Here is a 55,609-nt window from a genome sequence, read left to right as displayed (position 1 = left end):
TCCCATCATTCGGGGCAGGCTGCGGCTCCGGCCGGCCTGCTGATATTCCTGAAAACCCATCCAATAGGCGGTGATGTTCCCGGCGTTGCCCATGGGTATGCACAGCCAGTCGGGTGCATCACCGAGGGCATCCACGATTTCAAAGGCCGCGGTTTTCTGGCCCTGCAGCCGGTAGGGATTCACCGAGTTCACGAGGGTGACGGGATACTTATCTGCCGCTTCCCGAACGATGTCGAGGGCGCGATCGAAGTTGCCGCGGATCGCCAAGACCTCAGCCCCGTAGACCAGCGCCTGAGCCAGTTTCCCCTGGGCGACATAGCCATCCGGGATCAACACGAACGCACGCATCCCACCCCGCCTGGCATAGGCCGCAGCCGCAGCACTGGTGTTGCCCGTGCTGGCACAAATCACCGCTTCACAACCGGCTTCCTTGGCTTTGCTGATAGCCATGGTCATGCCCCGGTCCTTGAAGGACCCTGTGGGGTTCAGGCCGTCGTACTTCACAAACACCTTCACGCCCTTGCCGATCTGTTCCGCTACCGATGGAACGGGGATCAAAGGGGTGGCGCCTTCACGAAGGCTGATCACCGGGGTCGCATCGCTTACGGGAAGCCAGCTGCGATAGGCCTCGATCAGTCCAGGCCAGTCCTGCATCACAGGAGTGGCAGTGAAACGCCGACGGAGGTTCTGAAACAGGGACACCGGCTGGGATGGGGGGTTTGCCGGAATCTAGGCGGCGTCCGATCAGGGCTTGGTCAGGGTTGCGCTTCCTTCAATCCGTCCAAGGGGGAGTCGGAGAAAAACTGCACCAGGCCGGCGATGGATTCCGCTTTTTCGATCACCCCGAACAGAGCGGGAAGATTCACCGCCATAACGGCATTGGGGTAGCCCTTCAAAAAGCTCACTGCCGTGAGGCCATCTTCGCTCTGCAATCCACTGATCACTCCGGCGCGGATCGCCGGAACACTCACCTCAGGTTCAGGTGTGTAGATCGGATGAATGATGCGTGCGACACGACGCAGGATGGCTTCCCCGATCCGTGTGTTGATAAGACGGCTTGTGAGCACCAGGGGAAGCTCGAGGCTCTGGTTGAGCATCTGCGACACCTCGTTGGGGTCTTGTCCGGAGAGATCAAGCAGATCCTCCAGAAGCCCATTGGCTTCACCGGTTTCGGCCAGGTGTTCAATTTCCTTGACGGGAATGGAGCGGCGGAAGGCACCACTCACCAGGGCGATCTCCGTGGCGGCATGCAGGGGTTGCATGACGCTGCTCCAAGTCAGCCCAAGCCCTGCCGCTATCGCCAGCAGAGAGGAACGGGTGAAGGGCTTGGGGAGCATCACGCTGATGGTGTTGGCCGGAAGTTAGGCCGGAACTCCAGCGGCGACCCGCACCAGGCGGACAACTCCCCGTTCGGCCAGCCCCTGAGCCACTTTGAAGCCCATGCGCCGGGTGTTTGGTTCATTGAGCACCCTTGGCATTCGACGCAGGAGAAGGTCGGGTGTGAATCCCGGCAACGATTGCAACACCTGAATCAACTCCCGCACCGGCTCCAGTTGCATCAGTGGATCGGAGAGTCCGGGCGGTGTCTGGCCAAGGGCGGAGGGTTGCAATCGTTTGGGCAGGCGTTGACCCAGGCGTTGCATCGTTGACCAACCCAGGGCATCCAGCCGATCAACCGTGGCGGTCACCAGTTGATCCCGGAGCAGCCCTGCCTTGGGAGAGAACAGGAAGTCGAGCAGTTGATCGAGCAAGGCCTCCAGATCCAGTTGGGCCTGACTTGCGGCGCTGGAGACCAGATTTTCCAGACGGGTCCAACGGAAGGCGTCCCCGTCGAACAGCATCTCCTTGAGGCTTTGACGCAACTGGGGATCGGGATCTTCCATCAGCCGCCTGGCGAAGTAGGGGTAGGCAGCACCGAGGATCTTGAAGTTCGGATCCACACTCAGGGCGATGCCCTCCAGGGTGACCAGCGACCGAATGATCAGGGCGTAGTAAGGCGGCACCCGGAAGGGGAATTTGTACATCACACCGGACATGTCGTCGGTCACCGCCTTGAAATCCATGCGGTTGACGCCGGCCTCCAGGGCCTGGCTGAAGACCTTCTCAAAGGCGGGAACAATCGGTTCCAGGTTTACGTCTTCCGCCAGGAATCCCAGGGTGACGAAATCTTTGGAGAGCTTCCCGAAGTTCCGGTTCACCAGATGAACCACGGCCTGAATCAAGCCGGTGCGTGACTCGCGGCTCACCTCGCTCATCATCCCGAAGTCGAGATAACAAAGGCGACCGTCCTCCAAAGCCAGGAGATTGCCGGGGTGGGGATCCGCATGGAAGAAGCCATGCTCCAGCAACTGTTGAAGGCTGCAGTTCACGCCCACCTCCACCATGTCGTCCGGGTCCACACCGAGCTCGCGAACCGCATCGAGGTTGGTGAGCTTGACGCCATCGATCCACTCCATCGTCAGCACCCGGCGGCTGGTGGCGTTGCGATAGATCGTTGGAACAGCGATGCGAGGGTTGTGTTGGTGCAGCTCAGCGAAGGTCTCAGCGTTCGAGGCCTCGTTGAGGTAGTCCATCTCTTCGAACACCCGTCGCCCCAGTTCGTCGATCAGAGCGACGAGGTCGCTGCGGATCAATCCGATGTTGCTGTTCAACCAGGCGGCGATGTTGCGCACGATGTAGAGATCCAGGGTGATCTGTTCACGCAGCCCCGGGCGCTGCACCTTCACAGCGACTTTGGCGCCACCTTTGAGGGTTCCTTTGTGCACCTGTCCCAGGGAGGCGGCTGAAATCGGGTCCCGGTCCAGCTGCTCGAAGACCTTATCCACCGGTGCCCCCAGGTCCTCCTCGATGCAGGCCATGGCGAGGCCGCTGTCGAAGCCGGGCAGTTGGTCCTGCAGCTGCGCCAGTTCCTCCAGCAGCAACGGGGGGACGATGTCCGGTCGGGTGGAGAGCGCCTGGCCGGCTTTGATGAAGGCGGGGCCGAGATCCACCAGGAGCTCAGCGCATTCGCGGGCGCGGCCGCGAGCCCGTTCCTCATCCTTCAGCAACTGGAAGATCCAGTCGAAGGCGACGCCCAGCAGCAACAGGCCGATGGGTACAAGGGTTTGCCAGAGCCGACGGATCAACCGCTGGGGATGGCCTGCATAGATACGTGTGATGGCGGCGGGGTCGTACTCGAGCAACCCCGCGGCTTCGATGAAATCCCCGAGCTCCTGCGCCATCAATTAATCGGGATGTTCGACACCCCTTCTAAACGAACCGAGCTGCCGCTACGGTCGGCATTATCACAGGGCTGGACGTGCTCACCGGTCTGCAGCTGCAGAACATCGCTCTGATTGAGAGTCTTGAACTGGATTTCAGCTCCGGTTTCACGGTGCTCACCGGTGAGACCGGAGCTGGCAAGTCGATCCTTCTCGATGCCCTCGATGCGGTGCTTGGTGGAGCGCAGGGTTCCAGCGGCATTCGTCTGCTGCGGGCTGGTTCGGATCGCGCCAGGATCGAGGCTGCGTTTCAACTCAACCCAGCCCTCGAGCAGTGGTTGATCGCGGCGGAGTTTGACCCCGAAGAGGAGCTCCTGATCAGTCGCGCATGGAAACGGCAGGAGGGTGATCGTTATTCCAGTCGCTGCCGGCTGAACGGCAGCACGGTGAACCGTCAGCAGTTGCTTGAGCTCAGGCCGCTGTTGATTGATCTCACGGTTCAGGGACAGACCCAGTTGTTGTCGCGGGCGGGGCAGCAACGGCTCTGGCTTGATCGTCTCGGTGGATCTGCATTGGCCGAGGTCAAAGCACGGGTGGCTGATGCCTGGACCGAATGGCGCCAGGCATCAGATGCCCTGATGGCCCTTGAGCAGGAGCAGCAGCGCTCCGAACAGGAGCGGGCTGAACAGGAAGAGCAGTTGGAGCAGCTGCAAGCTGCCGATCTCGACGATCCAGAAGAGCAGCAGCGGCTGGAACAAGATCAAGACCGCCTCGTCCATGGCGTGAGGCTGCTGGAAAGTCTGGCCTTGCTGTTTGGCCGAATCCGCGATGGTGTCGATCAGGCGCCTTCGCTGCAGGATCACTTCGCGGCGTGCATCCAGGAGCTGCAGGCCATGGCGCAGCTGGATGGTTCGCTTGAGCCCCTGCTTGATCAGGCCCTGGATCTCGAGGCTGGTGTCGACGCTTTGTTGCGCTCCCTCGATCAATACGGTTTGGCGCTCGAGAGTGATCCAGACCACCTTGAGCGGATTCAGGACCGTTTGTCGGTCTTAAAACGCCTGCAGCGTCGCTACGGCCTTGATCTGGCTGGTTTGATTCAGCGGCGCGATGAGCTGCTTCAACGTTTGGGATCGGAAGGCTTCGCGGCTGATCTCACCCGCCTGCACCAGGTGGAAAACGACCGTCGCCAGACGCGAGACCAAGCTAATGCGGCCTTGCGTCGCGAGCGGTCCAAGGCGACGGAGGCTTTAGAGGCCTCGTTGCTGAAACTGTTGCCGCCCATGGGCCTGGCCAATGTGCGTTTCAAGGTGGATCTCACCCCCTGTGACCCGGCTGAGCATGGTGCGGACGCGGTTCAATTCCTGTTTTCCGCCAATCCCGGCCAACCGATGGCGCCGCTGACGGAGGTGGCGTCCGGCGGTGAGATGTCTCGTTTTCTGCTCGCGCTCAAGACCACCCTTGCCGCGGTGGATGGATCCAGCACGCTGCTGTTCGATGAGATTGATGCCGGCGTCAGTGGACGCGTTAGTGGAGCCATGGCGGATCTTCTTCAGACCCTGGCCCGTCAGCGTCAGGTGTTCTGCGTCACCCACCAACCGCTTGTGGCAGCGGTTGCGGATCACCATTTCCGGGTGAGCAAGCATGTGGAAGACGGTGTCACCCACTCGCGAGTGTCCCGACTGCGGGACACTCAGGAACGCCGCCAAGAGCTGGCAGACCTCGCTGGTGGTGATCAGGCTGATGCCTATGCAGCAAGCCTGCTGGACCAGCGAACAGCTTGAAGGCTTCGGTTCTTCCTAAGGTATTGAGCTTTCCAACGGGTCCTGATGGCGCGAGCTGCTGCCAAGATCGCTGACTCAGCTGGCCCGCTGGCGACTCAGGACGATGTGATTCGAGTGAGGGGTGCCCGGCAGCACAACCTCAAGAACGTCGACGTCACCATTCCCCGCAACAAGCTGGTGGTATTCACCGGGGTGAGTGGCAGCGGCAAGAGTTCACTCGCCTTCGACACGATTTTTGCAGAGGGACAGCGCCGCTACGTCGAAAGTTTGTCGGCCTATGCCCGCCAGTTTCTGGGGCAGGTGGACAAGCCCGATGTCGATGCCATCGAGGGCCTGTCTCCGGCGATTTCGATTGATCAGAAATCCACCAGTCACAACCCCCGTTCCACGGTCGGCACCGTCACGGAGATTCAGGACTATCTCCGTCTGCTGTTCGGCCGTGCCGGCGAGCCCCACTGCCCCAAGTGTGGCCGTTCGATCAAGCCGCAGAGCATCGACGAAATGGTCGATCAGATCCTGCTGTTGCCGGAGGGAACCCGCTATCAGTTGTTGTCGCCGGTGGTGCGCGGCAAGAAGGGCACCCACACCAAGTTGATCAGTGGTTTGGCGGCGGAAGGTTTCGCTCGGGTGCGCATCAACGGTGAGGTGCGCGAGCTGGCCGACAACATCGAGCTCGACAAGAACCACAGCCACAACATTGAGGTGGTGGTCGATCGTCTTGTGGCCCGTGAGGGGATCCAGGAACGGCTGACCGATTCGTTGCGAACGGCCCTCAAACGCGGCGATGGTCTGGCATTGGTGGAGGTGGTGCCCAAGAAGGGGGAGGAGCTTCCCGAGGGCGTTGAGCGGGAGCGTCTCTACTCCGAGAACTTCGCCTGCCCCGTGCACGGCGCTGTGATGGAGGAGCTGTCACCGCGGCTGTTTTCGTTCAACAGCCCTTACGGCGCCTGTGAGGCATGCCATGGCATCGGCCATCTGCGCAAATTCACCGTGGACCGTGTGATTCCGGATCCAACGCAGCCGGTGTATTCCGCGGTCGCTCCCTGGGCCGAGAAAGACAACAGCTACTACTTCTCTCTGCTGTATTCAGTGGGTGAGGCCTTCGGCTTTGAGATCAAGACCCCATGGAATGAACTCACGGATGAACAGCGGGATGTGCTGCTCAACGGAAGCCGCGAACCGATTCTGATCCAGGCCGACAGCCGTTATCGCAAGGGGCAAGGGGGATATACCCGGCCCTTCGAAGGCATTCTTCCGATCCTTGAGCGGCAGCTCCGCGATGCCAGTGGTGAAGCCCAGCGCCAGAAGTTGGAGAAGTATCTCGAGCTGGTTCCCTGTGAAGCCTGTGGCGGACAACGGCTCCGCCCTGAAGCCCTGGCGGTGAAAGTGGGGCCGTACCGGATTCCAGAACTTACGGCCGTCAGCGTCAGTCAGACCCTGGAACGGATCGAAAAACTGATGGGTGTGGGCGCCTACGAGGGTTCAGAGCCCTTGCTGAATGCCCGTCAGATCCAGATCGGTGATCTGGTGCTCAGGGAAATCCGCCTTCGTTTGAAATTCCTGATTGATGTTGGTCTCGATTACCTGAGCCTTGATCGACCGGCGATGACGCTCTCCGGCGGTGAAGCCCAGCGCATCCGTCTGGCAACTCAGATCGGTGCTGGTCTCACTGGAGTGCTGTATGTGCTCGATGAGCCAAGCATCGGCCTGCATCAGCGGGATAACGACCGTCTCCTAAACACCCTGGTTCGGCTCAGGGATCTTGGAAACACCTTGGTGGTGGTGGAACACGATGAAGACACCATTCGTGCTGCCGATCACGTGGTGGACATCGGCCCTGGTGCTGGTGTCCACGGGGGCCACATCGTGGCGGAGGGAAGTTTCGATGATCTGGTGGCAAGCAGTGAATCGCTCACCGGCGCTTACCTGAGTGGCCGTCGCTCGATTCCAACGCCAGCTGAACGTCGCCAGAGCGGTTCGCGCTCGCTCAAGTTGATCGATTGCAACCGCAACAATCTCAAGAACGTTTCGGTTGAGTTTCCCTTGGGTCGGTTGGTGTCCGTCACCGGGGTGAGTGGCAGCGGCAAGAGCACCCTGGTGAATGAGCTCCTGCACCCGGCTCTTGAGAACGGACTGGGTCTCAAAGTGCCCTTTCCCCAGGGTCTGGGTGAACTGCGGGGGTTGAAGTCGATCGACAAGGTGATCGTGATCGACCAGAGCCCGATTGGACGCACGCCCCGCTCCAATCCAGCCACCTACACCGGTGCTTTTGATCCGATCCGTCAGGTGTTCGCCGCCACGGTGGAGGCCAAGGCCCGCGGTTACCAGGTGGGTCAGTTCAGTTTCAACGTGAAGGGTGGCCGCTGTGAGGCCTGCCGTGGTCAGGGCGTGAACGTGATTGAGATGAACTTCCTGCCGGATGTGTACGTCCAGTGCGATGTCTGCAAGGGCGCCCGCTTCAACCGCGAAACCCTGCAGGTGAAATACAAGGGCTACACCATCGCGGATGTGCTGCAAATGACGGTGGAGCAGGCCGCTGAGGTGTTTGATGCGATTCCTCAGGCGGCAGATCGCTTGCGCACCTTGGTGGATGTGGGCCTGGGCTACGTAAAGCTCGGCCAGCCGGCGCCAACCCTCTCGGGGGGTGAGGCCCAGCGGGTGAAGCTTGCAACGGAGCTGTCACGGCGGGCCACTGGCAAGACCCTTTATCTGATTGATGAGCCCACCACTGGCCTCAGCTTCTACGACGTGCACAAGCTGATGGATGTGATGCAGCGTCTTGTGGACAAGGGCAATTCGATCATCTGCATCGAGCACAACCTTGACGTGATCCGTTGCAGCGACTGGATCATCGATCTCGGCCCCGAAGGCGGTGACAAGGGTGGCGAGATCCTGGTCACTGGCACTCCCGAGGAAGTCGCCCAGCACCCCACCAGTCATACCGGCCGCTATCTGGCTCGAGTTTTGGAGCAGCATCCCCCAGAAGTGCCCGTTCCATTGGCGGCTTGATGACCCGACTTCGCACCCACCTGGCGGCCCTGACTTTTGGCATGTCACTGGCCCTGAGTGGGGTTTCTGCTTCAGCCTTGGAGCGGTTCGTCTTGCGTCTCCCGTTTCTGGAGACGGAGATCACGATCAATTTCGATGACAGTAAGTCCGCTGAACAATTGATCCAGGCCAGTCCGGATCTGCAGGATCTGGAATTGGTCAGTGGTGGCAAGTTGTTGCCGCTGTTGCGCCAGGTGTTCCTTACGCCGCTGCCCCTGGAGACCAAGGCCCTGCTGGCGGGATCGACCGGTCAGCCGCTGCTGGAGCAGGCCCTCCATGCGGCGACGCAGGTGGTGGATCTTGAGGGGGTGGAGCTCGACGAAAGCGGACGGATGCTGACCGAGGCCCTGCTTCGCGCTGAACGCCGGGGGCAACCCAATATTCTCGGCTTTTTGAGGGAGTTGCCGGGAGAGCAGGCGTCGATCGACCTGTCGCGCCTCGCTGAGGTGGCTAACCGGCTTAAAACCAACCTTGAGGTGGGGGTTGCCCTGGCCCGTTCCGTTGAGGCTGCATCTGTGACAACCGCTCTGCGGGAGCCTCTGCGGCCCAGCTGGTCCCGTGAGGTTGTTCAGGTGTCCGTGCCCCATCGGCCGAAACCCATGCGGGTTCTCATGCTTCAGCCTGCAGCCCCTGGGAATGGTCGTTTGGTGGTGATCTCCCATGGGCTCTGGGACGATCCGGAGTCGTTTGAAGGGTGGGGTGAGGTGCTGGCTGCCCACGGCTACACCGTGCTCTTTCCCGATCACCCCGGCAGTGACCTCAATCAGCAGAAAGCGATGCTAGCTGGTGACGCGCCGCCGCCGGGGCCTGAAGAATTGAGGCTTCGGCCCCTTGATGTGTCCGCTTTGTTGGATGCGGTCAGTTCAGGTCGTCTTCTGCCGGGTGCCATGTTGAACATCGACGCCGTTGCAGTGGTGGGTCACTCCTGGGGAGCCACCACCACGCTTCAGCTGGCCGGTGGGGTTCCTATTGATTCCAGACTCAAAGCCCGTTGCAACGACCTTAAGGATTCGGAGCGAAACATCAGTTGGGTGCTCCAGTGCAGTTGGCTGTCGGGGGTGAACCAAGCCGCTGTTGCTGATCCAAGGGTCAAGGCTGTTGTGGCCGTCAGTCCGCCCTTGCGTCTGTTGTTCGACGGCAGTCGCCTTGAGAGCCGTCCGGCCAAGATGCTGCTGATCAGCGGTACCCGCGATTGGGTGGTGCCTTCGGGTCCGGAAGCGATCGCTCCGATGCGTCAGACCAAGGCCGTGCGGTTGGGTCACCGCTTGGTGTTGGTGCAGGGTGCGGACCACTTCAGCCTTCGTAGTTTTCGGGGCGAGCCGACCCCGGCACAGGTTGGACCAGTGATCCTTGGCTGGATCAACGAGAAGCTTGAGCTGGAAGGCGCCCTCACCTTCTCTGCGGGTGGTTGGGGTGATGAGCAAGGCAGCCTTGTCGATGTCAGCGACCGCCTCTGACGTTGCTGGCTTGTTACATCAAGCCGAGGGCATGCGTGTTGTCCCTTGGGTCCAGATCCATTGCACGACAACACGACTCCGCTTTTTGATTCGGTTTGATTGGTTGGTCTTCTAAGGATTTTTTTAGTTTTTGCTCCTTCTTCCGCCTCTAAAGAAAAAACAACGGCACGAATCTGCGTCCCGTTGTTGTTTGTGAGGGGAGCGAATGGGGATCCGGTTGTTGCATCTGCACCTTCACGGTCTGTTTCGTTCCCATGAACTCGAATTGGGCCGGGATGCTGATACCGGTGGTCAGACGTTGTATGTGCTGGAGCTCGTGCGCAGCCTGGCTCAGCGGGCTGAGGTGGAGCAGGTGGATGTGGTCACCCGGCTGATTCAGGACCGACGGGTTGATCTCGATTACAGCCAACGGATTGAAGACATTGCTCCAGGAGCCCGCATCCTGCGCTTTCCCTTTGGTCCGAAGCGTTATCTGCGCAAGGAGCTGTTTTGGCCCCATCTCGAGGAGTTGGCTGATCAGCTGGTGGAACATCTGAGCCAGCCCGGTCAGAGGGTGGATTGGATTCACGCGCATTACGCCGATGCCGGTCTGGTGGGTGCTTTGGTCAGTCAGCGGCTGGGGATTCCGCTTGTCTTCACCGGCCATTCCCTCGGTCGGGAGAAACAGCGACGGCTCCTGGCGGGTGGCCTGGATCGATCTCAACTTGAGCAGACCTATGCCATCAGCCGTCGCATTGACGCCGAAGAGCGTGCCCTGGCCCAGGCGGATCTGGTGATCACCAGCACCCGTCAGGAGGCCGATCAGCAGTACTCCCGCTACGGTCACTTTGAGGCGGATCAGGCGGAGGTGGTGCCCCCAGGTGTCGATGCTTCCCGCTTCCATCCCCACGGTTCATCGCAGGAAGGCTCCGCGCTGCAAAGCCTGTTGCAGCCTTTCCTCAGGGAGCCCGGGCGTCCGCCTCTGCTGGCGATTTCCCGTGCGGTGCGGCGCAAGAACATTCCCGCGCTGGTGGAAGCCTTTGGCCAGTCGCCGGTGCTGCGGCAGCGCCACAACCTGGTGCTTGTGCTGGGCTGTCGGGATGACCCGCGGCAGCTCGAGAAGCAGCAGCGCGATGTGCTTCAGCAGGTGTTCGATCTGGTGGATCGGTTTGATCTCTATGGCCAGGTGGCCTATCCCAAACAACACAGCCGTTCCCAGATTCCCGCTTTGTACCGCTGGGCGGCGAGCCGTGGAGGTCTGTTTGTGAATCCGGCGTTGACCGAACCTTTCGGACTCACCCTTCTGGAGGCCGCGGCCTGTGGTTTGCCGATGGTGGCCACCGACGATGGCGGCCCAAGGGACATCCAACACCGTTGCGACAACGGTCTTCTGGCGGACGTCACCGATCCCGGTGCACTTCAGGAGGCCTTGGAATTGGCCGGCAGTGATCGCTCCCGTTGGCGTCGTTGGAGTGACAACGGGGTTGAGGCCATCAGTCGTCACTTCAGCTGGGATGCCCATGTGTGTCAGTACCTCGCCTTGATGCAGCAGAAGGTCCGCGTTTCACCTGTTCGGGCGATGTCGGTGGTGCGGCGGTCCAGCCCTGTCTCCAGACTGTTGGCGTTGGATCTCGACAGCTGCTTGGAGCTGCCAGAGGAACGCTCCCTTGCCCATCTGCGCGATCGGCTTCACGCCGAATCCTTTGCGGCTTCGACTGGCTTGGTGATCCTCACGGGACGCTCGTTGGACCAGGCGTGTCAGCGCTACCGGGAGTTACATCTTCCCGACCCCAAGGCCTGGATCTGCCGGGCTGGAACCGAGATTCACCACACTTCGGATCGCGCGGAAGATCCCGTATGGGCGCAGCGCATCAGCCAAGCCTGGGATCGCGAGGCTGTTCTCGCAGCGATGGGGCAACTCAAGGAACACATTCAGCTTCAGGACCCTGATCACCAGAGTCCCTTCAAGGTCAGTTACCTGTTGCGTGCCTCCAACCGCGGTCTGATTGGTTTGGCCCGTCAGTGCTTGCGCCGCCATGGTCTGCAGGCGGAACCCCAGCTCCGTTGCCACTGGTTCCTGGATGTTCTGCCCCAGCGTGCGTCCCGCAGCGAAGCCATTCGTTTTCTGGCCCAGTCTTGGCAGCTCCCCCTGCAGCAGGTTCTGGTGGTGGCAAGCCAGCAGGGGGATGGAGAGTTGCTGGATGGGTTGCCCGCCACGGTGGTTCCTGCGGATCACGATCCCTGCCTGTTGGGTCAACGGACCCAGCAGCGGGTGTACTTTTCGAAACGCCCCAGTGTTGGAGCCGTGCTGGATGGCTTAACCCACTTTCGGTTTTCAGCCAGCCGTTGACCCTGGGATCACGGATACACAGGCGGCTGCCCTGTCGGCTTTGGCTTGTGCTTCCTTGCGATCGACTCCCCTTGCCAGAGCCACACCCATCCGCCGACCGGGGCGGGCTGTGGGCTTGCCGAACAGCAGCACTTGGGTGTCGGCTTCCGTGAGCGCTTGTTCGACCCCTTCAAAAGCGACGGAGTCCATGTTCGTTTGGGCCAGGATCACTCGGCTGGCGGCGGCATCTGCTGCTGTGATCGCGGGGATCGGAAGACCGAGAACAGCGCGCAGATGCAGTTCGAACTCGCTCAGGTTCTGGCTGATCAGGGTGACCAGGCCTGTGTCATGCGGCCGGGGAGAGAGTTCGGAAAAAATCACCTCATCGTCACAGAGGAAAAATTCCACACCGAAGAGGCCGGCACCGCCCAGGTTGTCGGTGACGGTCTTGGCCATGGCCTGGGCCTGATGCAGTTGCTGGTCGGTCAGTTGCGCCGGCTGCCAGCTGCACTGATAGTCCCCTCCTTCCTGTTCGTGGCCGATTGGTGCACAGAACAGGGTTTCGCCATTGCGCTGACGGATGGTGAGCAAGGTGATCTCCAGATCAAAATGGAGAAATTCCTCCACGATCACCTGGGTTGAGGTGCCCCGTGCGCCGGCCATGGCGGCCTCCCAGGCCTTGGGTAGATCGTCCGCACAGTCCACCACGCTCTGGCCTTTGCCGGAGGAGCTCATCACCGGCTTCACCACGACGGGCCAGCCCAGCGGCTCCGCCACCGCTTTGAGTTCCTCAGCACTGGAGGCATAGGCGAACCGGGCGGTGCGGAGATTAAGTTCGCCGGCTGCCAGGTCGCGGATGCGGTCTCGGTTCATCGTGACGGCCGTCGCACGGGCCGTTGGAATCACGGTGATTCCTTCTTGTTCGAGTTCCGCCAGGGCATGAACGGCGAGCGCTTCGATCTCCGGGATCACCACATCGGGTTGGTGGCGCCTGACCACCTCCAGCAAGGCATCGGCATCGGTCATCGGCAGCACTTCGGCCACGTCAGCCACCTGCATGGCCGGGGCACCGGCATAGCGATCACAGGCGATCACCCGGCAGCCCAGCCGTTGGGCAGCAATGGCCACCTCCTTGCCCAGCTCCCCGCTGCCCAGCAGCATCACGGTGCGTGGAAACGACGGCATGGTGATCCTTGAACGGCCTGCCTGCATCATCAATCAATGCAAGTCCTGAGACTTTTCGCAGCCTGGGGAGCAGCTCCCGATGTCCCGCTAGGTCAAGGATGCGTTCTTGATTGAGTCCAGTGCTTCGGGCGACGTTGTTAGCGGTTCTCGCTGGAGCCTGTCTCCAGCTCGGGCCGGTTCAGTCCAGGCCTGCGGATCTCATTCCACCGGTCGCCCCCTGGCTCAGTGATGCAGAGGCACTGGGCTTGCTGCCTGTTGCTCTTCGTTCCCGTTCCACGAAGCAGCTGGTGCTGCATCGTTCCAGCCGTCAGCTAATCCTGCTGGAGCACGGGCAGCTTCGTTTGCGTGTGCCTGCTGCGGTCGGCACCCAAGGCTGGGAAACGCCTCTCGGCGAGCATCGGGCTCTTTTTAAAGCGGTGGACCCCGTTTGGCGGCATCCCGGCACCGGTGCGCTGGTTCCCCCCGGAGGCCGAAATCCACTGGGATCTCGTTGGATTGTTTTTTATCAGGACTGCTCCAATCCCGGTGGTTGGGATGGCGAGAAGGTGGTGCAGGTCCGCGGCTGCTCCCACGTCGGCTTGCACGGCACGCCCCACCGTTGGACTGTCGGACGGGCCGTGTCGCATGGATGCGTTCGCCTTTATGACGAACACATCCGCAGGGTCTATGACCTTGTGGATGTGGGGACTCCGGTGTTGGTCCTGCCCTGATCGTTGATCGTTTCGTTGTGATGAATCAGGAAATGAAAAAAGCCCTGGGTTGATCCAGGGCTCGGTGGACGTGTTTTGTCGTTCTGCCGTTAGATCACCAGAGTCCCTGGACGGGAGCAGCAGTAGGAGCTGGCTCTTCGGCCTTGGCGGTGTAGGCCTGGATGCAGGCCGGGGTGTTCATGTACCAGCTGAGCAGCGAGGTGTCCTTGTGGAAATCACCTTGCACGTCGGCATTGCAGACTTTCATGGCACCTTGCAGGCGCTGGTCGGTCGGCAGCTTGGCCATCATTCCGTAGCTGGAGAGTTTTCCATCTTCAGCATCGAGAATGATGGCGCTGCGAACGGCCTGGAGGTCGTTCTGCTGGCTGTAGTACGGGTGATAGTTGCTATTGATGCTTTCTTTGAGGAAGGCCTCGCCTTCGGTGGAATAGAGGATGCGAGTGACGTCAGCAACGTCGACGTCGTACTGCTTCTCCAGACCCACCTCGAGTTTTTCGCGGGTCCAACCGGACAGGTCGCTCAGATCCTGAGGAACGGGATTGGAGACGGCTTTTTTGCCACCGATGGGCAACAGCACGTTGGAGCGAACGAAGCCGTTGGTGACGGTGCGGGCGGTTTGCATGGGTGCGGCGAAGCCAGGGAGTCCAGCTGCGGCGACCATCAGGCCGGCACCGGTGAACAGAAGTGCTCTGCGCATGAGCTGCAGTTGATTTGCTCTCGAACCGTCGCCAGACCGTCGGGGCAATAGCCCGGAACCACAGGGTTTTTTTTCCCCTTTAAGAGAGCGTTAACGAAAAACGGGAATGCTTTCTTTCCTCTGACGGAAGGAACCGTGTCTTAAGATTCTCTTCCGATTCTCGTTTTGATTGCTTGCTGGGTCTGTTTGCCGCGTTGCTTGTGCCGATGTCGGGTGTGGTGACCCAGGGCGTCGAACAGGACCATCCAGCTTTGGACATCTCATGCCGTGTTGGTCGCCCTGTGCGTGCTGCCCATGACGGGGTCGGTCGGAGTCGCTGGACAGCCACCCACGGATGGACGTTTCACCTGGCTGGGGCAGGCGTCAAGACGCGATACAGCCACCTCAATGCTGGTGCCCCAGCAGGCTCCTATGACCGCGGCCAGATCATTGGTCTTTGTGGCAACACGGGCCGATGGTCGACTGGTCCTCATCTTCACTTCGAAGCGGAACCCCTGCATCTCCTGGACGTGCTTGAGAGCCCCAGCGGAGATCAGCTGAAATCGATGGAGCAATTGCCTCAATGGCGTCAGCGCTCGGTGGAAGCGAGCCGTTGAGGGATCAGTTCGAATCGGTGCTGCTCTGACGGCGCACTTCTCCGACCAGCCATACGCCCATGAATCCAAGCGACGACAAACCGAAATAGATCAGCACCCATCGCAGAACCCGATCAGGATCCGCAGCTGCATTGGCGAGCAGCTCAGCAGTTTTGGCAAGCAGGTTGTCCATCAGTTCTGAAGATCGGGGATCAGCGTGAGTTGGCGGACCGGTGATTCTTCGCTGACGAAACCCCAGGCTTCAAACACGCTGGAATCGGGATGCGTGATGCGCTGCTCCGTTCCCTTGCGTTCCAGTTGGAACCCTTCGCTTGACATGCGTCGCATCAAACTGGCCGACTCCTCAAACCGGGCAGCCATCGCCTCGAGGCTTGAGCAGTCAGCTGTGAGACCGGTTTCACGCCAGGTGAAGTAGGTCATCCTGCCTTGCCGCCTCAAAATATGACTTTAAGGGATGTGAGCGGTATTGAGCTTTCGTTCTGGATATCCAAAATCCACTGAGTATCGGCTATGACGTTCAGGCTTCCTTTCATTCAGAGCACTGTGTTGTGGTCACTCTAATTTCTTAAAACGTCGGTCATTTTTGTGCATCAGCGTCAATCTTTATCAGAAGGATTGACTTTGTGAGGAGTGAACAAAGTTCAATCTCATTGGTGATCTGAATCACTGCATCCTCGAGATCGCTTCGAAATGAGGTTCCACAGGATTGGATCAAAGATCAGCGTTCAGGGACGCAGCACCAGTCCGAGAAGCACAAGCCCTGCTGTGACAAGCCAGAACGCAGGCACCACGCTTTGTTCATCGGTGCCACCCAGCTCAAAATGGTGATGGAGTGGCGCCATGCGGAACACGCGTCGCCCCTGACCATCAGGACCTTTCGTGGCCTTGAACACCCAAACCTGGATGATCACAGAGAGGGATTCCGCCACGAAGACGCCTCCCATCACCAGCAGGGGCCAGAGGCTGTTGGATAACAGGGCAACACCGCTGAGGGCGGCCCCCATCGCCAGGGATCCCGTGTCGCCCATGAAGGCCCGAGCCGGGTTTCGGTTGTGCACGAGAAACCCAAGCCATGCTCCGGCCATGGCCATGCAGAAGCCAGCCAGAGCGGGATCTCCGTTGTCCCCTCGCAGCATCAGTTGAAGTGCCAGACCCGTGAACACCAGTGCTCCGCAGCCGCTGGCCAAACCATCCAGGCCATCGGTGAGGTTGGTGGCGTTGCTTTCCGCCAGAACGACAAATAGCCCCAGCGGCCAGATCATGAGTCCCAACGGCAGTTCAAGGCCAAAGGGCAAAGCAATGCTGCTGCTGATCCAGCCCTGCCAGGCGGCTATGGCCAGAAAGGCTGCGGTCGCCATGGCTTGCAGCAGCAATTTCCCTCGTGCCGTCAGGCCTGTGTTGGTGTGTTTGGTGAGGCTGCTCCAGTCATCGATGCCGCCGATCAGCATGAACGCCAGGGTCAGGACTGCCAGGCTGAGCAGTTGCTGTGACGCTACGGCGTCCCGTGTGATCAGGCTCCCGAGAACGACCCCGACAGGAACCACCAGAAGGCCCCCCATCGTTGGAGTTCCCGCCTTGCTCTGATGGGTTTTGGGACCCTCCTCACGGATGAACTGCCCCATCTTCAAGCGACGCAGAAGGGGGATTCCCACTGCTGCAGTCGCTGTTGCGCAGACTGCTGCAATCAAGAGCGGCAGGCTCAGTTGCGCATTGGTGATCCATTTGTCGGCTGCAAAGCTGGTCATCAAGACCACCAGCATCAGCAAGCTGGCAGTCAATGAGCCGTTCTCCCACCAAGGACGGTGGTTCGAATCCCTGGATTGCAAAGCGGCATTGGACTGGTCGCTGGGACCCTAGGTGAGTCGCTCAGTGGCGACCAGTCAGTGATTGGAGGACGTCAGTCCTCCCACTGCTCCTCGTTTTGCTCGTCATCCTTGTTGTAATCCTCTTTCTCACCCATGAGGGCGGAGAGCTCCTCCTCTTCGACGGTGCTCACTTCTGGTGATCCGGATTCTTCGTCGGCGACGAGACGACCGCTGGTTTCCAGCCAAGACAGCAGGTCGGGCTCCTCACGCAGGGGCAGCACGGGCGCAGGATCGCGGCGCCCGTAGCGGGTGAGGGACGGGTTGACGCTGTCCAGGGCGTTTAAATCAACCAGAGCGCTCATGCAGGGAGGGACGCGGGCCAATAAACCAAGATAGACCACGTGCTGTTTTTGGGCCGGCCCTGAATAAATCTGCGCTGCTCGTTCTTCTGTGGGGCCTGGCCCTGATCATCAGTGCTGGCCTGCATTGGTGGGGCTTGCAGCGGCCTGAACCGTTGCAGACCTCTTGGACCCTGGCGCTGTTGCTGGTCTTTGCCCCGGCTGTGGTGTTGGCTGCATGGTTGCTTGTGGCTTCCCCAAAGGTGGCGGCCGGCGAGACGAGAGAATCAGACGATTGTGATCAGGAGACCCATTGATGGGCCGCGCCAAGAAGGTGGTACTCGCCTATTCCGGGGGAGTGGATACCAGCGTCTGCATTCCGTACCTGAAGCAGGAATGGGGTGTGGAGGATGTGATCACATTTGCCGCTGACCTCGGCCAGGGCGATGAGCTGGAGCCGATTCGTCAGAAAGCGCTGGATGCCGGTGCCAGTCAGTCGCTGGTGGGAGATCTGATTGAGCCCTTCATCAAGGATTTCGCCTTTCCAGCGATTCGTGCCAACGCCCTCTACGAAGGCCGTTATCCCCTTTCCACGGCCCTCGCGAGGCCTCTGATTGCCAAGCGCCTTGTTGAGGTGGCCCGGGAGGTGGGTGCCGATGCTGTCGCCCATGGATGCACAGGCAAGGGCAACGACCAGGTGCGTTTTGATGTGGCCATCGCTGCATTGGCTCCGGATCTCAAGGTGCTCACTCCTGCCCGTGAGTGGGGCATGAGCCGCGAGGAGACCATCGCCTACGGCGAACGCTTTGGTCTGCCCGCACCGGTGAGCAAGAAGTCGCCTTATTCGATCGATCTCAATTTGCTGGGCCGAAGCATTGAGGCCGGACCCCTTGAAGACCCGATGGTGGCTCCGCCGGAGGAGGTGTTTGCCATGACGCGATCGGTGGAGGCTGCTCCGGATGCCTCCGAAGAGATCGAGATTGCTTTTGAAGCAGGCAATCCTGTGGGGATCAACGGCCAGAAGCTGGACCCTGTGGCCCTGATCCGTGAAGCCAACCGTCTGGCGGGCATCCATGGCATTGGCCGTCTCGACATGATCGAGAACCGGGTGGTGGGCATCAAATCCAGGGAGATCTACGAAACGCCTGGCCTTTTGCTGTTTATCCAGGCCCACCAGGAACTGGAAAGCCTGACCCTGGCCGCCGATGTGCTGCGCAGCAAGCGGCAATTGGAGATGCAGTGGGCCGATCTCGTCTACCAGGGCCTTTGGTTTGGTCCTCTCAAGGATGCTCTTGATGGCTTCATGGACCGCACCCAGGCCACCGTCAATGGTGTCGTTCGTCTCCGGCTGCACAAAGGAACTGCCACGGTCACCGGCCGCGGCTCAGCAGACAGCAGCCTGTACGTCCCCGAAATGGCGTCCTACGGCAGTGAGGATCAGTTCGATCACCGCGCTGCAGAGGGCTTCATTTATGTCTGGGGTCTGCCAACCCGACTCTGGTCAGCATCCCAGCGCCGCTCAAGCTGAGCGCTGCCGCTTCTGCAGAAACTTGGGAAGCCTCAGGCCCGGAAAACGCACAACGTTGTCCGGTTCTGAGCCTCCAGGCAGGGCCAGCTGAGGCCGTTCGATCTGGTCTTCATCAACCTGTTCAGCCAGCAGTTGATAGCGCTCTATCAACGGCTCGAGCCGCTGTTGGAAGCGGCTTTCAAAGACGTCAGGCAGTTCAGCCAACAGCTTGTTCTAGGCCTCGATCTCGCCTTCGAGCTCGGAAATTCTCTGTTTCAGCAACCGAATCACTTCAGCGTCGCCATGACGCTCGTTCCGAACAGGTTCGGTTGGCTGAGGTTGGTCGCGTTTCGAATCCATGGGCGGACGATATCGCCCACCCACGAATCCAACAATGCTGATCAGTCAGCTGATGCAGCGGCTTCGGCCTGTTGCTGTTGAGCAGCTTCGCTGCCCGGCATCACCCGAGGTGCGGGAAGAGGGCCTTCCTGCTTCACGGTCAGGTAGCGGATCACATCCTCGCTGAGGCGCATTGCCTTCTCGAGAACAGCGACGTGCTGGCCGTCGCCGTTGTGGCTCAGTTGCACGTAAATGCCTTCCTTGTGCTTCGCAATGGGGTAGGCAAGACGGCGCTTGCCGCGCATCTGGTTGTCCAGCACTTCAGCACCAGCTTCCACGAGCATGTCGCGGTACTTGGTGAGATGGCTTTCAACTTCTTCCTCCGGAATGTCCGGACGAAGGATGTACATGGTTTCGTAATACGGATCATGCGTCATGGGCAGCACCGAAGGGGTATCAGGCTCACCAAAGTGAGCGACGGGTTCAACACCTTATCCCCTGGCCTGTCCACGCACTTCAGTAGAGCTGCATGCGTACGGCCTGGCTGATGCCGGGAAGATCCGGTTCGCGCCCACGCCAGCACTCCACCAGGGCGAACAGAAGAATGGCCAGCACCGCCACCACGATCGTGCTGGACAGGGTGCTCACCAGCAGGCTGCCTCCGGCAATGGGTTGGAGAAGGATCCCAAACGCGAAGCCCAGCACAACGATCACGATGTCGGTGAGCAGGGCCTGCAGGGTGTTGAAGCGGAGGAAGTAGGGAACGGCTGGATTCCGCACCACCGCCAGAAACAGCACGAAGAACAGCAGCAGGCCACCGAAGGGAACCCCCCGATCCAATTGGATCAGCGGTACCGCTGGAATCGTTAAAAGCCTGAGCAGAGGGATTTGGCTGAATATGCCGTCAGCCCCCCATCCGAAGGGAATGGCGTCACTCCAGGGGAGCAGGTACACCAGCGGTGCGAGCAGCCGCTGCCAGAGGGGAATCTGCACGGTGGAGCTAGGGATTATTGTGACCTTAAGTCGCAAGAGCAGTCGCGGCGGCGCTTCGCATCGCCTCGACAGGAACATCGTCGCGTCCACTCCAGAGCCGCAGCGAGGCAGCGCCTTGCTGCACCAGCATCTCGAGGCCATCTATGCAGCGATGGCCTCGTTGTTGCCCAGCTGCAAGCCAGCTGGTGGGCCTGGGTGTGTAGATCAGGTCATAGAGAACCGCTTCGGAGCTCAGCCTGCACCAGATGTCGGCCCCCAGCGGCATCGCCTCGGGGTCGCCGTGCTGGGCCATCCCGACCGGGGTGGTGTTCACCACGAGAGCCGCTCGAGCGATGGCGTCGTTGAGCTGAACTGCGTTGTTGAGACAGGGCGTCAGGGGGGCCTTGTCCTGCTGCAGATCAGTTATGAAGGCTTGTAGTGCCTCGCTTCGCCGTCCCACAACGGTGATGCTGCTGAGGTCCAGGGTCTGCAGACCGGCGACCACCGCCCGCGCTGATCCGCCGCAGCCGATCACCACGGCATGGCGTTCTGCCCAGGTGTCGTTGGCACCGAGGGGTGCAAGAAAGCCCTCCACGTCGGTGTTGGTGCCGAACCAGCCACCGCCTTCTCCTGGAATTAGGGTGTTGACGGCACCGAGCCGTTGCGCCAACGGGCTTCGCTCCTCGCAGAGTGCGGCGATGTCTTTTTTGTGGGGGATGGTGACGTTGAGCCCCTGGCAGCCCACGGCCCTGAGGCCCTTCATCACCTGATCAAGGCTTTCGCTGTCGCAGGGCAGGGCCAGGTAGCGCCAGTTGAGCCCCATGCTTTCGAGGGCTGCGTTCTGCATCACCGGCGAGAGCGAGTGGCGCACTGGATTGCCAAGCAGGCCCACAAGGCTGGTGCCGCCGTTGATCATTGCCAGGGCCGGATCGCTTCACCAGCCTGCCTGTTCGGGAACCACACCTCGCCGGTCACCGGGTCTGCTGTGGAGGATGAGCCCATTCAAATCACCAATTCTGGAGGTGGGCACCGATGGGCAAGGTTGTCGGCATTGACCTTGGCACCACGAACAGCTGTGTTTCCGTGATGGAGGGTGGCAAGCCCACCGTGATCGCGAACGCCGAGGGCTTCCGCACGACGCCTTCCGTGGTTGCTTACACAAAGAACCAGGATCAGCTGGTGGGTCAGATCGCCAAACGTCAGGCGGTGATGAACCCAGACAACACCTTCTATTCCGTCAAGCGTTTCATCGGCCGTCGGGTTGATGAGGTGAATGAGGAGTCGAAAGAGGTGAGCTACGGCGTTGAGAAGGCCGGCTCCAACGTGAAGGTGAAGTGCCCAGTTCTCGACAAGCAATTCGCACCTGAAGAGGTTTCCGCCCAGGTGCTGCGCAAGTTGGCGGAGGACGCCGGTAAGTACCTCGGTGAAACCGTCAGCCAAGCGGTGATCACCGTTCCGGCTTATTTCAACGACTCCCAGCGCCAGGCCACCAAGGACGCCGGCAAGATCGCTGGCCTTGAGGTGCTCCGCATCATCAACGAGCCCACCGCTGCGGCTCTGGCCTACGGCCTAGACAAGAAGAGCAACGAGCGCATCCTGGTCTTCGACCTGGGTGGTGGCACCTTCGACGTCTCCGTTCTGGAAGTTGGTGACGGTGTGTTCGAGGTGTTGTCCACCGCTGGTGATACGCACCTCGGCGGTGACGACTTCGACAAGGTGATCGTGGATCACCTGGCCGAGACCTTCAAATCCAACGAAGGCATCGATCTGCGTCAGGACAAGCAGGCCCTGCAGCGCCTCACCGAAGCCGCTGAAAAAGCCAAGGTTGAGCTGTCCAACGCCACCCAGAGCGAGATCAACCTGCCGTTCATCACGGCCACGCCCGAGGGTCCCAAGCACCTGGACCTCACCCTCACCCGCGCCAAGTTTGAGGAACTCGCTTCCAAGCTGATTGACCGCTGCGCAATGCCTGTGGAGCAGGCGCTCAAGGACGCCAAGCTCTCCTCCGGCGAGCTGGACGAGATCGTGATGGTGGGTGGTTCCACCCGCATCCCGGCCGTGCTTGAACTAGTGAAGCGCATCACCGGAAAAGACCCCAACCAGACGGTGAATCCCGATGAGGTGGTGGCTGTGGGTGCTGCCATTCAGGGCGGTGTGCTGGCCGGCGAGGTGAAGGACATCCTTCTGCTCGACGTCACACCCCTCTCCCTGGGTGTGGAAACCCTTGGCGGTGTGATGACCAAAATGATCACCCGCAACACAACGGTTCCCACCAAGAAGACCGAGACCTATTCCACGGCTGTGGATGGTCAGACCAATGTGGAAATCCACGTGCTCCAGGGTGAGCGCGAGATGGCGTCCGACAACAAGTCGCTTGGAACTTTCCGTCTCGATGGCATCCCCCCGGCTCCCCGGGGCGTGCCTCAGATCGAAGTGACCTTCGACATCGACGCCAACGGCATCCTCAGCGTCACCGCCAAGGACAAGGGCAGCGGCAAGGAGCAGTCCATCTCGATCACCGGCGCGTCGACCCTCTCGGATTCCGAGGTCGACAAGATGGTGAAGGACGCCGAGGCCAACGCCAGCGCTGATAAGGAGAAGCGCGAAAAGATCGACCTCAAGAACCAGGCTGAAACCCTCGTCTACCAGGCTGAAAAGCAGATGGGCGAACTGGGCGACAAGGTCGATGCCGATGCCAAGGCCAAGCTGGAGGAGAAGCGCCTCAAGCTCAAGGAAGCCACCGAGAAGGATGACTACGACGCGATGAAGACCCTGCTGGAGGAACTGCAGCAGGAGCTCTACACCGTCGGCGCTTCCGTCTATCAGCAGGAAGGGGCTGCGGCTGGTGCTGGCGCGCCTGGCGCTGATGCCGGTGCCGGTGCCAACACCGGTGGTGGTGATGCCAGCGACGACGTCATCGACGCGGAGTTCACCGAGACCAAGTGATCGGTTGATTCAGCAACGCCTCAGGGCCCTGCGGGGCCCTTTTTTATGCCTGCTCAACGGCAGCGGCCACCCACTCGGCCGTGCCAGGACTGAGCAGAACGCCGTTGCGGTAGTGCCCACTGGCCAGGATCAATCCAGGTTCCAGCGCCTCCAGCAGAGGGGCGGGGCGATCCACGGGCCGGGCTCGTAGGCCACTCCAATGGCCAACCACCTTGGCTGAGCGCAGCCACTCCGGTGCCCGCTCGTTGAGGTTGCGCATCAGGGTTAGCGGATCCTTTGAAGCACGATCGCCCGGTTCCACGGTGGCCCCGAGCAGCAGCCGTCCGGGTGCGGTGGGAATCAAGTTGAAGCCCTGATCCACCAGCACCGAGGGCCAATGGCTCCACGTCGGCGGACCCGTTGTCAGTTCCAGTGACAGGGCCTGGCCCAACACGGGTGTCATCGGTCGGGCCTGGCCCAGGGGTTCCAGCAAGACGTCTGAGTTCAGGGCTGTGCAGAGCACCACAAGGTCGTGAACGGAGCTGTTTCCATCGGCGTGGTGCACACGCCAGTGGTTGTCGTTGCGCTCCAGACGGATCACCGCTGTGGCATTCAGCTCCACGTTTTGCTCTGCCAGCGCCTGTCGAAGGGCTTGTTGCAGCAGCAGGGGATCAATCCGACCGTCGTGGCGCGAGTACAGGCCACCGTGGCTGGCCGTCGGCCAGACCGCTGCCAGGCCGGCGTTGGTGACCATTTGCAGCCCCAGGTCAACGCGTTGGGCGGCCAGCGACTCCATCCGCTCAGCCGCTTGCTCGTCCTCGGCGATTTGCAGCAGGCCCGGATGAAGCTTGAGATCAAGCTGGTGAGCCTGCAGCGTTTCGATCCATTGCGGCCAGAGCTCCATGCTCCGGCGGCGCAACCTCCAGCCCCGTCCGCTGCTGCGGCGAAACACATGGCCCATCAGCACCCCGAGGGATGCCGATGTACCACTGAGATCCTTTGCTGATCTCTCGCGATCAACGGCCTGGTTCAGGCGAGGGTCGTAAACAGAAACATCGTGCCCTTGCTGGGCCAGATGCCAGGCGGTGCCAAGGCCGATAGCCCCGGCACCAATCACTCCAACGGAGCGGATCAGTTGAAGGCCTCAGCCGGGAGGAGATCGCTGTAGGCGTCAAAGCCGGCAGCCACGGCGCTGTAGGACTTCTGCAGGCGGCTGAAGTCCTGCAGGCGTGCTGCTTCATCCAGATCGGCCAAAGCTTCTTTCAAGGAGCGGGCCACCTTGGTGGCTTGCTTTCGCTCACTCTTGTCGAGGCGTTGATTGATGTACGACATTTCCCGGCTCACTTCCTGCATGGGGCCATGCAGGAGATTGCGGGTGAACACCCAATCCTTTGCACTCACCAGCCGGGCCAGATCAGGCAGACGGGTTTTTGCTTCTTCAAAGGCTGCGGCCTGGCGGCGGATCACGCCCAGATCGTCAGGACTGATGCCGGCAGCGTTTACAGCAGCCGGGGCCATCAGACCCAGGCTCAAAGCGACGCAGAGGCAGAACGCGGCAAGGCGGCTCAGAGCCTTCAGCATGGTGATCGAAAATTTCCTAGCGACTTTAACCAGCCCCTCCTGCGCGGGAGAATTTTGTTTTTGAAAGCGTTGTTGTGAGTGACGCCACGGTCATCCTCCAGATGATCTGCCCTGATCGTCCTGGCCTGGTCAGTGAACTGGCGGGTTGGGTGGCAGCCAATGGCGGCAGCATTCGTCATGCCGATCACCACACGGACGCGGGAGCAGGCTTGTTTCTCAGCCGCATTGAGTGGCAGCTCCAGGGATTCGGCATACCCCGGGATGTGCTTCCTGAAGCGGCTCTGGCCCTGGGACAGCGGCTGGGTGGGGAAGCGCAGCTCCACTTCTCAGATGAATTCCCCCGTGTGGCGATCTTTGCCAGCAAGCAAAGCCACTGCCTGCAGGACTTGCTCTGGCGGGTTCAAAGCGGAGAGCTGCCGATGCAGGTTCCCCTGGTGATTGCCAACCATCCGGATCTGGAACCCCTGTGTGCGTCGTTTGATGTCCCTTTCGTTTGTGTTCCGGTCAGTCGGGACACCAAGGCGGAAGCGGAGCGGCGGATGCTGCAGTTGCTGGAAGAGAACGAGGTTGAACTTGCGGTGCTGGCCAAATACATGCAGGTGCTGAGCAGTGATTTCCTCGAGCGTTTCCCCCAGGTGATCAACATTCACCATTCCTTTCTGCCTGCGTTCAAGGGCTCTCAGCCGTATCACCGGGCCTGGGACCGTGGGGTCAAGCTCATCGGCGCAACGGCCCACTACGTCACTGAAGATCTGGATGACGGCCCGATCATTGAGCAAACCACCGTTCCCGTCAGCCATCGGGACGAAGTGGAGGATCTGATCCGCAAGGGCCGTGACACGGAACGCCTTGCCTTGGCGCGGGCTCTTCGCCTGCATCTGCGCCGTCAGGTGATGGTCTATCGCGGGCGTACGGCTGTTTTTGCATGACCTCTGATCGTGGCGGTCAGGCCTTCCGGCTTGGCCTGTTTCTGCTTCCCTCCAGTGCTCTGCTCTCGGGCATCTGCCTCTTTGTGGCTTGTGTCAGCGGCAGTCGGGGCCGGGATCGGCCTATCTGGCAGGCCCGCTGGACCCAACCGTTTCTGGTTGCGGCTGTATTGATGCTGGTGGGTGCGCTGGGGGCGGAAACAGGGTCGCTGGCCTGGGCTGGGTTGGGCAATTGGTTGCCGTTGTTCTGGGCCTACTGGGCTTTTCAGCCTCATCTGGCCAGCGAACAGCAGCGCCGTCAGGCCGCTTGGATGCTGGTGGCCGGCACCTTGCCGGTGCTGCTCACTGGCCTGGGGCAAATGTTTCTGGGTTGGCAGGGACCCTGGCAACTCGGAGGCGGCGCCATCATCTGGTTCGTCGCGCCCGGTGGTCAGCCGCAAGGGCGACTCTCGGCCCTGTTTGATTACGCCAACATCGCCGGTGCCTGGCTCGGGGTGGTCTGGCCGTTGATGCTGGCGGCTGTGCTGCGGCCGGATGGTTGGTGGCGGCGTGGTGCTGCTCTGGTGCTCACGCTTTCAACGGTGCTTGCCGTTGTGCTCACCCAGTCGCGCAACGCCATGGGGGCGCTGGCCTTATCGGTTCCCTTTGTGATGGGGCCGATGCAGTGGTTCTGGTTGCTCCCCCTGCTGCTTCTCCTCGCCTCGCCGTTGTTGTTAGTGGTGCTCCCCGGTGTCCCGTCCGGATGGCGCCAACTGGCGATGGCATTGGTCCCCGAGCCGATCCTTGATCGACTGCTTGAACGGGGAGGGCCCACCGCCTGGAAACACACCCGTCTGGGGCAGTGGGGGTATGCCTTGGAGTTGGTTGCGGCCCGCCCCTGGCTGGGCTGGGGGGCAGCCGCCTTCAGCGTGCTGTACCCGATTTATGCGGCCAAGCGTTGGCATGGCCATTCCCACAATCTCCCCCTGGAGTTGGCGATCAGCCACGGCCTTCCGGTCATGCTGTTGGTTGTCGGAACGGTGCTGTTGTTGCCGGTGGTGGCTCTGCGGCGTGGAATCCTGCAGAAAGCACCCATGGAACGGGCCTGGTGGACCGCCACGCTGGTGCTGGTGGCGATGCATGCCACCGACCTGCCTTTGTTCGACAGTCGCCTCAACATTCTCGGCTGGACGCTCTTGGCGGGTTTGGCTGCTTTTAACCAGGAGGTTGGGCAGATGCCACAGCCAAGGCCTGATCGTGATGGTCCCGCAGCATCGCCGGAGCCAGGGGCCCCCTGAGGTGAGTCCAGGGGAGGGTCCGTGAAGCGTCCCATAGCTCGTGGATCACCGTGCTCCAGGGCGGCGGAGGCGGCAGATCTGGCCCTGGCATCGGCTCGAGTTCACCGTTGAGGGCAGCTCGGTAGATTTTCTTCCAGCCCCCCATGCTTTCGCGTCCCTCGCCAACGGCTGCGATCACCGGCGCCAGGCGACGGTCGCTGCGGGAAAGCAGGGCCTGAATCACGCTCCAGCCATAGCTCTCCGGGCGGAACTCGATTCCCTTCGGTTTCAACCGTTTGGCCAGACGTTTGAGGCGCTTCTCGGCTTCCGGTCGGACGCCCTCCCACTGGAAGGGGGTCTGGGCTTTGGGCACAAATGTGCTTACCCCGAGGGTGAAGCGCAGTCCAGCGGTTCCTTTCTTGAGCGCCAGGAGCAGATCCGCCGTTGCCTCCACGTCGTCATCCGATTCCGTCGGCAGGCCCACCATCCCGTAGAGCTTGAGGCCCTTGAGGCCGCCTTGTTTGGCATGGCAAGCCGCCTCATGGATGGCCTCCGTGGTGAGTTTCTTGTTCACCACTTCGCGCATCCGCTCACTGCCGCTTTCGATGGCGATGGTGAGCGAGCGGCTGCCGCGTTTGGCCAGGATCCGACCCAAGTCAGGGGTCACAGTGGCGGCCCTCACCGAGCTGACGCTGACGCGGGTGCCATCGAAACGATCCTGATCTAGCCAGTTCAGGAGATCGGTGAACTGGGGATGCTGGGTGACGGAGGCCCCCAGCAGGCCGAGGCGTTTGGTGGCTTTCAGGCCTTTCTCCACAGCCGGGATCAGGCCGTCATCCAACGACGGTGTCCGGAACGGCAGCGTCAGGTAGCTGGCCAGACAGAACCTGCACAGTTCAGGACAACTGCGCGCCACCTCCACCATGTGGATGTCGGGCCAGGCGGCCTCGGGGGTGACCACCGTTGAGTGACTCAGGGTGTTGCCGCGCCAGGTCTGTTTTTCAACCTGGGCTGGAACCGCTGGATCGATCGGTTCCACGCCAATCAGCTCCCCGTTTGGGTCGTACTGCGGGGCATAAAGCGACGGCACGTACACCCCCGGCACCTGAGCCAGCTGTCGCAGCCGCTCCGCTCGCGGTGCCTCTCGGCAGTTCTGCAGCGCATCGATGAAGGCGGGCAGCAGCAGTTCACCGTCCCCGAGCAGCACGGCATCAAAAAACGGTGCAAGGGGCTCGGGGTTGGCCGTGAGCACCGGTCCGCCGCCGAACACGATCGGGTCCTCATCCCCACGCTCCAGAGCCCAAACCGGAATCCGCTGGTTCTGCAGGAGCTCTGGCAGCACCGGTCCATCCAGTTCCCAGCTCAGGGAGAGCCCGAACAGATCGATGTGGCGCGGCATCGCATCGCCCTGATCGGTGAACAGCCGGCGCACGTCCACATCCGACCGCTGCGCAAGCGTCGCCCAGACGATCTGATAGCCGAGGCTGGTGATCCCCACGGAATAGGTGCTGGGAAAGGCCAGCACGGCCTTGAGGGCCTCGGGGTCCGGCGTGGCCGGATCGAAGAGCAGCGTTTCCTGGTTCAGCTGGGGTCTCCTGTTGGGCCTGATGGCGGGGTTGGCGGCGTGAACGGACGTCTGTAGTGGTTGAGCTTCATCGCCATCCGATCTTCAGCGTCGAGTTCCATGCCCATCTGACGTTCGTAGATCGAGTGGGGATGGAACAGTCGGGCGATCACGAAGCTGGTGAGGCAGGCCACCAGGATCGGTTTGAGGATCAGCAGATCCTTGGTGAGGGCAAAGGCCAGGAACATGGCCGAGATCGGCGTGCGGGAACAGCCGGCGACGAAGGCGCCCATCCCCGCGAACACATAAGTGGTGGGCACATGGCCGGTGAGGGCCTCCACGCCAAATCCACCGGCCAGGCCAATGGCCCCTCCGAGCGTCAGCATCGGCATGAACAGCCCCCCTGGTGCTCCCGAGCCCGCCGCCAGGCCTGTGCTGAAGAAGAGCACCACAAAGCTGGCAAGGGCAAGGCTGATGTCGGCTTTCCCGGCTCCTATCAGGTGCTTCAGTTCACTGGGGTTGTGGAAGGCATCAGGCAGGGCCGCATAGACGCAGCCCAGCACGAGCCCGCTCACGGTCATGCGCAGGATCAGTCGGTCTCCGAACCAACGGCTGCCCTGCCGCTGCATGGTGAGCACGTAGCGGGTGTAAAGCTCCGCCAGCACACCGATCACCACACCCAGAGCCACGAGATACAGCAGATCCACCGGCAGGAAGCGCACCAGGGGGGTGTACTCCCGTTCCAGTTGAAACCCGATGGTGCTGTTGAGTCCGCCGCCCCCGGGGTTGAGGCCGAGAAATCCGAGCACATCCGCCAGGGTGTCGGCCGAGAAGGTGGTGATGATCACCAGCAGTAGCACCACGGGCCTGGCGGAGTGGAGCAGCTCCTCGATCGCGTAGATGAATCCACCGATGGGAGCGCTGAACACGGCGGCAATGCCGGCACCACCACCGGCGGCCACAATCACCCTGCGAAAGGCCACCGGTGCCCGCAGCCAGCGTGACATCTGCCAGGCCACGGAGCCGCCCATCTGAACGGCGGGGCCTTCCGGGCCCAGGGGGAAGCCCGAGCCGATGGCAATGATGCCCGCCACCAGTTTCACCAGGCCCACCCGAAGCCCCATCGGAACTGACCGGTGGCGCAGGAATCCCATGATGTGGGTGATTCCGGCTCCGCCAGCGGCTGGAGAGAGGTTGGTGATCAACCAGGCCGAGACCATCCCGCCGATGGCGCCGAGGGAGGGGAGCACCACCCAGGCTGGAAACTCGTCGAGCAGATCGAGCCGCCAATCCCGCAGCAGGTTGATGCCGCTGGTGAACAGCAGGCCGGTGATGGCAGCTCCAAGGCCAGTGAGCGCCAGAGCCAGAACCACCACCAGCCAGCGGCGTTCCAACAAACTCCTGATGCTCCGGCCGGAGCCCAGGAGGTGGCGTCGTTGTTTGGGTTCGCTAATGGATTGCACAGATGAAGTGATCTGGGGTCAGGCCTGAGCCAGAACGGTTGCTTCGTCGTCAGCACTGACCACGCGCCCCTGGTCTTCAAAGCCGCTGATCTGATCGAAGTTCAGGTAGCGGTAGAGCTCATCGGAGAGGGGATCGATCTTTTCGGCCGCAATGCTGCGGTATTCCTCCGGGGTGGGGATGCGTCCTAGCTGGGCGCAGACGGCGGCCAGTTCGGCGCTGCCCAGGTACACCTGAGCCCCTTTGCCCAGGCGGTTGTTGAAGTTGCGGGTGCTGGTGGAGAAAACGGTGGTGTTGTCCTCCACGCGGGCCTGGTTGCCCATGCAGAGGGAGCAACCCGGCATCTCCATGCGGGACCCAGCGGCTTCGAAGGTGGCGTAGTAGCCCTCCTCTTTCAGGGTCTCTTCGTCCATCCGTGTTGGGGGGCAGACCCAGAGGCGCGCTGTGTTCTGGCCGGCGCCTTCAAGCACCTTGGCCGCGGCGCGGTAATGGCCGATGTTGGTCATGCAGGAGCCGATGAACACCTCCTGCACCGGGTCACCAGCCACTTCGCTGAGCAGCTTCACGTTGTCGGGGTCGTTGGGGCAGGCCACCACCGGTTCGGTGAGCTCGTCGAGGTTGATCTCCAGCACTTCCGCGTATTCAGCATCTGCGTCAGCGCTCATCAGCTGCGGGTTCGCCAGCCAGGCCTCCATCTCCTTGATCCGGCGGGCCAGGGTGCGGGCATCGCTGTAGCCGCGGGCGATCATGTTTTTGAGCAGCGCCACGTTGCTGCGCAGGTATTCGCTCACCGTGTCTTCGGAGAGCTTGATCGTGCAGCCGGCGCAGGAGCGTTCGGCGCTGGCATCGGTGAGTTCGAAGGCCTGTTCCAGCTTCAGGTCGGGCAGACCTTCGATCTCCATAATCCGGCCGTTGAACAGGTTCTTCTTGTTGGCCTTTTCAACGGTGAGCAGTCCCCGCTGGATGGCCACCCAGGGGATGGCGTTCACCACGTCCCGGAGCGTGACGCCCGGTTGCAGGGATCCGCTGAAGCGCACCAGCACCGATTCAGGCATGTCGAGTGGCATGGCGCCGATGGCGGCCGCAAAGGCCACCACCCCAGAGCCGCCTGGGAAGGAAATGCCTAGGGGGAAACGGGTGTGGCTGTCGCCGCCGGTGCCGACGGTGTCGGGCAGAAGCATCCGGTTCAGCCAGCTGTGGATGATGCCGTCACCGGGTCGAAGGGCCACGCCACCCCGCTGGGCGAAGAAGTCGGGCAGTTCGTTCTGGGTCTGCAGATCCACCGGCTTCGGATAAGCGGCGGTGTGACAGAAGCTCTGCATCACCAGGTCGGAGGAGAAGCCCAGGCAGGCCAGTTCCTTCATTTCGTCCCGCGTCATCGGGCCGGTGGTGTCCTGGGAGCCGACGGTGGTCATCAACGGTTCGCAGCTGGTGCCGGGTCGGACGCCAGCGAGACCGCAGGCCTTGCCCACCATCTTCTGCGCCAGGGTGAAACCCTTGCCGGTGTCTGCCGGCGCTGAGGGGCGGATGAACAGATCCGAAGGGCTGAGGCCAAGCTTGGCGCGCACCTTGTCGGTGAGGGCGCGGCCGATCATCAGGGGGATGCGACCGCCAGCCCGCACCTCGTCGCTGATCGTGGTGGGCTTCAGCTCGAACCGACTCACCACCTTGCCGTCCCGTTCGATCGTGCCGGCGTGGGGGCGAATGGTGATCACATCCCCGGTGTTCAGGTCGGTGACATTGCATTCGATCGGCAGAGCACCCGAGTCTTCAGCGGTGTTGAAAAAGATCGGGGCGATCTTGCCGCCAAGGATCACGCCGCCTGCCCGTTTGTTGGGCACATGGGGAATGTCATTGCCGGTGTGCCAGAGCACCGAATTGATGGCGCTCTTGCGGGAGCTGCCGGTTCCCACCACATCACCGACGTAGGCCACGGGATGGCCTTTCTCCTTCAGGCTTGCGATGGTCTTCAGGCCCTCTGGGTCCCTGGTCTCGAGCATCGCTAGGGCATGGACGGGGATGTCCGGCCGGGTAGTGGCATGGGTGGCCGGCGACAGATCGTCCGTGTTGGTTTCGCCTTCAACCTTGAACACCGTCACGGTGATGCTGTTGGAAAGTTCGGGCTTGGCGGTGAACCACTCGGCCGCGGCCCAGCTGTCCACAACCTGCTTGGCAAAGCGGTTGTCCGCCGCCAGATCCATCACTTCGTTGAACGCGTCGTACACGAGCAGCGTTCGGCTGAGTTCCTCAGCAGCACAGCCCGCCAGCGCAGCGTCGGAGTGCTTTAGCAGCTCGATCAGGGCGGCGACGTTGTATCCCCCCACCATCGTTCCCAGCAGGCGGGTGGCGTCCAGTGGTGAGACCAGGGGGCTCTTGGCGTCTCCCTGAGCCACGGCACTGAGCCAGGTGGCTTTCACATAAGCCGCTTCATCCACACCAGGGGGGATCCGTTCGCTGAGTAGGTGCACCAGGAACTCCTCCTCGCCGGCGGGAGGGTTCTGCAGCAGCTCGGTCAGTCCCTGGGTCTGCTCGGCGTTGAGCGGAAGAGCGGGAACGCCCTGGGCTTCCCGGGCGGCGGCCAGCTCGCGGTAAGCGCTCAGCATGGAGTTCTCTGTGCAGGGATGACCACCATTCTTCCGGACCGTGTCTGTTGCCAGTGAGCGGGGTGCGTAGCCTTGGTCGGAGTCTCGCGTCCAGTCATGGCCACCACCTCCGATTTGCATGTGGTGGAGACACGTCCCCTGGTGGCCCCTGCTGTGTTGCATCAGGAACTGCCCATGGACGCGGCGGCGCTCGAGACCGTGGCGTCAGCTCGCCGACGCATTCAAGACTTTCTCAGTGGCCGTGATCAGCGCTTGCTGGTGGTGGTGGGCCCTTGCTCTGTTCACGACGTCAAAGCTGCCCGGGAGTACGCCCAGCGCCTGGCTCCGATCCGCGAGCGCTTGAAGGATCAGCTCGAGGTGGTGATGCGGGTGTATTTCGAGAAGCCGCGCACCACGGTTGGTTGGAAGGGACTTATCAATGACCCCCACCTCGATAACTCCTACGACATCAACACCGGTCTGCGGCGAGCCCGAGGACTGCTGTTGGATCTCGCCCGGGAGGGGATGCCTGCTGCAACGGAACTGCTCGATCCCGTGGTTCCCCAGTACATCGCTGATTTGATCAGCTGGACTGCGATTGGCGCCAGGACGACGGAAAGTCAGACCCACCGCGAAATGGCCTCAGGGCTGTCGATGCCGATCGGCTACAAGAACAGCACCAACGGCAGCGCCACCATCGCGATCAATGCCATGCAGGCAGCGGGGAAGCCACATCACTTCCTCGGAATCAATCGCGATGGGCATGCTTCGATCGTTAGCACCACGGGCAACCCCTACGGCCACCTCGTGCTGCGGGGCGGCAGCCAGGGCAGCAATTACCACCTGGAGGCTGTGCAGGAAGCCGCAGCCGAGTTGAGCCAGGCCGGTCTGCAGGATCGACTGATGGTGGATTGCAGCCATGCCAACAGCAACAAAGACTTCCGTCGACAGGCAGACGTGCTGGCCAGCGTTGCTGAGCAGTTGCGAGGGGGCTCCAACCACGTGATGGGCGTGATGATTGAGAGCCATCTGGTGGAAGGCAACCAGAAGCTCAACGCCGACCTGACGCAGCTGACCTATGGCCAGAGCGTCACGGATGCCTGCATCAGCCTCGAGACCACCGAAACCTTGCTGGAGGATCTGGCCGCGGCCGTGGCCAGTCGCAAACAGACGGTCACCGCATGACCATCAACGCCTTGGTTCAAACCACCAGTTGACTCCACAGCACCCCCACGCTGAGGGGAACGCTGAGGTTGTCGAGACCGCCCCAGCTGAGCTGTTCCAGCCCGGTTGCCATGGCCACCATGCCAAGGGCTGCCGGCAGCGAAAGGTCAGCCCCCGACCACTGCGCCAGGCCGATCAGCACCAGGCTTGAGACAACGGCCATGGTGATCGTGCCGACGCTTGATTTGGTCTGACCAAACAGAACCCATTTCGGGGAATCGACGTTTCGGCCGATCAACCCTGCGAGGCCATCCCCCAGTGCCATCACCAGAACCCCGGCGGACACCGCATCGGCTCGGCTTGGCCAGAACAGCCAAAGCAGTGTTGTGATCGCGACGCCGTAGGCGATGGTGCCGTAGCTGTTGCGATCAACATCCTCGACGGCGGGGATGAAGCGCCATTGGTGGTTCAACGCCGTCACAAAGGTGATCAGCCCTGCTACAGGCAGGGCAACCACAAAAGGAATTTGAAAGAACCAGGCCAAAGGAACCACGGCTCCGGTTCCGATATGCACAATTTTTCGGCTCAGTTCCCGTTGGTTCGGTCGAAGGCGACTACACAACACCGCGCCTGCTGTCACCATCGCCATCCAGATCAGGATGGCGATGGGTCCGGTGAAGGAGAGCAAGTGGCTTAGGCGGCTTGTTGGTGGTTGGTCATGGCGCGCAGCTTGAGAATCGCCTTGGCCTCGAGCTGTCGAACGCGCTCACGGGACACATTGATCTGACGACCGATCTCCGCAAGGGTCAAAGGCTCTTCACCGCCGAGACCGAACCGCAACTTCAGAATCTTCTGCTCGCGTTCGTTCAGCTGCGACAACCAGCCGCCCAGATGTTCCTTCTGGATGCTGCGATCCATCCCCTCCATCGGCTCTTCACCGTTGGGATCAGGGATCAATTCGCCAAGGGTGCTGCGATCTTCTTCGCCACGGGCGTGGGCATCCAGGGATGCACAAGGTGCGCTCTGGGAGATCAGATCCTCCAGTTCCCGGGGCTCGATGCCCATGGCGCTGGCCAGTTCCAGCCGATTCGGTTGACGACCGAATCGGTGGGACAGCTCCCGTGAGATGCGACGCATCTTGGAGAGCTTTTCACTGATGTGGATCGGCAGACGAATGGTCCGGGCGCTGTTGTCGATGGCCCGCGTCATGCCTTGGCGAATCCACCAATAGGCATAGGTGGAGAATTTGTAGCCCATCGCGGGGTCGAACTTGTCGACCGCTCGCTCGAGGCCGATGGCTCCTTCCTGAACCAGATCAAGCAGCTCCAGGCCCTGGTTCTGGTATTTCTTCGCCACGCTCACCACGAGGCGGAGGTTGGCGGCCATCATCCTGTCGCGGGCCCGTTTGCCCATGCGGATCTTGTGGCGATGCCGGGAGGTCAGCTCCTCTTCCGGTAGCTCCTGAAGTTGCTTCATCGCTTGCACATGGTGTGCAAGTTCGATCTCTTCAGCTGCCGTCAGCAAGGGAATGCGTCCGATGCTGCTCAGATAAAAACCAATGGAGTCAGTGGCAAGCCGCCCTCCTTGTCGAGTCGATGGTCGACGTCCGGTGGACGGCAACGCAGGTTCTTTCCGGGACGACTGTTTTGTCGTGGCGGAAGATTCCAGAGGGATCCCCATCACCCTGGTCTCCTGAATGAATTTGGGCTGAACTTAGCACCAGGCAACAGTGTTGACTGTTTCGAATCGAAAGAATTTCAGGAGCTGAATCTTTGGGCTTTTAAAACAACTGATTTGGCTGTGATCGTGGCGGCCTCAAGTTTGTTTTTGAAGGAATGTTGTATCGGATATCACAGACGCAATCCCTTTGAAAACCAAAAGAATTACAAGGATTGGATGCCGTCGCTCCATTCCTTGACCAATTGAATCTGAGAATTGCATTTCGAGGCGTCGTTCTCGAGTTTGCGTTGCACAAATGTGCCGTCGCTCAGCATGTCCCAGGCAGCCTGGTTGTCATTCAAGTACAGCTGCAGCAGGCGTTCCAGTTTCTGGCGATGCTCGGGGTCTTCGATCGGTGTGACCGCTTCAATGCGGCGGTCGAGGTTGCGGCTCATCCAGTCGGCACTGCCGATGTACACCTCCGGTGATCCGCCGTTGGCGAACGAAAAGATTCTCGAGTGTTCCAGGAACGGGCCGATGATGCTGATCACCCGAATGTTTTCACTCAGTCCTTCACAACCGGGATAGAGGCTGCACATGCCGCGAATGATCAATTCGATCGACACTCCGGCTTGGGACGCTTCATAAAGAAGCGCAATGATTGTTGGGTCCACCAGGGAGTTCATCTTGGCTCGGATCACGGCCTCTTGGCCCTGCTGAGCATGTTCAATTTCGCGGCGGATTAACAGCTCCATCCCTTTCCGCAGGGTTACGGGGGCCACGAGCAGGCGACGAAAACTTTGCTGCTTGGAAAAACCGGTGAGGTAATTGAACAGTTCCACCAGGTCTTGACCCAGTTCCTGGTTGGCGGTGAGCAGGCCCAGGTCGGTGTAGAGCTTGGAGGTTTTGGAGTTGTAGTTTCCCGTGCCGATGTGCACGTAGCTCTGAAGCTTATCCTTCTCCTTGCGCACCACCAGAACAATCTTGGTGTGGGTTTTTAGCCCCAGCACCCCGTAGACCACATGCACTCCGGACTGTTCCAGATGCCGGGCCCATTGGATGTTGTTGTCTTCGTCAAATCGTGCTTTCAATTCCACCAAAGCCATCACCTGCTTGCCGTTTTCGGCGGCACGGATCAGTGCAGCAATGATCGGCGAGTCTTTGGAGGTGCGGTAGAGCGTCATCTTGATGCCCATCACCTGGGGATCGTCCGCTGCCTGGTTGATGAACTCTTCGACGGTTGTCGAGAAGAGGTCATAGGGATGGTGCAGAAGAATGTCCTGACTGCGAATCACCGAGAAGATCGATCTGAACTCATCCGGCTTGATCGCTCCCTCGTCCAGCAGGTGTTGCTGACTGCGGGCAAGCACCGTCGGTGTCTGGCCTCCGTGGCTTTGGGCCTTGAGTTTCGGCAGCGGTAGTGCGGTCAGGCTGAGTAGGTCGTCCAGGCCCAGGGGGCCATCGATCACGTAGAGGTCTTCCTCTTCAACGTTGAGTCCTGTCATCAGCATTTCCACCACGTCCTGAGGCATTTCGTTGGGCACCTCGAGGCGCACCACCTCACCGCCCATGCGTCGCTTTCGCAGTCCCTGTTCAAGGGCCAGCATCAGGTCATCGGCTTCCAGATCCCTCAGCTCCAGATCCGCATCCCGCGTCACGCGGAAGAAGTAGTGCCCCTCAATCGTCATGCCAGGGAACAGCTCTTTCAGGTTGAAGGCGATCACCTGCTCGAGGGCGATGGCGGTGTGAACGGGTTTGTGCTCCTGGCCGCAAAGATTCGATGGGATGGCGATGAAGCGAGGCAGATTTTTCTGGGGAACTTTGACCCGGGCAAATTGCCTTTGCCCTGTTTCCGGATCAACAACCACGGCCGCAACGTTGAGGCTCAGGTTGCTGACGAAGGGAAACGGATGGGCGGGGTCCACAGCCAGGGGTGTGAGCACCGGAAACACCGAGTTCTGGAAGGTGTCGTCAACCCACTGGCGTTGGTCGTCGTTCAGCTGTTTGTAATCGAGCAGCTCAACCTTGTGTTCCAGCAGCTTCGGCCTCAGGTGCTGGCGGTAATGCACCTGTTGCCCGCGCAGCAGGGGAATCAGCCGTTCCCGGATCGCCAGCAGTTGTTCCAAGGGCGATTTGCCATCCTCACTTGGCTTGCTGACGCCCGCCTCCACCTGAGACTTCAGTGACGCCACGCGAACCATGAAGAATTCGTCGAGGTTGTTGCTGAAGATGGCGCTGAACTTGGCTTGATCGAGCAGAGGTGTGCGCGAATCCAGGGCCTGGGCCAGCACCCTTTCGTTGAAGGCGATCCAGCTCAGCTCCCGGTTGATGTAATGCTCCGGGGCTAAGGCTGCTGCGCACATGGGCTGAACGGCTTGGCGCTGGTGTCGTTAGCCGAAACGTAGCAATCAGGACTGGCTGGGTTGTGTGTCGGAGATGTCCGGCAGTGGGCTGCCGGCTACCAGGCCGATCACCATCAGCAGCACGGTTGCCGCAGCCGCAAACGGGCTCACTGGACCCAGCAGGTCGTAGCTCAATCCCGCCAGGGGAGGGCCGAGAAAACTGCCCAAACTCTGCAGGGCCTGAAGGCTGCCGAGGGCGCTGCCTTGCCCCTCCCGTCCCAGGCGCCGTGACACCAGGCTGCGAAGGCTTGGTGTGACCAAGCCGGTGCCCAGGGCCAAGATGCCGACGGCGGTGAAGATGACGCCGGCGCGATCGGATGCGCCGACGCTGGGGATCAGCAGGCATCCAATGATCACCAGGCCCAGGCCCAGCAAGGTCAGACGCCATTCACCAAACCGTTTCACCAGGGGCCCGATCAGCCCTCCTTGCACCACGGTGGCGACGACCCCCACCACGAGGAAGGCGGTGGTGGCCAGCTCAGGGCCCCAGCCGAAGTGTTGCTTGAAATAGAGCACCAGGATGGCGGTGAAGCCGTTGAAGGCCAGGAAGAAGAGGAAAAAAGCTCCGCACAGTCGCCCCACGCTGGGGTTCATCAGCACCTGGCTCAGCCGTGCAAACGGATTGAGGTCGCGTTTTCTGGGCAGGTTTTTGCGGGACTCCTGGGGATGGGTTTCCGGCAGCAGATTGAGCACCACCAAGAGGTTGAGTGCAGCGAAACCTGTCGCCACCCAAACGGGAAGGGACACGGCCACCCGGGCCAGTTGCCCGCCAACGAAGGGGCCGAGGATGAACCCCAAGCCAAAGGCCACGCCGATCAAGCCAAAGGCACGGGCTCGCTTGTCGGGAGGAGTGATGTCGGCGAGCACGGCGCTGGCTGTTGCTGCCGTACCGCCACTGATGCCGTCAATGATCCGTGCTGTGAATAGCAACAGCAGGGGCAGCAGGCTTTGGCGGGGCCAAGGCAGTGAAACCGTCACGGCAAACAGGCCGAGCCCCACGACGGATCCTGCGACGCAGATGCTGATCACGGGGCGGCGGCCGAAGCGATCACTGAGCGCTCCGATCAAGGGCGTGACCAGGAACTGCGCCAGGGCATAGCTTCCGGCCAACAGACCCAGGGTTCGCCCGTCTGGGGCGAACTGGGCCAGGAGAAAGGGCAACAGCGGAAAAACAATGCTTTCGCTGAGCCGGTCGTTGAGCAGCGTGAGAAACGCGCTGAGCAGTGTGGGAATCCGAGGACGCTGCAAGCTTGCTGCCACGCAGGAGAGACTCACATTCCCACAGGCGGCTGCCATGGCTTTGCGTCCGATCGCTCCGGAGGATCAACCGCTGTTGCGGGAGATCTATGCCGATGCGATCGAATCGCAGGCTCCCCTCCTGTATTCAGAAGAACAAGTCAGGGCCTGGGCGGCTCTGGCCTGGTTGCCCGGCGTGCTCGACGAAAGTTTTCGGGAGGGCTCGGGATGGTTGACCACCGATGGTTCAGCGTTTGCGATCCGGCATCCCGAAGACCGCCTGTCGCTGCTCTACTGCCGTGGTTGTGCATCGAGGCGGGGCCATGGCAGTGCCCTTCTGAACCAGATTGAGGCGGATGCGCTGGCGTCCAGTGTTCGGCAACTGCGAACGGAGGCCAGTCAGTTCAGCCGACCGTTGCTCGAGCGTCGTGGCTGGGAGGTGGAGGCGCCGGAAACGATCCTGATCGGAGGCGTTCCGTTCGAGCGCTATCGGATGGTTAAGCTGCTCCGCCAGGTGCAGAGTTGATCGAGCATGGCTTGGGCCTGGCCCGTCTCCAGAACCGACGCTGCCCGTTGAATGCCCTCCTCCAGGGATTCACTGCAACCGGAGAACCACAGATAAGTGCCGGCGTTCCAGCGCAGGGCGTCGCAGAGAGGGCCTTTGTTCTGCAGGGCGTTGCGTGCCTGATCGGCCCAGGTGTTGTCGTCAGCCCATTCCACGTCGGCGTCGTGACAGCCGTGGTCACGGGGGTGCAGGATCAACCGCTCCGCTTTGCCGTTCCGCACTCGGGCCGTGATGCAGGCGCGTCCGATGGGCAGGTCGGTGCCTCCCTCCAACCCCTTCACGGTGAGAACATCGGTTTCGCCGGCTTGCTTCAGGGCTTCCCAGGCGCGGGCTTCTGTTGGTGGGTGGACAAAGCCACTTACAAGGAGGTGCTCGCCTTGGTGGGGTGTCCAGAGCAGTTCCAGGCTGGCAACCGGGGGACGCTTGCCCAGTTCCTCGCGGTAGCCGATCAGGGTTTCCGCAATGGGGAAGTGATCCGGCTGGTGAATCAGAGCGAAGCCGTTCTGCTGGAACCCGTCTGCAACGGCGCTGATCGGCAGACCTGTGAGGTCGAGATCAAGAAGGCGGAACAGATCAACAGCGGTGACGCCGTATTTGATAGGCATCCGGTCACCGCCCTGCAGAACCACCGGCTGACCACAGGCCAGCAGCACCAGCGCGGTGAGCGGGTAAATCGGTGCAGTACGCGTGCGCCCGTCGTAGGGCATGCCGAAGCACAACGGTGCTCGACTGTCAGCGGTGGATTGCAGCACCGGGCCATGGGCTCGGTAGGTGTCGAGCATGCCCGTGAGTTCCTGGGGTTCAGGTCGTCGGATGCGATGGGCAATCAGGAAGGCGCCGATCTGTGCCGGGGTCGCTTCGCCCTGCAGCATCAGCTCCATGGCGTCAGCCGCCTCATCGCGACTCATGCCTTTGCTGGTGTGTTCCCCGCTTCCCACCTTGCGTAGGTGCTGCTTAAAGCGTTCGCGGCCGGAGAGAACTGCGCTCGTCAAAGGTCCGGCATTAAGATGTGTGCAGTTTTCAGGAGCGACTGACCCATTAGATGTAGTGGTTGCTGCAATGAGCTCAGTGCTTTGTATAGACAGTACTGCCAGCATGTCATACTTTTCACATCATAGGTGATGTGTTCCATCGAGGCGGTAAATACGCTCTAGCAATAATTGGAATTTGCGGTTAGAGAAAAATTGTGATTGCTGCAAGTCTGGCAACTACAGGAAAATTTGTTTATGGCCATCTATCTTTGGAAAAATTTCAATTCTAGAACCTGCCTGTTAATATTCTCCTCGCCTCGAAACGGAGTTCGATTTTTGTAGTTGATGCTTCATTATTAATCCTGCGTCTGCGTAACAGTTTTAGTGTCGCTTAGACATTCCCTTTTGGAATACTGTTACGGCGGCTTCAAACAATTGTTCAATTCACTATGAGTGTTACCTCCACCTTAATGGCTGCTAAGAAAGCCAAAAGCATGACTTTTGCTGACTTGGAAGCTGCAATGGGGCTTGATGAAGTCTGGATTGCTTCTCTGTTCTATGGACAGGCAACGGCTTCGAAAGAAGAAGCTGAAAAACTTGCTGAAATTTTATCTCTCGATTCGACTACCACAGAGGCTCTTCAGGAATACCCTACTAAGGGGAGTTTAGATCCTGTTATACCTACAGACCCTTTGATTTATCGTTTCTATGAGATCATGGAAGTTTACGGAATGCCGATGAAGGATGTTATCCAAGAGAAGTTTGGCGACGGTATTATGAGTGCTATCGACTTTACCCTCGACGTTGATAAAGTAGAAGATCCAAAAGGTGATCGTGTTAAAATTACAATGTGCGGGAAGTTTTTACCTTACAAAAAGTGGTGAGTCGTCATTTGTTCTGAATCAACTAAGCTCAGCATATGTGCTGGGCTTTTTTATTGTCGAAACTGTTGACTGAGTTGTTTGCTAGCAAGCAGTCGACGGTTTTCGTCATCAAGGTTTTGACTTAGTTCTAGAAGACAACGCTGACTTGCAGTTGTTGCAATACATCCAAGTGCACGCAATGCGGCCTCGGCAACCGCGTTTGACCCGTTTTGGCACAGATCTGAAAGAGCCTCACTGATTACAACTCCATCGCGGCGTTGCAAGACACGGATGGTTTCGACAACAACCAGATCACGAAAATCATTCAGAAGGTGATGACACAACTGTAAAAGTTCATCGTCTTCGAGGCAATGCGACCGGAAACTCAGCAGTTGAAGACCAGCTAGTCGATACAGTTGGCCTGGATGCTGCAAGCAATTGATCACCACTGAAATGGGCACTTCAGCTCCCCAGCAGCCGAGTGCTTGGACTACAGCCAAATTGATCGATTCGTTTTCACATGGTTGACTCAGTAGATTTAGAAGCCAATCGCGAGCTTCATTTTGATGACACAGTCCTGATGCCATTACCAAATCAGGTTGAACCCCATGGGTGGAAACGAGTTCAAGAATGATGGGCCAGCCCCGCTCGGCATGCATGCCTAGTTTTTCGCAGAGGGCTTTCCGCAAATCAATAGAAAGGCTGGGGGAGTAAACCTCCCCCAGCCAAGCGGGCTCAAGCGGAGCCCGTTTTGATTTAGCGAGCTGTTCCCAAAGAACAGCTTCGTCAAGACTCATGGAAGTTAACTGAACATATAGCTCGGTCGCGATTTCTCGCTCCGGCTTTTCACCTTACTAGTGGCAGAGCACACGGTCACGTTGCTGATGTTTTTGTTTTATGTGAGCCGTAAAGCATTCCACCGATGAACACCATTCCACCCACGATATTACCGATGGTCACAGGCAGGAAATTCCAGAAAAACACCTTGCCCATCGACACTCCGGATCCAAGAATTGGACCGGCGGTGTGCAGGAACTGATTCACAACGATGTGCTCCATACCCATCGATTGGAATGCCACGATCGGGAGCCAGCAACCAATAATTTTACCTGGGACGCTTTTACTTACAGACGCCATCGTGACCCCAAGGCAGACCAGCCAATTGGCAATAACGCCGCGAAGGAAAGCAAGGAAGAAGCCCAATCCTCCAAGTGCTTCGTACTTCTTCTCAACATTGATCTGGTTAAGTGCAACAATTTTCTGCGCAACAAGATCCCAAATTGGGGGGCCAATGTTGTCGGCAGCTGCATCCATGGTGCCGCTTGTAAGACTTAGCGCCATGAACAACGCGACTGCAGCTGTGCCAGCCCAGTTACCAAGCCATACCCAACCCCAATTTACGAATGTTGCTTTCCAGGAGGTTTTTCCAGCCCAACACGCCATTGGGAGAAGCGCGAAGTTACCTGTAACCAGTTCCATGCCGAACAGCACGATGCTGGCGAAGCCGAAGGGGAATAAAAGTGAACCGACAAAGGGGAGTTTAGTAAGAATGCCACAGGTAAGGGCAAGGATCACAGCGAGACCCAGGATTGATCCTGAGTAAAAGCCACGGAGTAGCAGTTGTTTGGGGCTGAGTGTTGATTTTTTGGCGCCAGCACCAATCATGCTGTCGACAAGCTCGTTAGGAAGGACGTAGTCCATCAGGTAAGAGTGAAGGTTTACAAGTTGTTGTTTTCAACCGTTGAAGCGGTTGATCAGGTGTTCAGTCAGGTGAAGCGGTTTGAAGTAATGCCAGAGAGGATCGGGGCCTCGTCGCGACCACTTTCGCAGAGACGATATACACATGAGGTGGGTACATCGTTGTCATAGGCAATGTCTATGAAAGGAGGTGGTCGTTGCGATAGAGCCGTGACTTCAAAAGGAAGCGTCACGCCTTTACCTGTGGTCAGGCCTTGGGGGTGGCCCCAAACTTTTCGATCAACACCGCTTTAAGAGCATCCTCGATTTCATCTGCGGGAATTGCTTTTTGATGGATTTCTCCGAGTTTTGGATTCTGTCCTTGGGAGCCTCCTAGAGTCATTGTGTAGCCTTCGCCCATCACTCCTTCACTGTTTTTAGCTTTTGTCCCAGTCAATCCAATTGAACCCATATCTGCTTGACCACAGTTATTTGGACAACCAGTCCATTGGATTTTCACGTGCTTTGGAAGATTAAGCTCAGCATCTAGTTTTTCTGCAACCATTTGTGCAGTGTCTTTGGTGTTAGTGAGAGCAAAGCCGCAGTATGTATTTCCGGTACAAGACACAGTGCCAGCTGAAACGTTTTTCGGCTCGATTGGAAAACGTTTAAGTAGCGGATCTGACTTAAAAGATTCAATTTTATCATTACTTATGCCTACTATTATTGCGTTTTGTTCTTCAGTAAGCCGTACTTCACCATTCCCGTAATTAAGACTAGCTGTTGCTAAATCTTGGAGATCTGAGGCCTTAAGACGCCCGACTGGTACGTGAAGACCCGCATAGGAAAACCCTTCCTGCTTTTGCGGGTGAATTCCATAATGAGAGCGTGGGCTGGAGTCGAAAACTGAACCTGGATCTGAGACAAGCGGCCCGAATAAACCTTCGACTTTTTTCCGGAACTCATCGAGGCCAACCTGATCTAAATAAAAACGGAAGCGACCCTTGGGACGTTTGTCCCTTTCGCCATTGTCTCGCCAGAGACGGATAACGGCGTCAGTCATTTTGCAGATTTCCTCGGGTTTCACCCAGGCATTCAGTGGGATGGCATAAGCATTAATCTGGGATGAAAGAACACCACCAATCCATACTCCAAACCCCATAACCCCATCGCGTTCTACTGGGTGGAAGACGATGTCGTTGTGGAGCAGGAAGTTGTCCTTGGCTCCGGCAACAGCGGTGTTCCACTTGCGTGGAAGATTCGAGTACTCAGGATTTCCCTCGCTGTTATTGGTGAGGTGATTTTGAAGTTCTTGTGTGTAGGGACGAGTGTCAATGATTTCGTATGGATCTATACCTGCTATAGGATTTCCGGTCACGTTACGTGGATTGTCGAAACCAGATTGAATTGTGCTTAAACCAGCTTCCTTCAGTCGCTTGAGAATTTCAGGCAGGTCGTCTAAAAGCACTCCTCTGAGCTGTAAATTCTGACGCGTGGTGATGTCACAACTACCGTTCTCTCCATAACGTTCAACAATTGAACCGATGACACGTAGCTGATCTGCGGTTAAGGCCCCATTGGGAACACGCAGTCGGAGCATAAATTTTCCTGGAGTTTTCGGACGCCAGAACATCCCGTACCACTTCAACCGCAACTGGAGGTCGGTTTCGTCGACCTGTTCCCATCCGAGTTCTGCGAATTTTTCGATCTCGCTGCCGACCAAGAGGCCATCTTTAGCTGCTTTATTCTGCTCAATTTTGTTGAGCTTTTTGCCGTCGAGATAAGGCCTTGAGACTGAGCTGATGGTCATGATTCGATGGAGACGTAGGTGGATTAATTCCTCAAAAATTGGAGCGAATCAATCGTGATGGCCCGTTGACCAGCAACGCTTCATAAAGACGTGGAACGTTGTCTCTCATGAATAAACACCGTGACTGAAGCCTTGGTTGTAGCAAAGAGAACATTTTTGAAGTTGCCCTTTTTCAGAGGATTCGGTCCCGCAAATTTGTAACAATGGCTACGTCTGCTGGTTCCGCGGGGCCGTAAAAGGCAATTGGCTCTTGGCTCAGTATTGGCGTCCAATTTCGCCAACCATCCGTACCGCTCCGGTCCGGATCATCTGCCAAACGCGCTTCATTGCAGCAAAGTCTTTGTCCAGATCGGACGGCCCGGCGGTGCGGTCGAAACGTCGGTCGACGCGGGCGTACCTGGGTTCGTTACCCCTGCAGTGTCCGTCGTCTCGGACGTCGTACCCGTTGTACCGCTCCATGCGTCTTTCCAGCGGATCCCGGTAAGAGCGGCTGTCCAATGGGGCACGATCAAAACGACGGCTGGGCGCCATGACTCATTCAACGTTCACAACAATCCGATGACACCAGCTGACATGGTCATCGATCCGTGGCCGTTGCTACGGAATGACGCTTCAGATGAAGCACGGCATGGGCTGCATCTGGTGGTGCATGGCCGCAGTGGCGGCGTTGTTCCAGAGTGTTTGGCCTCCCTGCCGGATCTCCTGGCCCAGTTGCGATCGGCGCCCGTTCAGTTGGAGGTGCTGACGGCTGAACAGCCCATGTCGGCTCTTCCCGGATCCTCATGGATTGTTCCTTTGCTGTTGTTGCCTGGAGCGCACGCCCGAATGGATGTGCCGGCGATTCGCGACAGGCTTCGTGGAGCCAGGGCGAGCGTGGCTTTGCTGCCCTTTCTGGGCTCCTGGATCACCTGGTGGAACGCTGTGCTCTCAGCACTTTCGGTTTCTGAACGCTGTGATGCCGTGCTGGTGCACCATCCCCTTCGACCGGGGGTGGCGGATCGCTTCCTCGCGATGCTGGCGTCTCGCCTGGCCTTGCCGTTGGTTCCCTTTGATGCCTGGCCCGAGTTCCAGCAGCGCCATCCCCACGCCCGGCCGCTCCCATTGACCCTCGCCCCAAACCGCATGACAGAAGCGTTGAGCGAAGTTGGTGGATTGCCTCCCCTGCTGGAGCATCCCCCTACCCGCCAGGCCCTGATCGATCTGCTTGTTTCTCTGCCGTGACCACCGCTGAACAAACCGGAACCGTTTATCTGGTGGGAGCTGGTCCCGGCGATCCCGAGTTGCTCACGCTAAAGGCGCATCGGCTGCTGAGCCATTGCGATGCCCTGGTGTACGACTCGCTGGTGCCCGAAGAAGTGCTGGATCTTGTGCCGGCTACCTGCGAACGCCGTTTTGTCGGCAAGCGTCGCGGACATCATTCGGTGCCACAACCCAGCACCAATGCCGTGCTGGTTGAAATGGCCCAGAAGCACAGCACGGTGGTGCGCTTGAAGGGGGGTGATCCCTTCCTGTTTGGACGTGGAGGGGAAGAAGCCGCATACCTGGCGGAGCGGAATATTCCTGTTCAGGTGGTGCCTGGTGTTACCGCTGGCATTGCTGCCCCTGCCTACGCCGGAATTCCCGTTACCCACCGGCGAGCGGGATCATCGGTGACCTTCGTCACCGGTCATGAGGAAATCGACAAGCGCCGTCCTTCCGTGGATTGGCGTGCTCTGGCTGCGGCCAGTGACGGATTGGTGATCTACATGGGGCTGCACAACTTGCCTCGGATCGCAGAAGAGCTGATGGCGGGTGGTTTGGCTGCGACGACCCCCGTGGCGGTGATCCAGCAGGGCACGGTGGCGGGGCAACGCTGCCTCAAAGCCAGCTTGGTTGACATTGCCGATCAATGCCGAGCCGAGGCCTTCAAGTCACCCTCGATCGTTGTGGTGGGTGAGGTGATTGATCATCAGGTTGAAGCCTGCAGGCCCACACCTGCAGCGGTCACGATGCCGATTCCGTTCTGAACAGCTCCGCTCGATTCCGCTTTATTCCTTCAAGCGAGCCCGAAGCTGGGCCAGATTGCACGGTCGGGTGTCGGTATCGAGTTGAGCCCGGATGAGCCGGTTCCAAGCGGTGGTCACCGCATCAAGAGATCCCGGCAGCACAAACACGAATGTGCCGTTGGCCACGCCTGCAAGGCAGCGGCTTTGCAGGGTGCTGGTGCCGATGCTCTCGAAGGAGAGCACGCGGAACAGTTCTCCGAATCCTTCGATTGTTTTGTCCAGCAGCGGTGCCACCGCTTCGGGGGTGCCATCGCGGCCGGTGAGACCGGTGCCGCCGCTGGTGATCACCACATCAACCTCAGGATCGGCGATCCAGCGGCTCAGTTCACGGCGGATCTGATAGCGATCATCCGGGCAGAGTTGTCGCTCCTGAAGGTGATGCCCCGCGTCTTCGAGGCTGCGCTGCAGCTGATCTCCGCTGCTGTCGTCCGCCAGGGTGCGTGAGTCGGAGATGGTGAGCAGGGCAATGGACAGGCCCATGGCACAGCGACGGAACCCTTTGACGCTAGAACCGCTCCAGCTGCCATGGACGTGGTGCTGAAGGTGCTGCTGTTCGCTTCCCTGCGAGAACGCGCCGGTTGGGCCGAGCGTTCCCTTCCTTTCACGCCAGGCGTCTCGACGGCCCGTGAGGTCTGGAACCAGTTGGATCTTGGCCCGCTCGAGGGCATCAGCATTGCGGTGAACCAGGAGTTGGTTGGTGCCAATCAGCCGTTGCAGGCCGGTGATGAGCTGGCCTTTCTTCCACCGTTCACGGGGGGTTGAAGCGTGACCGATTGCCGTGTGGAGGTGTGCCCGGATCCCTTTGATCCTTGGCAGCAGCTGGCGCTTTGGAGCGGGGATGCCGCGGCCGCGGCGATTTTTATTGGTCGGGTGCGTCCCACCACCATGGATGGCCGGCCTTTGGAGGCATTGGAGCTGGAGCACTTCCCCGGCCTTTGCGAACGTCAGATCACGGCCATGGCGCAGCGCCTGCAGCAGGAGCACCGGACGGGGCCGTTTTTGGTGCTGCATCGGGTGGGTAAGCTCACCCCCGGTGAGCCGATCGTGCTGGTGGCGGTGCAGGCCGATCGTCGTGGGGCGGCGCAGCGCTGCTCGGCCGCGTTGTTGGAGCAACTCAAGCACCAGGCCCCGTTCTGGAAGCGGGAGTGGTGCGCGGGTCAGGGCACCTGGCTGGCTGCCAACACGCCGCTCTGATCAAGGCGCGGGTGCTGCAGCTGGTAGCCCAGCTGTTTGAGTCGGGTGTTGCGAATCCGTCGGCCCCCTGAACCCGGTCCGTTCTGCCCAAGCCAGTGCACAGGGGCCAGGCCCTGGCGCTGCAGGCTGCGCCCCACCAGGTCCCGCAGCCGAATCGGCTCGTCGTTGACCACATTCACCAGTCCGGCCCATTCAGCATCGAGAGCTGCTTCCAGGGCACCGGCGGCATCCGCCACATGCAGCCAGTTGCTGTAGGTCGCTCCGCTGCCAGGGCGTTCCAGTCCGGCGAGCCCGCGCAGGCGTCGATCGAGATCGCGGCCAGGGCCATAGAGCGCTCCGAGGCGCAGGATGCACACCCGCCTGTCGCTGATGCCGCTGAGCAGTTCTTCGCCTTCCAGCAGAACATTGCCATGGCCGCGGCCTGGTGCTGGCGATGTTTGCTCATCCACCCAGTCCCCCTCTGCATCGCCGTACACCGAGCAACTGCCCGTGTAGACGATCTGCCGCAGTTTCGGCAGTTGTGGCAACAGCGACGTCAAGCAGCGGAAGCTGTCGACGAAGGTGTGGCGGTAGCCGTTGGCATCCACCTGGCGATCTCCCTTTGGTCCGAGGCAGAACACGGCATTGGTGCTTTGCTGCAGGGCGTTCAGCAATTGCGCGGGGTCTGTGGCGTCGCACAGTTCCACCCGATCGGCGAGGGGGCTGAGTTGCTCCAGCCGTTCGCTGCTGGTGGTGGTCAGCGTCAGCTTCAGCTGGGGGCGTTTTGGTTGCAGCCGCTCCGCCAGGGCGAGCCCCACATAGCCGCAGCCAACGATCGTCAGGTCCATGGCGGGGATGGCTGTTGGGGCGACCCTAAGGAGACCGACCGTTCCATGCCGTCACGGACATGACCGATCAATGGACCCTCAACCGCCGCAATTTCGCCGGCCAATGGCAGGGCTGCGGCCATTGGTTTGAGCGGGACAGCAGCGGTCGGTTGGATCAGCAGCATCCGACCCGTCGGATCGATCCCACCACCTACGCGATTTCCTTTTCCGATGACGACCACGGGGTGTGGGATGGATCGGGTCTGGCCTTTGCCCCCGGGGGCCAGGCCACTTATCCCATCAGTCGGGCCACCTACAACGTCGGTGGTGGCTGCTGGCAGTTTCCCGGGGCGGGCGGTCAGTCCAGCCTGGGGCTTGATCCCGATCGCCCCCGCTTCGGCCATGAGATCAACATGTTCTGCGGTCGCTCCCGCTCGATGCTGGTGTTGCTCTGGGAACCACTTGATGGCGGCTGGCGTTTGCAGCGTGTCGGGGCGGTGGGTTTCCGTTGCTTGAACAGCACCGATCCCGAACCCGACCGTCCCGCATGCGGGACACCCGAGGCCCTGCTGGCGACGGTGCAGGGATGGAGTGGCGAGCGGCAGATGCTCAGGCCGCAGGCGGGGGTGAACGGCCAGGCTGAGGACGCCGCTCCGCTGGTGTTCGATCCAAGCCAGCTGTTGTACAACGACTGCTCAGCTGTGATGCCCGACGGCTTGGTGTTTTCGGTGCCCAGTGAGCTCCACAGGGAGCCCTTCAGCCTCGAGATCGGTTGCCGTCTCGGCGCTGACCTGTTTCAGCAGATCAGCATTCATTTCGATTCATCGGGCCAGCTCATGGCCTGGGAGCGACGCTGCTTTCAGCCTGATCCGGCTTAGAAAATCCGCTGACGAATCACCTGGGCCCAGAGACGGGTGCCGCTTTCGAGCGGGCCGGCATCCGCGGGCAGTTCCAGCAGCAGATCGGCCTGTTGCAGGGAACCGATCCTGGACGAGGCCTGCGAGCCATCCACCCGTGCCAGCAGCGTTCCTGCGGCGTTGGTGTCGAGGCGGGCCCGAGCCAATTCCGGCCGTCCCGGTCGGCGGGACAACGGGTCGGCCAGTTCCACCATCACCCGGGGGAACAGCTCCGGTTCGCTCTGGCCCTCAAGAACCTGCAGGGCGGGCCAGAGCAGTTGCAGGGCGGTGACCGCCGCCGCCACGGGATTGCCCGGCAGTCCAAAAAACGGCACGCCCTCACCGATGCTGCCGAAGGCAAAGGGGCGCCCCGGGCGTAGGAACAGTTTCCAGAAATCCACAGCACCCAGCTCCGCCACCAGGGGTCGGATCCAATCGGTGTCGCCGGCGGAGACGCCGCCGGTGCTCACCACCACGTCGCAGTCATGGGCCAGATCCAGCAGGGCCTGTCGCAGGGCGTCGGGTTGATCGGCCACCACCCGTCGCTGGGTCACCGATTGCCCGAGGGCCCGGAGCATTGTCTCCAGAAGCGTGCCGTTGCTCTCCCAGATGGCACCGGGTTGCCGCGCTGTTCCAGGAGGCACCAGCTCGTCCCCGCTGATCAGCAGCCCGATGCGGGGTTGCTTAGCAACGGTTAGGGCGGCGATGCCGCAGCTGGCAAGGCGTGCGAGATCGGCGGCACCGAGGCGCTGTCCAGCGGCCAGCAGCAGGTCTCCCGGTCGGCATTCCTCATCCTCGGGGCGAATCCAGGGACGATCCGACGCCTCTTTCACCAGCTGGAGGCTGGTGCCGTCAACGGAGATCAGTTCCTGGGGCAGCACCCAGCCGCAATCATCCGGCAGTGGAGCGCCGGTGAGGATGCGGATCGCATCGCCGGTGGCCAGGTTTCCGTTGAAGGGCTGGCCGGCAGCGGAGCGTCCCTTCAGTTGCCAGGTGTCCCCAGGTTTGGGCTGGTGGCTCTGCCCCAGGGCGTAGCCGTCCATGATCGAGGCCCGAAACCCCGGAACGGCCGCGCTGGCCAGCACATCCGCAGCGCTCACCAGGCCGAGGGCCTGCTGCAGCGGCACTGTTTGGCTGGCAGTGATCTGCTGAAGCGCCGCAAGAACCCGTCGACGTGCCTCTTCGAGGGGTAGCCCTTCGCGTCCGTAGGGCTCAGCGTTTCCAGACACCGTTCCGCCCTCCTTCCTTGAACTCCAGCTGGATCGCCTCGATCGTCATGGCTGGATCAACCGCCTTGAGCATGTCGTAAAGGGTCAGCAGCCCCACGGACACGGCCGTCATCGCTTCCATTTCCACCCCGGTCTGGCCCGTGGTGCGGCAACGGCAGTGGACCACCAGGCCAGGCAGGGAGGCGTCGGCGTCGATCGACACATCCATGCCACTGAGTGGTAGGGGATGGCACAGGGGAATCAGCTCCCAGGTGCGTTTGGCCGCCTGGATCGCTGCCACTCGGGCGACCGCCAGCAGATCTCCTTTTGGTGTCTCGCCCCGCTGGATCAGGCCGAGGGTTGTGGCGTCCATGCGAATGGCGCCCCGGGCATGGGCTTCGCGGTGGGTGGCCAGACGGTCCCCCACGTCCACCATGTGAACCTCGCCTTGCTGGTTCAGATGACTCAGGTCGTGCGTCATTCGATCAATCTCACAACACCGCTGCTGAGTTGGAAACAACCCACCACCAGTTTCAGCGCACCGCTGGCTTTGGCATCGGCCAGAACGGTGCTGCGTTGAATCAAGGTTGAGGCGCTGGCGAGGGCGTTGCGCTTCACGGCGTCCTCGAGATCGCTGCTGCCGTTGATGTTCTCCCGGATGGGCTGGATCAGCCGGTCCAGGGAAGGTGTCAGCGGATTGACGTCCATCGCCGCCGTGACTGCTCCGCAGCCACTGTGACCCATCACCACTAGCAGCGGAGTCTTGAGAACGCCGACGCCGTACTCAATGGAGGCAATGGCTTCGGTGAATGCGGTGTTGCCGGCGTTGCGGATCACGAACAGCTCGCCAGGGGTGGTGTCGAACACCCAGCTCGGCGATACCCGTGAATCAGAGCAGGTGAGCACGGTGGCCCAGGGATGTTGGCTGGTGGCCAACGCCCTGGGGGAGTTGAAGCAGCGCAGGTCGGGATCCGCCGTTCGGAGCGTCGTTCCGTCTTCTTGTTTGCCTCGGCGCCAGGCCTCGGCAAACCGGCGGTTCCCCGCCATCAGGGCCTCGAGTGGATCATTCGGGATGCAGAACCCCTCCTCTGCTGCCTCAACGGGGCGCGCTTGCATCAGGTAGGCCAAGGCCAGGCCGCCCGTTCGCTGGAGGAAGTGACGGCGCTGAATCCCCATGCCGGCACCTTATGCGGGCCGGCTGGTGGGCTGTGCTACGCGGGCAGTGCGATCAGCGCTCGCCGAAGGCAGACCAGAGGGTGGCTTCGGAGCCCACAACAGGCTCAACGGCGGGCAGGATGGCAGCAGCGGGTTGGGCCGTTGCGTCTGTGTTGGCACTTGCGATGTCGCGCTCGGCCAAGCGAGCCCAATGAGCGGCAGGACCGGCGATCACCGGTTCAACGCCAGCGGCGCCCGCCAGAACGGCGGCCGTCTGACTGCGCACCAGTTGCACGGCAAGGGAACCAACGATGAAAGCCCCCAGGAAACCGGCAGCTAGGGTGATGGGGCTGCGGCCGGAAGCGGACGAGATGCTGCTGGTCACGGCAGAAACTCTTTGAACAGGGCTTCAGTATGGAAAAAATTGGTGTGAACGGCTACTGAATGGGTTGGATTGTGTAGCGGAATTAACAGTTTCTATGGAATCAAAGCCCTTCACAGGTTGCTGTTGGAGTCCTTCAGCTGTGACCCATCCATGGGACATTCCCAGCAACAATCCAAGGGAGAGGGCGAAGCGCACGAACTGAGTTTTGTATCCGTATAAACATCCCTGTTTTCGTGGGCTTCCGTTGTCATCATTGACACCGATCAAGGCTTTGGTTGATGTCCAGCCGTCGTGATTCCGCCAGCCATTGCTTTGCTTTTGAGCAGGACTTCATCGGCAACTGGCGCTGCATCCCCCTGTGTGTGAGACGCAAATTGGATCTATGTGGGGTGAAGTTGAAGCTCAGCCACTGGCTTGAGCTTTCCCAGGAGCAACGCCAAGCCCTGGTGGATTGGCCGGATGCGGCTGATGCCCTCGAGCAGCTTCGCCAACACCTGCGCGATTGCACGCGCCCCATGGCCGATGGCATGGCCAAGGATCTGCCACCGGTGAGTGGTGCCCCCTGGCAACAGCAGGCAGAGCTGCCCGCTCTGGTGCAGGAGGCGGCCACAGTGCGGGGTGTGGCGCTGACCCTGGAGCAGTGGACCCAGCTCAGTGAGCTGGATCGCTTTGCCTTGTGCAAGTTGGCCCGGCCGGGGCACGACCACCACAACCTTGATGCAGCCTTCAGCGAAGTGCTGGTGTGAGCAGCCGGCGTAGAGCCTCCAATCGTCCTTTCTGCTGTTCAATGGGCTTTACCACCGAGACGGCGGGAGCCACGATCACCGCGCAGGCCTTGAGTTCAGGCTGCTTCGACACCGGGCAGGCTTCGTCGTGCATAAGGGTGTTGGCTTCGCAGGCCTTCTCCTGGGTGAATCCCCAGTGCATCGGCAGGAAGACCGATCCACGCCGGATGCGATCAGTGACTTTCACCGTGGCGGTGAGGTGGCCGCGGCGTGAACTGATCGCTGCCAGTTCGCCGTTGCGCAGTTTCAGATCCTGAGCGTCACCGGGGTGAATCTCCAGCAGCGGCTCGGGATGCTGTTTCATCAGCCGTTCCACCTTGCCGGTGCGGGTCATCGTGTGCCACTGGCCCAGGTAGCGGCCCACCGTCAGCACCAGCGGATAGGTGTCGCAGGGGGGTTCCGCCAGTCCCAGCGGTTGATCGGTGCTGAAGCGGGCGCGTTTGTTGGGGGTGGCGAACTGATGGTTTTCGTAGAGGCGTTTGGCTGCTGTGGTGGGGGTGCTGCCGCTGGGATAGGGCCATTGCTGCGGTCCTTCGTCTTCTAGCAGTTCATGGCTGAGGCCGCTTACATCGCAAAGCCTGCCCTGGGTGAGAGCCGTAAATTCGGCGTACACCTCAGCTGCTGATTCGAAGTTGAACTGCTCGCTGTAGCCCAGGCGGCGGCCCACCTCGGCAAACACCTCCCAGTCCGGACGGCTCTCGCCGAAGCGGCGTCGGTAGGCCGGGCAGTAGGTGACCCGACGTTCGGAATTGGTCATGGCGCCAGCCTTCTCGCTCCACTGGGCTGCGGGCAAAATCAGGTGCGCGTAGTGGGATGTTTCCGAGTCGGCGTAGGCCTCGCTCACCACCACCAGCGGGCACTTCTGCATGGCTGACTTCACCCGGTCGAGATCCGGGAGGCTCACCAGGGGGTTGGTGGCGGCCACCCACCACAGATCCAGCGCCCCCTGTTCCATGGCTTCGATCTGCTGCCAGGCCGCCAATCCGGGCTTGGCGTTGATCTGTCCTGCCGGCAGTTGCCAGGCCTGTTCCACCTCGGCGCGGTGTTCGGCGTTGGCCACCAGGCGGTAGCCCGGCAGCAGGTGGGCCAGGCCTCCGGCCTCGCGTCCGCCCATGGCGTTGGGTTGGCCTGTGAGGGAAAACGGGCCCGCTCCTTGCTTGCCGATCTGGCCGGTGAGCAGATGCAGATTGATCAACCCCTGCACCACGGCCGTTCCTTCACGGCGTTGGTTCACCCCCATTGACCAGAGGCTGAGCACCTTCTCGCGCCGGTGGAACAGAGCCGCCGCTTCCCGCAGGCGTTTTTCGGGGATGTTGCAGAACCGGGCCACCCGCCTGGGGGTCCAACGGGCGGCGACGTCAAAAAAGGAGTCGTAATTCTCGGTGTGGTCGTCGATGAAGGCCGGATCCTGGCCGTTTTCGCGCAGCACCAAGTGGGCAATGCCATGCAGCAGGGCCAGGTCGCTGCCCGGTGCAATCGGCAAGTGGATATCGGCGGCCTTGGCGGTGTCAGTGCGGCGTGGATCCACCACCACGATCTTGACTCTGCCAGGGTTCTTTCGTTTTCGCTTCAGCAGCCTCTGGAAGAGCACCGGATGGCATTCGGCCGTGTTGGTGCCGATCAGAAAAGCCACTGAGCAGTGGTCGAGGTCCTCATAGCTGCAGGGGGGACCATCGGAGCCCAGGCTGCGGGTGTAGCCCGCCACCGCTGAGCTCATGCACAGCCGCGAGTTGGCGTCGAAATTGTTGGTGCCCAGGGCCCCTTTCAGCAGTTTCTGGGCGAGGTAGTAATCCTCGGTGTGGAACTGACCGGAGCCGTACATGGCAATGCCATCGGCGTTGCCGCGCCGGGCCACGCTCGCCTTGATCTGGCCGGTGATTTTGTTGAGGGCGTCGTCCCAGCTGATCGGCGCGAAGTCGTCCTCGAGGGTCTGGCGGAACAGGGGTTGGCGCAGGCGGCCTGGGGCCAGGGTTTCGCCGATGGTGGCGCCCTTGATGCAGACCTGGCCAAGGCTGGAGGGGTGTTCGCGGTCGCCGCGGGCGTTCCACATCGGGTTGCCCTCAGCATCCCGCTTCACGGCCTCACCCTTCACGGCAGGAGGCAAGAGCTCCAGACCACAACCCACGCCGCAGTAGGGGCACTGGCTGCGCACACTGCGGGGTGAGTTGGTCATGCAGGAACCAAAAAAAGAACAAAACCCGGAGCCGAAGCTCCGGGTCGTTGTGCAGCGACAGGGTGCTGCGGAGGGAGACGGATCAGGCGGTTTCGCCTTCGTGCAGGTCTGCGAAGGACCCCTTGGGTTCCTTCAGGAAGAAGAAGCAGAAGAAGGCCACGATCAGACCAGCCACTCCCAGGATCTGGAAGAAGGCACTGTTGGAAGCCGCGATCACCTCGGGGGTGGGTTCGCCGCCGCCGCCCATCCACATCGGCAGGAGGCTGAAGATGGTCAGGTAGGTCACAGCACCAACGTTGCCGTAGGCACCCACCAGGCCGGCCACCTGACCGGTGACGCGACGCTTGACCAGGGGCACCAGCGCGAAGGTGGCGCCT

54 protein-coding genes (2 of these 54 only partly in view) are annotated in these 55,609 nt (G+C 60.6%); 20 read left to right on the top strand and 34 right to left on the bottom strand.

Translation table 11 applies throughout. The features are described 5' to 3' along the window. The 3 genes from thrC to SYNCC9605_RS13375 form a co-directional block, all read right to left on the bottom strand. On the bottom strand, positions 1 to 654 hold the 5' portion of the coding sequence (thrC, locus tag SYNCC9605_RS13385; protein ID WP_049749510.1) for a threonine synthase. The gene continues 405 nt to the left of window position 1, outside the view; only the first 654 of its 1,059 coding nucleotides appear in the window; its start codon is at positions 652 to 654; its stop codon lies off the left edge, out of view. A gap of 101 nt (positions 655 to 755) precedes the next feature. Then, complete coding sequence (locus SYNCC9605_RS13380) at positions 756 to 1,337, bottom strand: alpha/beta hydrolase (RefSeq protein WP_041435343.1); 582 nt, start codon at positions 1,335 to 1,337, stop codon at positions 756 to 758. 24 nt (positions 1,338 to 1,361) lie between these two features. Next, a complete protein-coding gene (locus tag SYNCC9605_RS13375) occupies positions 1,362 to 3,221 on the bottom strand; it encodes an ABC1 kinase family protein (protein WP_011365612.1) in 1,860 nt (619 codons plus the stop codon). A gap of 77 nt (positions 3,222 to 3,298) precedes the next feature. On the opposite strand from SYNCC9605_RS13375, the gene recN reads away from it, so the two are divergent. From recN to SYNCC9605_RS13355, 4 genes are all read left to right on the top strand, one after another. After that, complete coding sequence (gene recN, locus SYNCC9605_RS13370; protein WP_011365611.1) at positions 3,299 to 4,981, top strand: DNA repair protein RecN; 1,683 nt, start codon at positions 3,299 to 3,301, stop codon at positions 4,979 to 4,981. Positions 4,982 to 5,026: 45 nt separating this feature from the next. After that, positions 5,027 to 7,990, top strand: a complete 2,964-nt coding sequence (gene uvrA, locus SYNCC9605_RS13365) for an excinuclease ABC subunit UvrA (RefSeq protein WP_011365610.1) — start codon at positions 5,027 to 5,029, stop codon at positions 7,988 to 7,990. Next, positions 7,990 to 9,486, top strand: a complete 1,497-nt coding sequence (locus tag SYNCC9605_RS13360; protein ID WP_011365609.1) for an alpha/beta fold hydrolase — start codon at positions 7,990 to 7,992, stop codon at positions 9,484 to 9,486. Before uvrA ends, SYNCC9605_RS13360 begins: the two co-directional genes overlap by 1 nt. A 205-nt stretch (positions 9,487 to 9,691) precedes the next feature. Continuing rightward, the gene (locus tag SYNCC9605_RS13355; protein WP_011365608.1) at positions 9,692 to 11,815 is read left to right on the top strand and encodes an HAD family hydrolase; all 2,124 of its coding nucleotides are present in this window, start codon (positions 9,692 to 9,694) and stop codon (positions 11,813 to 11,815) included. Here the strand turns inward: SYNCC9605_RS13355 and purT are convergent. Beyond that, positions 11,801 to 12,979 (bottom strand): formate-dependent phosphoribosylglycinamide formyltransferase, encoded by a 1,179-nt coding sequence (gene purT / locus SYNCC9605_RS13350; RefSeq protein ID WP_011365607.1) that lies wholly within the window; start codon positions 12,977 to 12,979, stop codon positions 11,801 to 11,803. The genes SYNCC9605_RS13355 and purT overlap by 15 nt on opposite strands. A gap of 119 nt (positions 12,980 to 13,098) precedes the next feature. On the opposite strand from purT, the gene SYNCC9605_RS13345 reads away from it, so the two are divergent. Then, positions 13,099 to 13,689, top strand: a complete 591-nt coding sequence (locus tag SYNCC9605_RS13345) for a L,D-transpeptidase (RefSeq protein WP_156783218.1) — start codon at positions 13,099 to 13,101, stop codon at positions 13,687 to 13,689. Between the two features lie 94 nt (positions 13,690 to 13,783). Here the strand turns inward: SYNCC9605_RS13345 and SYNCC9605_RS13340 are convergent, their stop codons facing one another. Beyond that, positions 13,784 to 14,386, bottom strand: coding sequence for an alpha/beta hydrolase (locus tag SYNCC9605_RS13340; RefSeq protein WP_011365605.1), 603 nt, complete (start codon positions 14,384 to 14,386; stop codon positions 13,784 to 13,786). Between the two features lie 173 nt (positions 14,387 to 14,559). Here SYNCC9605_RS13340 and SYNCC9605_RS13335 point away from each other — a divergent pair, with 173 nt between their 5' ends. Further along, positions 14,560 to 14,982 (top strand): M23 family metallopeptidase, encoded by a 423-nt coding sequence (locus SYNCC9605_RS13335; RefSeq protein ID WP_011365604.1) that lies wholly within the window; start codon positions 14,560 to 14,562, stop codon positions 14,980 to 14,982. Positions 14,983 to 14,986: 4 nt separating this feature from the next. On the opposite strand, the gene SYNCC9605_RS15300 is transcribed toward SYNCC9605_RS13335, so the two are convergent. The 4 genes from SYNCC9605_RS15300 to SYNCC9605_RS13320 form a co-directional block, all read right to left on the bottom strand. After that, on the bottom strand, positions 14,987 to 15,154 hold the full coding sequence (locus SYNCC9605_RS15300; protein WP_011365603.1) for a hypothetical protein: 168 nt from the start codon (positions 15,152 to 15,154) through the stop codon (positions 14,987 to 14,989). Then, positions 15,154 to 15,402, bottom strand: coding sequence for a hypothetical protein (locus tag SYNCC9605_RS13330; RefSeq protein WP_011365602.1), 249 nt, complete (start codon positions 15,400 to 15,402; stop codon positions 15,154 to 15,156). The genes SYNCC9605_RS15300 and SYNCC9605_RS13330 overlap by 1 nt, the downstream gene beginning before the upstream one ends. Positions 15,403 to 15,707: 305 nt before the next feature. Continuing rightward, entirely contained in the window at positions 15,708 to 16,760 is a 1,053-nt protein-coding gene (mraY, locus tag SYNCC9605_RS13325; RefSeq protein WP_011365601.1) for a phospho-N-acetylmuramoyl-pentapeptide-transferase, read from the bottom strand. A 119-nt stretch (positions 16,761 to 16,879) separates the two neighbouring features. After that, positions 16,880 to 17,149 (bottom strand): DUF3134 domain-containing protein, encoded by a 270-nt coding sequence (locus SYNCC9605_RS13320; RefSeq protein WP_006850710.1) that lies wholly within the window; start codon positions 17,147 to 17,149, stop codon positions 16,880 to 16,882. 152 nt (positions 17,150 to 17,301) lie between these two features. Here SYNCC9605_RS13320 and SYNCC9605_RS15295 point away from each other — a divergent pair, with 152 nt between their 5' ends. After that, on the top strand, positions 17,302 to 17,442 hold the full coding sequence (locus SYNCC9605_RS15295; protein WP_198002514.1) for a hypothetical protein: 141 nt from the start codon (positions 17,302 to 17,304) through the stop codon (positions 17,440 to 17,442). Beyond that, the gene (locus tag SYNCC9605_RS13315; protein WP_011365599.1) at positions 17,442 to 18,653 is read left to right on the top strand and encodes an argininosuccinate synthase; all 1,212 of its coding nucleotides are present in this window, start codon (positions 17,442 to 17,444) and stop codon (positions 18,651 to 18,653) included. The genes SYNCC9605_RS15295 and SYNCC9605_RS13315 overlap by 1 nt, the downstream gene beginning before the upstream one ends. Here SYNCC9605_RS13315 and SYNCC9605_RS13505 read toward each other — a convergent pair. The 4 genes from SYNCC9605_RS13505 to SYNCC9605_RS13295 form a co-directional block, all read right to left on the bottom strand. Then, a complete protein-coding gene (locus tag SYNCC9605_RS13505) occupies positions 18,645 to 18,857 on the bottom strand; it encodes a hypothetical protein (protein ID WP_049749509.1) in 213 nt (70 codons plus the stop codon). The two genes, SYNCC9605_RS13315 and SYNCC9605_RS13505, sit on opposite strands and share 9 nt — an antisense overlap. 176 nt (positions 18,858 to 19,033) lie before the next feature. Beyond that, a complete protein-coding gene (rpsF, locus tag SYNCC9605_RS13305) occupies positions 19,034 to 19,408 on the bottom strand; it encodes a 30S ribosomal protein S6 (protein ID WP_011365597.1) in 375 nt (124 codons plus the stop codon). 79 nt (positions 19,409 to 19,487) lie between these two features. Further along, positions 19,488 to 20,000: a Tic20 family protein gene (locus tag SYNCC9605_RS13300; protein ID WP_011365596.1), complete on the bottom strand. Its 513-nt coding sequence runs from the start codon at positions 19,998 to 20,000 to the stop codon at positions 19,488 to 19,490. Further along, positions 19,990 to 20,859: a shikimate dehydrogenase gene (locus SYNCC9605_RS13295; RefSeq protein WP_011365595.1), complete on the bottom strand. Its 870-nt coding sequence runs from the start codon at positions 20,857 to 20,859 to the stop codon at positions 19,990 to 19,992. Before SYNCC9605_RS13295 ends, SYNCC9605_RS13300 begins: the two co-directional genes overlap by 11 nt. Before the next feature lie 116 nt (positions 20,860 to 20,975). Between SYNCC9605_RS13295 and dnaK the strand changes: the two genes are divergently transcribed. Next, positions 20,976 to 22,889, top strand: coding sequence for a molecular chaperone DnaK (gene dnaK, locus SYNCC9605_RS13290; protein WP_011365594.1), 1,914 nt, complete (start codon positions 20,976 to 20,978; stop codon positions 22,887 to 22,889). A gap of 43 nt (positions 22,890 to 22,932) precedes the next feature. On the opposite strand, the gene SYNCC9605_RS13285 is transcribed toward dnaK, so the two are convergent. Continuing rightward, a complete protein-coding gene (locus SYNCC9605_RS13285) occupies positions 22,933 to 23,985 on the bottom strand; it encodes an NAD(P)/FAD-dependent oxidoreductase (RefSeq protein ID WP_011365593.1) in 1,053 nt (350 codons plus the stop codon). Positions 23,986 to 23,999: 14 nt separating this feature from the next. Next, a complete protein-coding gene (gene psbQ, locus SYNCC9605_RS13280) occupies positions 24,000 to 24,449 on the bottom strand; it encodes a photosystem II protein PsbQ (protein WP_011365592.1) in 450 nt (149 codons plus the stop codon). A gap of 74 nt (positions 24,450 to 24,523) precedes the next feature. Between psbQ and purU the strand changes: the two genes are divergently transcribed. Together purU and SYNCC9605_RS13270 are read left to right on the top strand one after the other, a co-directional pair. Further along, complete coding sequence (gene purU, locus SYNCC9605_RS13275) at positions 24,524 to 25,378, top strand: formyltetrahydrofolate deformylase (RefSeq protein WP_011365591.1); 855 nt, start codon at positions 24,524 to 24,526, stop codon at positions 25,376 to 25,378. Beyond that, positions 25,375 to 26,652, top strand: a complete 1,278-nt coding sequence (locus SYNCC9605_RS13270) for an O-antigen ligase family protein (RefSeq protein ID WP_011365590.1) — start codon at positions 25,375 to 25,377, stop codon at positions 26,650 to 26,652. Before purU ends, SYNCC9605_RS13270 begins: the two co-directional genes overlap by 4 nt. On the opposite strand, the gene SYNCC9605_RS13265 is transcribed toward SYNCC9605_RS13270, so the two are convergent. From SYNCC9605_RS13265 to acnB, 3 genes are read right to left on the bottom strand one after another with little or no spacing between them, the layout of a single operon-like run. After that, on the bottom strand, positions 26,570 to 28,156 hold the full coding sequence (locus SYNCC9605_RS13265; protein WP_011365589.1) for a B12-binding domain-containing radical SAM protein: 1,587 nt from the start codon (positions 28,154 to 28,156) through the stop codon (positions 26,570 to 26,572). The two genes, SYNCC9605_RS13270 and SYNCC9605_RS13265, sit on opposite strands and share 83 nt — an antisense overlap. A gap of 56 nt (positions 28,157 to 28,212) precedes the next feature. Further along, positions 28,213 to 29,658: a ClC family H(+)/Cl(-) exchange transporter gene (locus tag SYNCC9605_RS13260; protein ID WP_011365588.1), complete on the bottom strand. Its 1,446-nt coding sequence runs from the start codon at positions 29,656 to 29,658 to the stop codon at positions 28,213 to 28,215. 18 nt (positions 29,659 to 29,676) lie between these two features. Then, a complete protein-coding gene (gene acnB, locus SYNCC9605_RS13255; protein WP_011365587.1) occupies positions 29,677 to 32,259 on the bottom strand; it encodes a bifunctional aconitate hydratase 2/2-methylisocitrate dehydratase in 2,583 nt (860 codons plus the stop codon). Between the two features lie 96 nt (positions 32,260 to 32,355). Here acnB and SYNCC9605_RS13250 point away from each other — a divergent pair, with 96 nt between their 5' ends. Next, entirely contained in the window at positions 32,356 to 33,423 is a 1,068-nt protein-coding gene (locus tag SYNCC9605_RS13250; protein WP_011365586.1) for a 3-deoxy-7-phosphoheptulonate synthase, read from the top strand. Between the two features lie 16 nt (positions 33,424 to 33,439). Here the strand turns inward: SYNCC9605_RS13250 and SYNCC9605_RS13245 are convergent, their stop codons facing one another. The 4 genes from SYNCC9605_RS13245 to SYNCC9605_RS13230 all read right to left on the bottom strand — a co-directional run bounded on the left by SYNCC9605_RS13245 (position 33,440) and on the right by SYNCC9605_RS13230 (position 38,759). Beyond that, positions 33,440 to 34,090, bottom strand: a complete 651-nt coding sequence (locus tag SYNCC9605_RS13245; RefSeq protein WP_041435334.1) for a diacylglycerol/polyprenol kinase family protein — start codon at positions 34,088 to 34,090, stop codon at positions 33,440 to 33,442. A gap of 5 nt (positions 34,091 to 34,095) precedes the next feature. Then, positions 34,096 to 35,082: an RpoD/SigA family RNA polymerase sigma factor gene (locus SYNCC9605_RS13240; protein ID WP_011365584.1), complete on the bottom strand. Its 987-nt coding sequence runs from the start codon at positions 35,080 to 35,082 to the stop codon at positions 34,096 to 34,098. Positions 35,083 to 35,285: 203 nt separating this feature from the next. Continuing rightward, positions 35,286 to 37,424, bottom strand: coding sequence for a polyphosphate kinase 1 (gene ppk1 / locus SYNCC9605_RS13235; protein ID WP_011365583.1), 2,139 nt, complete (start codon positions 37,422 to 37,424; stop codon positions 35,286 to 35,288). A 45-nt stretch (positions 37,425 to 37,469) separates the two neighbouring features. Further along, on the bottom strand, positions 37,470 to 38,759 hold the full coding sequence (locus SYNCC9605_RS13230; RefSeq protein ID WP_049749508.1) for an MFS transporter: 1,290 nt from the start codon (positions 38,757 to 38,759) through the stop codon (positions 37,470 to 37,472). On the opposite strand from SYNCC9605_RS13230, the gene SYNCC9605_RS13225 reads away from it, so the two are divergent. After that, positions 38,758 to 39,225 carry a GNAT family N-acetyltransferase gene (locus SYNCC9605_RS13225; RefSeq protein ID WP_011365581.1) on the top strand — a complete coding sequence of 156 codons (468 nt, stop codon included), beginning with the start codon at positions 38,758 to 38,760 and terminating at the stop codon, positions 39,223 to 39,225. The two genes, SYNCC9605_RS13230 and SYNCC9605_RS13225, sit on opposite strands and share 2 nt — an antisense overlap. On the opposite strand, the gene SYNCC9605_RS13220 is transcribed toward SYNCC9605_RS13225, so the two are convergent. Beyond that, a complete protein-coding gene (locus tag SYNCC9605_RS13220) occupies positions 39,186 to 40,256 on the bottom strand; it encodes an anthranilate phosphoribosyltransferase family protein (RefSeq protein WP_011365580.1) in 1,071 nt (356 codons plus the stop codon). The two genes, SYNCC9605_RS13225 and SYNCC9605_RS13220, sit on opposite strands and share 40 nt — an antisense overlap. 428 nt (positions 40,257 to 40,684) lie before the next feature. Here SYNCC9605_RS13220 and cynS point away from each other — a divergent pair, with 428 nt between their 5' ends. After that, positions 40,685 to 41,119, top strand: coding sequence for a cyanase (cynS, locus tag SYNCC9605_RS13215; protein WP_011365579.1), 435 nt, complete (start codon positions 40,685 to 40,687; stop codon positions 41,117 to 41,119). A 50-nt stretch (positions 41,120 to 41,169) separates the two neighbouring features. On the opposite strand, the gene SYNCC9605_RS13210 is transcribed toward cynS, so the two are convergent. From SYNCC9605_RS13210 to SYNCC9605_RS13200, 3 genes are all read right to left on the bottom strand, one after another. Then, positions 41,170 to 41,895, bottom strand: coding sequence for a HEAT repeat domain-containing protein (locus SYNCC9605_RS13210; protein ID WP_011365578.1), 726 nt, complete (start codon positions 41,893 to 41,895; stop codon positions 41,170 to 41,172). A gap of 76 nt (positions 41,896 to 41,971) precedes the next feature. After that, positions 41,972 to 42,799 (bottom strand): formate/nitrite transporter family protein, encoded by an 828-nt coding sequence (locus SYNCC9605_RS13205; RefSeq protein ID WP_011365577.1) that lies wholly within the window; start codon positions 42,797 to 42,799, stop codon positions 41,972 to 41,974. A gap of 244 nt (positions 42,800 to 43,043) precedes the next feature. Further along, the gene (locus SYNCC9605_RS13200; RefSeq protein ID WP_011365576.1) at positions 43,044 to 44,585 is read right to left on the bottom strand and encodes a ferredoxin--nitrite reductase; all 1,542 of its coding nucleotides are present in this window, start codon (positions 44,583 to 44,585) and stop codon (positions 43,044 to 43,046) included. A gap of 573 nt (positions 44,586 to 45,158) precedes the next feature. On the opposite strand from SYNCC9605_RS13200, the gene SYNCC9605_RS13190 reads away from it, so the two are divergent. Then, positions 45,159 to 45,806, top strand: coding sequence for a DNA mismatch repair protein MutS (locus SYNCC9605_RS13190; RefSeq protein ID WP_257929609.1), 648 nt, complete (start codon positions 45,159 to 45,161; stop codon positions 45,804 to 45,806). Beyond that, positions 45,803 to 46,591 carry a uroporphyrinogen-III C-methyltransferase gene (cobA, locus tag SYNCC9605_RS13185; RefSeq protein WP_011365574.1) on the top strand — a complete coding sequence of 263 codons (789 nt, stop codon included), beginning with the start codon at positions 45,803 to 45,805 and terminating at the stop codon, positions 46,589 to 46,591. Before SYNCC9605_RS13190 ends, cobA begins: the two co-directional genes overlap by 4 nt. Positions 46,592 to 46,612: 21 nt before the next feature. Here cobA and moaB read toward each other — a convergent pair whose 3' ends face one another. Continuing rightward, complete coding sequence (gene moaB / locus SYNCC9605_RS13180; RefSeq protein ID WP_011365573.1) at positions 46,613 to 47,110, bottom strand: molybdenum cofactor biosynthesis protein B; 498 nt, start codon at positions 47,108 to 47,110, stop codon at positions 46,613 to 46,615. A gap of 45 nt (positions 47,111 to 47,155) precedes the next feature. Here moaB and SYNCC9605_RS13175 point away from each other — a divergent pair, with 45 nt between their 5' ends. Then, entirely contained in the window at positions 47,156 to 47,392 is a 237-nt protein-coding gene (locus tag SYNCC9605_RS13175) for a MoaD/ThiS family protein (RefSeq protein ID WP_041435330.1), read from the top strand. A gap of 3 nt (positions 47,393 to 47,395) precedes the next feature. Beyond that, positions 47,396 to 47,824: a molybdopterin synthase catalytic subunit gene (locus SYNCC9605_RS13170; protein ID WP_011365572.1), complete on the top strand. Its 429-nt coding sequence runs from the start codon at positions 47,396 to 47,398 to the stop codon at positions 47,822 to 47,824. On the opposite strand, the gene SYNCC9605_RS13165 is transcribed toward SYNCC9605_RS13170, so the two are convergent. Next, positions 47,788 to 48,651, bottom strand: a complete 864-nt coding sequence (locus SYNCC9605_RS13165; protein ID WP_011365571.1) for an NAD-dependent epimerase/dehydratase family protein — start codon at positions 48,649 to 48,651, stop codon at positions 47,788 to 47,790. The two genes, SYNCC9605_RS13170 and SYNCC9605_RS13165, sit on opposite strands and share 37 nt — an antisense overlap. Positions 48,652 to 48,710: 59 nt before the next feature. Here SYNCC9605_RS13165 and SYNCC9605_RS13160 point away from each other — a divergent pair, with 59 nt between their 5' ends. Further along, on the top strand, positions 48,711 to 49,508 hold the full coding sequence (locus tag SYNCC9605_RS13160; RefSeq protein WP_011365570.1) for a DUF3598 family protein: 798 nt from the start codon (positions 48,711 to 48,713) through the stop codon (positions 49,506 to 49,508). On the opposite strand, the gene SYNCC9605_RS13155 is transcribed toward SYNCC9605_RS13160, so the two are convergent. From SYNCC9605_RS13155 to SYNCC9605_RS13140, 4 genes are read right to left on the bottom strand one after another with little or no spacing between them, the layout of a single operon-like run. Continuing rightward, a complete protein-coding gene (locus tag SYNCC9605_RS13155) occupies positions 49,505 to 50,755 on the bottom strand; it encodes a molybdopterin molybdotransferase MoeA (protein WP_011365569.1) in 1,251 nt (416 codons plus the stop codon). The genes SYNCC9605_RS13160 and SYNCC9605_RS13155 overlap by 4 nt on opposite strands. Next, a complete protein-coding gene (gene moaC / locus SYNCC9605_RS13150) occupies positions 50,739 to 51,215 on the bottom strand; it encodes a cyclic pyranopterin monophosphate synthase MoaC (protein WP_011365568.1) in 477 nt (158 codons plus the stop codon). Before moaC ends, SYNCC9605_RS13155 begins: the two co-directional genes overlap by 17 nt. After that, positions 51,212 to 51,910: a carbonic anhydrase gene (locus tag SYNCC9605_RS13145; protein WP_011365567.1), complete on the bottom strand. Its 699-nt coding sequence runs from the start codon at positions 51,908 to 51,910 to the stop codon at positions 51,212 to 51,214. Before SYNCC9605_RS13145 ends, moaC begins: the two co-directional genes overlap by 4 nt. A gap of 52 nt (positions 51,911 to 51,962) precedes the next feature. Beyond that, positions 51,963 to 52,274, bottom strand: coding sequence for a hypothetical protein (locus SYNCC9605_RS13140; protein WP_011365566.1), 312 nt, complete (start codon positions 52,272 to 52,274; stop codon positions 51,963 to 51,965). Between the two features lie 278 nt (positions 52,275 to 52,552). On the opposite strand from SYNCC9605_RS13140, the gene SYNCC9605_RS13135 reads away from it, so the two are divergent. After that, complete coding sequence (locus tag SYNCC9605_RS13135; RefSeq protein WP_011365564.1) at positions 52,553 to 53,020, top strand: nitrate reductase associated protein; 468 nt, start codon at positions 52,553 to 52,555, stop codon at positions 53,018 to 53,020. Here the strand turns inward: SYNCC9605_RS13135 and SYNCC9605_RS13130 are convergent. Together SYNCC9605_RS13130 and SYNCC9605_RS13125 are read right to left on the bottom strand one after the other, a co-directional pair. Continuing rightward, a complete protein-coding gene (locus SYNCC9605_RS13130) occupies positions 53,001 to 55,232 on the bottom strand; it encodes a nitrate reductase (protein WP_011365563.1) in 2,232 nt (743 codons plus the stop codon). The two genes, SYNCC9605_RS13135 and SYNCC9605_RS13130, sit on opposite strands and share 20 nt — an antisense overlap. An 82-nt stretch (positions 55,233 to 55,314) precedes the next feature. Further along, positions 55,315 to 55,609 carry the final stretch of a NarK family nitrate/nitrite MFS transporter gene (locus SYNCC9605_RS13125; protein WP_011365562.1) on the bottom strand. Its footprint extends 1,247 nt past the window's final position, so the window shows 295 of its 1,542 coding nt (coding positions 1,248-1,542); its start codon lies beyond the right edge, outside the window; the stop codon is at positions 55,315 to 55,317.

This window comes from Synechococcus sp. CC9605 (assembly GCF_000012625.1).
GTDB lineage: Bacteria > Cyanobacteriota > Cyanobacteriia > PCC-6307 > Cyanobiaceae > Parasynechococcus.
This window is presented reverse-complemented; position numbering and strand designations above follow the sequence as displayed.

Bases quoted from the DNA above. Each gene is read 5' to 3' on its own strand.
- SYNCC9605_RS13240 (WP_011365584.1), bottom strand. From the start codon at position 35,082: ATGGGGATCCCTCTGGAATCTTCCGCCACGACAAAACAGTCGTCCCGG.
- SYNCC9605_RS13145 (WP_011365567.1), bottom strand. From the start codon at position 51,910: ATGGGGATTCAGCGCCGTCACTTCCTCCAGCGAACGGGCGGCCTGGCC.
- SYNCC9605_RS13355 (WP_011365608.1), top strand. From the start codon at position 9,692: ATGGGGATCCGGTTGTTGCATCTGCACCTTCACGGTCTGTTTCGTTCC.
- uvrA (WP_011365610.1), top strand. From the start codon at position 5,027: ATGGCGCGAGCTGCTGCCAAGATCGCTGACTCAGCTGGCCCGCTGGCG.
- SYNCC9605_RS13165 (WP_011365571.1), bottom strand. From the start codon at position 48,651: ATGGACCTGACGATCGTTGGCTGCGGCTATGTGGGGCTCGCCCTGGCG.
- acnB (WP_011365587.1), bottom strand. From the start codon at position 32,259: ATGCTGAGCGCTTACCGCGAGCTGGCCGCCGCCCGGGAAGCCCAGGGC.
- SYNCC9605_RS13210 (WP_011365578.1), bottom strand. From the start codon at position 41,895: ATGAGTCTTGACGAAGCTGTTCTTTGGGAACAGCTCGCTAAATCAAAA.
- SYNCC9605_RS13200 (WP_011365576.1), bottom strand. From the start codon at position 44,585: ATGACCATCAGCTCAGTCTCAAGGCCTTATCTCGACGGCAAAAAGCTC.
- SYNCC9605_RS15300 (WP_011365603.1), bottom strand. From the start codon at position 15,154: ATGGACAACCTGCTTGCCAAAACTGCTGAGCTGCTCGCCAATGCAGCT.
- SYNCC9605_RS13330 (WP_011365602.1), bottom strand. From the start codon at position 15,402: ATGACCTACTTCACCTGGCGTGAAACCGGTCTCACAGCTGACTGCTCA.
- cynS (WP_011365579.1), top strand. From the start codon at position 40,685: ATGAGTGTTACCTCCACCTTAATGGCTGCTAAGAAAGCCAAAAGCATG.
- ppk1 (WP_011365583.1), bottom strand. From the start codon at position 37,424: ATGTGCGCAGCAGCCTTAGCCCCGGAGCATTACATCAACCGGGAGCTG.
- SYNCC9605_RS13135 (WP_011365564.1), top strand. From the start codon at position 52,553: ATGTCCAGCCGTCGTGATTCCGCCAGCCATTGCTTTGCTTTTGAGCAG.
- SYNCC9605_RS13375 (WP_011365612.1), bottom strand. From the start codon at position 3,221: ATGGCGCAGGAGCTCGGGGATTTCATCGAAGCCGCGGGGTTGCTCGAG.
- SYNCC9605_RS13380 (WP_041435343.1), bottom strand. From the start codon at position 1,337: ATGCTCCCCAAGCCCTTCACCCGTTCCTCTCTGCTGGCGATAGCGGCA.
- SYNCC9605_RS13160 (WP_011365570.1), top strand. From the start codon at position 48,711: ATGACCGATCAATGGACCCTCAACCGCCGCAATTTCGCCGGCCAATGG.
- SYNCC9605_RS13360 (WP_011365609.1), top strand. From the start codon at position 7,990: ATGACCCGACTTCGCACCCACCTGGCGGCCCTGACTTTTGGCATGTCA.
- dnaK (WP_011365594.1), top strand. From the start codon at position 20,976: ATGGGCAAGGTTGTCGGCATTGACCTTGGCACCACGAACAGCTGTGTT.
- SYNCC9605_RS13295 (WP_011365595.1), bottom strand. From the start codon at position 20,859: ATGATCAACGGCGGCACCAGCCTTGTGGGCCTGCTTGGCAATCCAGTG.
- SYNCC9605_RS13340 (WP_011365605.1), bottom strand. From the start codon at position 14,386: ATGCGCAGAGCACTTCTGTTCACCGGTGCCGGCCTGATGGTCGCCGCA.
- SYNCC9605_RS13230 (WP_049749508.1), bottom strand. From the start codon at position 38,759: ATGGCAGCCGCCTGTGGGAATGTGAGTCTCTCCTGCGTGGCAGCAAGC.
- SYNCC9605_RS13190 (WP_257929609.1), top strand. From the start codon at position 45,159: ATGGTCATCGATCCGTGGCCGTTGCTACGGAATGACGCTTCAGATGAA.
- SYNCC9605_RS13270 (WP_011365590.1), top strand. From the start codon at position 25,375: ATGACCTCTGATCGTGGCGGTCAGGCCTTCCGGCTTGGCCTGTTTCTG.
- purT (WP_011365607.1), bottom strand. From the start codon at position 12,979: ATGCCGTCGTTTCCACGCACCGTGATGCTGCTGGGCAGCGGGGAGCTG.
- rpsF (WP_011365597.1), bottom strand. From the start codon at position 19,408: ATGACGCATGATCCGTATTACGAAACCATGTACATCCTTCGTCCGGAC.
- SYNCC9605_RS13175 (WP_041435330.1), top strand. From the start codon at position 47,156: ATGGACGTGGTGCTGAAGGTGCTGCTGTTCGCTTCCCTGCGAGAACGC.
- SYNCC9605_RS13315 (WP_011365599.1), top strand. From the start codon at position 17,442: ATGGGCCGCGCCAAGAAGGTGGTACTCGCCTATTCCGGGGGAGTGGAT.
- SYNCC9605_RS13205 (WP_011365577.1), bottom strand. From the start codon at position 42,799: ATGGACTACGTCCTTCCTAACGAGCTTGTCGACAGCATGATTGGTGCT.
- SYNCC9605_RS13225 (WP_011365581.1), top strand. From the start codon at position 38,758: ATGGCTTTGCGTCCGATCGCTCCGGAGGATCAACCGCTGTTGCGGGAG.
- moaC (WP_011365568.1), bottom strand. From the start codon at position 51,215: ATGACGCACGACCTGAGTCATCTGAACCAGCAAGGCGAGGTTCACATG.
- SYNCC9605_RS13250 (WP_011365586.1), top strand. From the start codon at position 32,356: ATGGCCACCACCTCCGATTTGCATGTGGTGGAGACACGTCCCCTGGTG.
- moaB (WP_011365573.1), bottom strand. From the start codon at position 47,110: ATGGGCCTGTCCATTGCCCTGCTCACCATCTCCGACTCACGCACCCTG.
- SYNCC9605_RS13130 (WP_011365563.1), bottom strand. From the start codon at position 55,232: ATGACCAACTCACCCCGCAGTGTGCGCAGCCAGTGCCCCTACTGCGGC.
- SYNCC9605_RS13320 (WP_006850710.1), bottom strand. From the start codon at position 17,149: ATGAGCGCTCTGGTTGATTTAAACGCCCTGGACAGCGTCAACCCGTCC.
- psbQ (WP_011365592.1), bottom strand. From the start codon at position 24,449: ATGCTGAAGGCTCTGAGCCGCCTTGCCGCGTTCTGCCTCTGCGTCGCT.